49 protein-coding genes (2 of these 49 running past the window's edge) are annotated in these 56,926 nt (G+C 72.0%); 10 read left to right on the top strand and 39 right to left on the bottom strand.

The annotated features are described in order from the left end of the window. Positions 1-256: the 5' end (the start) of an acyl-CoA carboxylase subunit beta gene (locus tag ACZ56V_RS33800; protein ID WP_398914744.1), read on the bottom strand. 1,328 nt of this gene lie to the left of the window's left edge; only the first 256 of its 1,584 coding nucleotides appear in the window; it begins with the start codon at positions 254-256; its stop codon lies beyond the left edge, outside the window. Between the two features lie 154 nt (positions 257-410). Next, a complete protein-coding gene (locus ACZ56V_RS33805; protein ID WP_468947508.1) occupies positions 411-2,750 on the bottom strand; it encodes a polysaccharide lyase 8 family protein in 2,340 nt (779 codons plus the stop codon). 149 nt (positions 2,751-2,899) lie between these two features. Between ACZ56V_RS33805 and ACZ56V_RS33810 the strand changes: the two genes are divergently transcribed. Then, complete coding sequence (locus tag ACZ56V_RS33810; RefSeq protein ID WP_468947433.1) at positions 2,900-3,457, top strand: YceI family protein; 558 nt, start codon at positions 2,900-2,902, stop codon at positions 3,455-3,457. Here ACZ56V_RS33810 and ACZ56V_RS33815 read toward each other — a convergent pair. Both ACZ56V_RS33815 and ACZ56V_RS33820 read right to left on the bottom strand, forming a co-directional pair. Next, entirely contained in the window at positions 3,444-4,022 is a 579-nt protein-coding gene (locus tag ACZ56V_RS33815) for a cysteine hydrolase family protein (protein WP_467383571.1), read from the bottom strand. The genes ACZ56V_RS33810 and ACZ56V_RS33815 overlap by 14 nt on opposite strands. 43 nt (positions 4,023-4,065) lie before the next feature. Then, positions 4,066-4,650, bottom strand: coding sequence for a TetR/AcrR family transcriptional regulator (locus tag ACZ56V_RS33820; protein ID WP_468947435.1), 585 nt, complete (start codon positions 4,648-4,650; stop codon positions 4,066-4,068). 76 nt (positions 4,651-4,726) lie between these two features. Here ACZ56V_RS33820 and ACZ56V_RS33825 point away from each other — a divergent pair, with 76 nt between their 5' ends. After that, positions 4,727-5,668, top strand: a complete 942-nt coding sequence (locus ACZ56V_RS33825; protein WP_468947436.1) for a DMT family transporter — start codon at positions 4,727-4,729, stop codon at positions 5,666-5,668. A gap of 15 nt (positions 5,669-5,683) precedes the next feature. Here the strand turns inward: ACZ56V_RS33825 and ACZ56V_RS33830 are convergent, their stop codons facing one another. From ACZ56V_RS33830 to ureA, 6 genes are all read right to left on the bottom strand, one after another. Then, positions 5,684-7,036 carry a hypothetical protein gene (locus ACZ56V_RS33830; RefSeq protein WP_468947437.1) on the bottom strand — a complete coding sequence of 451 codons (1,353 nt, stop codon included), beginning with the start codon at positions 7,034-7,036 and terminating at the stop codon, positions 5,684-5,686. 94 nt (positions 7,037-7,130) lie between these two features. Next, a complete protein-coding gene (cimA, locus tag ACZ56V_RS33835; protein ID WP_398914736.1) occupies positions 7,131-8,735 on the bottom strand; it encodes a citramalate synthase in 1,605 nt (534 codons plus the stop codon). Between the two features lie 308 nt (positions 8,736-9,043). Beyond that, positions 9,044-9,646 carry a TetR/AcrR family transcriptional regulator gene (locus tag ACZ56V_RS33840; protein WP_104635670.1) on the bottom strand — a complete coding sequence of 201 codons (603 nt, stop codon included), beginning with the start codon at positions 9,644-9,646 and terminating at the stop codon, positions 9,044-9,046. 8 nt (positions 9,647-9,654) lie between these two features. Further along, positions 9,655-10,674 (bottom strand): agmatine/peptidylarginine deiminase, encoded by a 1,020-nt coding sequence (locus ACZ56V_RS33845; protein WP_398914734.1) that lies wholly within the window; start codon positions 10,672-10,674, stop codon positions 9,655-9,657. Between the two features lie 29 nt (positions 10,675-10,703). Further along, entirely contained in the window at positions 10,704-12,380 is a 1,677-nt protein-coding gene (locus ACZ56V_RS33850) for an urease subunit alpha (protein ID WP_398914732.1), read from the bottom strand. Next, complete coding sequence (gene ureA, locus ACZ56V_RS33855) at positions 12,377-13,060, bottom strand: urease subunit gamma (RefSeq protein ID WP_467383564.1); 684 nt, start codon at positions 13,058-13,060, stop codon at positions 12,377-12,379. Before ureA ends, ACZ56V_RS33850 begins: the two co-directional genes overlap by 4 nt. 162 nt (positions 13,061-13,222) lie before the next feature. On the opposite strand from ureA, the gene ACZ56V_RS33860 reads away from it, so the two are divergent. Then, positions 13,223-14,641 (top strand): cytosine permease, encoded by a 1,419-nt coding sequence (locus tag ACZ56V_RS33860; protein ID WP_467383562.1) that lies wholly within the window; start codon positions 13,223-13,225, stop codon positions 14,639-14,641. A 75-nt stretch (positions 14,642-14,716) separates the two neighbouring features. On the opposite strand, the gene ACZ56V_RS33865 is transcribed toward ACZ56V_RS33860, so the two are convergent. The 5 genes from ACZ56V_RS33865 to ACZ56V_RS33885 form a co-directional block, all read right to left on the bottom strand. Next, positions 14,717-15,805, bottom strand: coding sequence for a branched-chain amino acid aminotransferase (locus tag ACZ56V_RS33865; protein WP_398914727.1), 1,089 nt, complete (start codon positions 15,803-15,805; stop codon positions 14,717-14,719). 264 nt (positions 15,806-16,069) lie between these two features. Then, positions 16,070-17,113, bottom strand: coding sequence for a 3-isopropylmalate dehydrogenase (locus ACZ56V_RS33870; protein ID WP_398914725.1), 1,044 nt, complete (start codon positions 17,111-17,113; stop codon positions 16,070-16,072). Between the two features lie 75 nt (positions 17,114-17,188). Then, positions 17,189-17,320: a hypothetical protein gene (locus tag ACZ56V_RS33875; RefSeq protein ID WP_011030289.1), complete on the bottom strand. Its 132-nt coding sequence runs from the start codon at positions 17,318-17,320 to the stop codon at positions 17,189-17,191. Positions 17,321-17,626: 306 nt separating this feature from the next. Continuing rightward, a complete protein-coding gene (gene pruA, locus ACZ56V_RS33880) occupies positions 17,627-19,267 on the bottom strand; it encodes an L-glutamate gamma-semialdehyde dehydrogenase (RefSeq protein WP_356367532.1) in 1,641 nt (546 codons plus the stop codon). A gap of 47 nt (positions 19,268-19,314) precedes the next feature. Continuing rightward, positions 19,315-20,295, bottom strand: coding sequence for a proline dehydrogenase family protein (locus tag ACZ56V_RS33885; RefSeq protein WP_467383560.1), 981 nt, complete (start codon positions 20,293-20,295; stop codon positions 19,315-19,317). A 144-nt stretch (positions 20,296-20,439) separates the two neighbouring features. Here ACZ56V_RS33885 and ACZ56V_RS33890 point away from each other — a divergent pair, with 144 nt between their 5' ends. Further along, positions 20,440-21,717 carry a PucR family transcriptional regulator gene (locus tag ACZ56V_RS33890; protein ID WP_468947443.1) on the top strand — a complete coding sequence of 426 codons (1,278 nt, stop codon included), beginning with the start codon at positions 20,440-20,442 and terminating at the stop codon, positions 21,715-21,717. On the opposite strand, the gene ACZ56V_RS33895 is transcribed toward ACZ56V_RS33890, so the two are convergent. Then, positions 21,695-22,288, bottom strand: coding sequence for a TetR/AcrR family transcriptional regulator (locus ACZ56V_RS33895; RefSeq protein ID WP_468947444.1), 594 nt, complete (start codon positions 22,286-22,288; stop codon positions 21,695-21,697). The two genes, ACZ56V_RS33890 and ACZ56V_RS33895, sit on opposite strands and share 23 nt — an antisense overlap. Before the next feature lie 84 nt (positions 22,289-22,372). Between ACZ56V_RS33895 and ACZ56V_RS33900 the strand changes: the two genes are divergently transcribed. After that, complete coding sequence (locus ACZ56V_RS33900; protein ID WP_467383555.1) at positions 22,373-23,929, top strand: MFS transporter; 1,557 nt, start codon at positions 22,373-22,375, stop codon at positions 23,927-23,929. Positions 23,930-23,994: 65 nt separating this feature from the next. Here the strand turns inward: ACZ56V_RS33900 and serA are convergent, their stop codons facing one another. The 6 genes from serA to ACZ56V_RS33930 all read right to left on the bottom strand — a co-directional run bounded on the left by serA (position 23,995) and on the right by ACZ56V_RS33930 (position 33,986). Continuing rightward, positions 23,995-25,584: a phosphoglycerate dehydrogenase gene (gene serA, locus ACZ56V_RS33905; protein WP_467383553.1), complete on the bottom strand. Its 1,590-nt coding sequence runs from the start codon at positions 25,582-25,584 to the stop codon at positions 23,995-23,997. A 221-nt stretch (positions 25,585-25,805) separates the two neighbouring features. Next, the gene (gene ilvC / locus ACZ56V_RS33910; protein ID WP_007444763.1) at positions 25,806-26,804 is read right to left on the bottom strand and encodes a ketol-acid reductoisomerase; all 999 of its coding nucleotides are present in this window, start codon (positions 26,802-26,804) and stop codon (positions 25,806-25,808) included. Positions 26,805-26,922: 118 nt separating this feature from the next. Next, positions 26,923-27,447, bottom strand: a complete 525-nt coding sequence (ilvN, locus tag ACZ56V_RS33915) for an acetolactate synthase small subunit (RefSeq protein WP_052838449.1) — start codon at positions 27,445-27,447, stop codon at positions 26,923-26,925. Positions 27,448-27,468: 21 nt separating this feature from the next. Beyond that, the gene (locus tag ACZ56V_RS33920; RefSeq protein WP_398914713.1) at positions 27,469-29,310 is read right to left on the bottom strand and encodes an acetolactate synthase large subunit; all 1,842 of its coding nucleotides are present in this window, start codon (positions 29,308-29,310) and stop codon (positions 27,469-27,471) included. A 237-nt stretch (positions 29,311-29,547) separates the two neighbouring features. Beyond that, entirely contained in the window at positions 29,548-32,643 is a 3,096-nt protein-coding gene (locus ACZ56V_RS33925) for a putative bifunctional diguanylate cyclase/phosphodiesterase (RefSeq protein WP_467383549.1), read from the bottom strand. Between the two features lie 401 nt (positions 32,644-33,044). Then, positions 33,045-33,986 (bottom strand): 2-hydroxyacid dehydrogenase, encoded by a 942-nt coding sequence (locus ACZ56V_RS33930; protein WP_356367515.1) that lies wholly within the window; start codon positions 33,984-33,986, stop codon positions 33,045-33,047. Positions 33,987-34,060: 74 nt separating this feature from the next. Between ACZ56V_RS33930 and ACZ56V_RS33935 the strand changes: the two genes are divergently transcribed. Continuing rightward, the gene (locus tag ACZ56V_RS33935) at positions 34,061-35,059 is read left to right on the top strand and encodes an aldo/keto reductase (RefSeq protein WP_104633362.1); all 999 of its coding nucleotides are present in this window, start codon (positions 34,061-34,063) and stop codon (positions 35,057-35,059) included. A gap of 99 nt (positions 35,060-35,158) precedes the next feature. After that, positions 35,159-36,367: a PQQ-dependent sugar dehydrogenase gene (locus ACZ56V_RS33940; RefSeq protein ID WP_398914708.1), complete on the top strand. Its 1,209-nt coding sequence runs from the start codon at positions 35,159-35,161 to the stop codon at positions 36,365-36,367. Between the two features lie 102 nt (positions 36,368-36,469). On the opposite strand, the gene ACZ56V_RS33945 is transcribed toward ACZ56V_RS33940, so the two are convergent. The 12 genes from ACZ56V_RS33945 to ACZ56V_RS34000 all read right to left on the bottom strand — a co-directional run bounded on the left by ACZ56V_RS33945 (position 36,470) and on the right by ACZ56V_RS34000 (position 48,590). Next, a complete protein-coding gene (locus ACZ56V_RS33945; RefSeq protein WP_398917967.1) occupies positions 36,470-36,679 on the bottom strand; it encodes a DUF6191 domain-containing protein in 210 nt (69 codons plus the stop codon). A 37-nt stretch (positions 36,680-36,716) separates the two neighbouring features. Then, positions 36,717-39,818, bottom strand: a complete 3,102-nt coding sequence (locus tag ACZ56V_RS33950) for a helix-turn-helix transcriptional regulator (protein WP_468947451.1) — start codon at positions 39,816-39,818, stop codon at positions 36,717-36,719. 104 nt (positions 39,819-39,922) lie between these two features. Beyond that, the gene (locus tag ACZ56V_RS33955; protein ID WP_356367506.1) at positions 39,923-40,108 is read right to left on the bottom strand and encodes a hypothetical protein; all 186 of its coding nucleotides are present in this window, start codon (positions 40,106-40,108) and stop codon (positions 39,923-39,925) included. 195 nt (positions 40,109-40,303) lie between these two features. Next, positions 40,304-40,903, bottom strand: coding sequence for a hypothetical protein (locus tag ACZ56V_RS33960; RefSeq protein ID WP_398917971.1), 600 nt, complete (start codon positions 40,901-40,903; stop codon positions 40,304-40,306). Between the two features lie 35 nt (positions 40,904-40,938). After that, entirely contained in the window at positions 40,939-41,520 is a 582-nt protein-coding gene (locus ACZ56V_RS33965; RefSeq protein WP_104633356.1) for a GNAT family N-acetyltransferase, read from the bottom strand. Then, entirely contained in the window at positions 41,498-43,744 is a 2,247-nt protein-coding gene (locus ACZ56V_RS33970) for an MMPL family transporter (protein ID WP_468947454.1), read from the bottom strand. The genes ACZ56V_RS33965 and ACZ56V_RS33970 overlap by 23 nt, the downstream gene beginning before the upstream one ends. Positions 43,745-43,985: 241 nt before the next feature. Further along, complete coding sequence (gene gatB / locus ACZ56V_RS33975; RefSeq protein WP_468947456.1) at positions 43,986-45,500, bottom strand: Asp-tRNA(Asn)/Glu-tRNA(Gln) amidotransferase subunit GatB; 1,515 nt, start codon at positions 45,498-45,500, stop codon at positions 43,986-43,988. Positions 45,501-45,515: 15 nt separating this feature from the next. Next, a complete protein-coding gene (locus tag ACZ56V_RS33980) occupies positions 45,516-45,755 on the bottom strand; it encodes a hypothetical protein (protein ID WP_104633353.1) in 240 nt (79 codons plus the stop codon). Then, positions 45,752-47,245: an Asp-tRNA(Asn)/Glu-tRNA(Gln) amidotransferase subunit GatA gene (gene gatA / locus ACZ56V_RS33985; protein WP_468947458.1), complete on the bottom strand. Its 1,494-nt coding sequence runs from the start codon at positions 47,243-47,245 to the stop codon at positions 45,752-45,754. The genes ACZ56V_RS33980 and gatA overlap by 4 nt, the downstream gene beginning before the upstream one ends. Before the next feature lie 3 nt (positions 47,246-47,248). After that, positions 47,249-47,545 (bottom strand): Asp-tRNA(Asn)/Glu-tRNA(Gln) amidotransferase subunit GatC, encoded by a 297-nt coding sequence (gene gatC / locus ACZ56V_RS33990; RefSeq protein ID WP_003973500.1) that lies wholly within the window; start codon positions 47,543-47,545, stop codon positions 47,249-47,251. A gap of 118 nt (positions 47,546-47,663) precedes the next feature. Further along, positions 47,664-48,182 (bottom strand): cupin domain-containing protein, encoded by a 519-nt coding sequence (locus ACZ56V_RS33995; protein ID WP_468947461.1) that lies wholly within the window; start codon positions 48,180-48,182, stop codon positions 47,664-47,666. 36 nt (positions 48,183-48,218) lie between these two features. Then, positions 48,219-48,590 (bottom strand): DUF4267 domain-containing protein, encoded by a 372-nt coding sequence (locus ACZ56V_RS34000; protein ID WP_398917980.1) that lies wholly within the window; start codon positions 48,588-48,590, stop codon positions 48,219-48,221. 85 nt (positions 48,591-48,675) lie between these two features. Here ACZ56V_RS34000 and ACZ56V_RS34005 point away from each other — a divergent pair, with 85 nt between their 5' ends. Then, positions 48,676-49,266 carry a TetR/AcrR family transcriptional regulator gene (locus tag ACZ56V_RS34005; RefSeq protein WP_398917983.1) on the top strand — a complete coding sequence of 197 codons (591 nt, stop codon included), beginning with the start codon at positions 48,676-48,678 and terminating at the stop codon, positions 49,264-49,266. Positions 49,267-49,446: 180 nt separating this feature from the next. On the opposite strand, the gene rmdB is transcribed toward ACZ56V_RS34005, so the two are convergent. The 5 genes from rmdB to ACZ56V_RS34030 all read right to left on the bottom strand — a co-directional run bounded on the left by rmdB (position 49,447) and on the right by ACZ56V_RS34030 (position 56,439). Beyond that, entirely contained in the window at positions 49,447-51,675 is a 2,229-nt protein-coding gene (gene rmdB, locus ACZ56V_RS34010) for a cyclic Di-GMP phosphodiesterase RmdB (protein WP_398917985.1), read from the bottom strand. Positions 51,676-51,932: 257 nt separating this feature from the next. Beyond that, positions 51,933-54,140 carry an NAD-dependent DNA ligase LigA gene (ligA, locus tag ACZ56V_RS34015; protein WP_468947464.1) on the bottom strand — a complete coding sequence of 736 codons (2,208 nt, stop codon included), beginning with the start codon at positions 54,138-54,140 and terminating at the stop codon, positions 51,933-51,935. A 15-nt stretch (positions 54,141-54,155) separates the two neighbouring features. Continuing rightward, positions 54,156-55,151, bottom strand: coding sequence for a methionine synthase (locus tag ACZ56V_RS34020; RefSeq protein WP_398917989.1), 996 nt, complete (start codon positions 55,149-55,151; stop codon positions 54,156-54,158). A gap of 31 nt (positions 55,152-55,182) precedes the next feature. Next, positions 55,183-55,872, bottom strand: a complete 690-nt coding sequence (locus ACZ56V_RS34025; protein WP_398917991.1) for an SDR family oxidoreductase — start codon at positions 55,870-55,872, stop codon at positions 55,183-55,185. Between the two features lie 27 nt (positions 55,873-55,899). Continuing rightward, positions 55,900-56,439, bottom strand: coding sequence for an LOG family protein (locus tag ACZ56V_RS34030; RefSeq protein WP_398917993.1), 540 nt, complete (start codon positions 56,437-56,439; stop codon positions 55,900-55,902). A gap of 96 nt (positions 56,440-56,535) precedes the next feature. Here ACZ56V_RS34030 and ACZ56V_RS34035 point away from each other — a divergent pair, with 96 nt between their 5' ends. Together ACZ56V_RS34035 and ACZ56V_RS34040 are read left to right on the top strand one after the other, a co-directional pair. Beyond that, complete coding sequence (locus ACZ56V_RS34035) at positions 56,536-56,868, top strand: DUF427 domain-containing protein (protein ID WP_468947467.1); 333 nt, start codon at positions 56,536-56,538, stop codon at positions 56,866-56,868. A gap of 37 nt (positions 56,869-56,905) precedes the next feature. Beyond that, positions 56,906-56,926, top strand: partial view of an alpha/beta fold hydrolase gene (locus tag ACZ56V_RS34040; RefSeq protein ID WP_467383533.1) — the 5' portion only. 759 nt of this gene lie beyond the right edge of the window; only the first 21 of its 780 coding nucleotides appear in the window; it begins with the start codon at positions 56,906-56,908; its stop codon lies beyond the right edge, outside the window.

Genomic DNA, 56,926 nt, shown 5'->3' on the forward strand with positions numbered 1-56,926 from the left:
CGTCGGTGTACGGCTTCTTGGCCTCCAGGCCGAAGCCGGTCGCCCGGTGCCGGCGCAGCTGCTCGACCTCGCGGAAGGAACCCGCGTCCAGGAGCAGCTCGATCCGCTCACGTGCCGTCAGCTTGCCCTTGGCGTGCTGCGCCGCCGTCGCCTTCTCGCTCGGTCCGGCCAGCGCCTGCGCACGGATCTCGTGCAGCTCGGCCACTCGCCCGCGCGCGTCCGTCGGCTCACCCGGCGCCTCATCCAAAACGGTCATGTAGCGACTCTACGAACCCGACCAAGGATTGCGAGCCGTCGACTCCGTACAGTCTCCGGCCCGTTTTCCTGGTAGCACTGAACAGAACCCCCACCGCATGCAGCCTTTTCGACTGCTCAGGGGGCCTCCACCTTGTAGAGGTCGCACAAACCCGTCAGCTGAGAGCCACCTCACATTCATGGGTGGCGCATACCACCCCTGGAGTGACCCGGAGGTGCAGCCGGCGGCCCGTCGCGAGGACCTCGACCGTCTCGTCGGCCCACGGCACCGCTCTCACCGGGTGGTCCCAGATGATCTCCAGGGGCTCTCCCGTGCGCGGCGGCTCGCTCACGCAGAGCGTAGCGGTACGGCCCCGGCGGCGGACCAGCACACTCGCCCCGGCCGTGGCGGTGAGCGGGCCCGCCGTGCCGGCCTGCCAGAAGTTGCCGGCCGTGAGGCCGAGGGAGGGGACGGTCACCGCCTGGCGGCGGGCGTCGTTGGCGAGGACCGTGACCCGGCGGCGGTCGGCCGCGCGGCGGGCGACGGCCGCTCGGGAGGCGCCCGGCATGACGGTGTAGACGTAGCCGGCGTCGGCCGGGTCGGTGCCGTGGTCGAGCCAGAGGGTCTGCCAGCGGCGGGTGCGGCGCTCGGTCGTGCTGGTGGTGTTGATGTCGGACCAGGCGCCGGTGCGGTCCTCGCGCAGGGTCCGCAGGCCGCCCTCGGGCACGATCCAGCCGCCGTGGCCCTCCAGGTGGGCCCAGTTCCGGCCGCGTGCGAGGACCTGGTCGCCGCCCTCCCCCAGGTTGCGGTTGTCCACGACGGTCTCGACCGGGACTCCGTCCGCGCAGGTGATGCCGGCGCCCAGGCAGACCACGGCGTCGTCGAGGAAGAACCAGGACTTGCGGGCCTCCAGGGTCGAGCCCAGGCCCTTGAGGTGCTGCCCCACGGCCGCGTATGTGCCGTCGGTCGTGCCGCCGACCCAGCGCACGTCCGGTTTGGGCTCGCCCCACTCACCGCCCGCGCGGTCGGGCAGGCGCTTGGTGGAGACGGTGGTGCCGGGCAGCCGGTACCAGTCGACGGTGGGCCAGAACCAGTCGGTGTACTGGTCTGCGGTGGTCCCGTTCGCCCACCAGGTGAGCATGCCCGATCCGGTGTGCCAGCCGCGCGGGTTCTCGCCGTTGCCGCACTCGTAGTGGGCGATGCGGTCACTGGCCATGGCGAGGCCCGCGGTGAAGGCGGGGCGGCGGTGGACGGCGCGGTCCATGGCCGCGAAGAGGTGGTGCCCGGCGGGTTCGGGAGCGGCCTCGCCGGGCGCGTCGGCGATCGCGTGCAGCCGGGCCAGGTCGGCGACCGGGAACTGGGGCGCGGTGAGGAGCGGGGTGACGGTGTCCCGTGCGATCCAGCCCTTGATCCGGGCGTACCAGCGCTCTCGCTCGGCGTCGCTCGCGCCGCCCGCGAGGACCGCCATGGCGGCGATGATCTGCTGGCCGTGGAAGTGGTCGCTGCGCATGACGTGCAGGTCGTCGCTCTGGAGGTAACCCCGGCTGACGGCCCGCCCGTTGACGGTGTCCATCACGAGTCCGTCGTGGATCAGGGGCGCGTAGGCGTGCTCCACGCTGTCCAGGACGATCTGCCTGCCCGGGTCGGTCACCTCCCACTCGGAGCCGGCCAGCAGGGTGAACAGCCGGCCGAGGCCGTCCAGCATGACCTGGCCGTACGTCCCCGAGTAGGCGACCCAGGTGTGCTGGACGAAGGAGCCGTCGGCGTAGAGACCGTCGCCCCGGGTGACGTACGGGAAGACCGGCGAGAGGGCGTCGCGGGCCAGGGCGAGCTTGGCGGGGGCCCGGCCCAGGACGCCGCGCAGGGCGACCGAGCGGCACAGGTCGACGCGGTTGGCGCCGGTGGAGGTGCCGGTGTAGTCGCCGAGCATCGCGTCCGGGACGAAGTGGTCGACGGCGGCGCAGGCGGCGGCCACGCGGTCGGTGCCGAGGTGGTCGTACAGGGCGGCCGTGATGTCCATCAGGAGCCGGGGGCTGCCGATCTGCCATTCCCACCAGTTGCCGTAGCGGGTGGTGGCGGGGTTGTAGACGGTGGCCGAGAGGTGGTCGAGGCCGCGCAGGATGTCGGCGAGGAGGGCGGGGTCGCCGGTGGAGCCGGTGCCCTCCTGCACGTACGCCTCGGTCATCGTCCACAGGCGTCCGTAGGCGAAGGTGATCCCGGCGGGCGGGTCGAAGGGGTGGCCGGGCCACAGGGAGGTGGCAGCGGGGGCCATGGTCGCGCAGTGTTCGCGGGCGCGTGCGCCGGTCTCGGCGAGGCGGGAGGCGTACGGCTCGGCGGCCGGGTCGTAGCCGGTGCCGAGGGCGATCTCCAGCCAGCGCCGGCGGAGGCCGTCGTAGACGTCGGCCGCGTCGGCCGCGGCGGCCGCGGCACGGGGGACGGAGGTGAGGGCGGCGGCCGCGGCCGCCGCGAGCAGGACCGCGCGGCGGGTGGGGGCGGTGGGACGCTGTGGGGTCATGCTCATGCCGTCTATCACGCCGGGGGCGGGAGGGGAACGGCGCCGCAACATGTGCGGCGCGGGTGGTTGATGGCGGCACGGAATAGCTCTAGAGTCGAAGTCGTTGGACTGGTTGAACATTCAACTTCAAGCCTTCCCCGGAGGACACCATGACCACCACCCCCGACCTCTCCACGCTGACCGGCGACTACGCCGTCGACCCCGCCCACACGACGATCGGCTTCACGGCCCGCCACGCGATGGTCACCAACGTCAAGGGCAAGTTCCTCGACTTCACCGGCACGCTGCACCTGGACGGCACCGACCCGTCCCGCTCCACGGCGTCCCTGGACATCACGATGGACAGCATCGACACGGGCTCCCCCGACCGTGACGGCCACCTGAAGGGCTCGGACTTCTTCAACACCGGCGAGTACCCGACGATGACCTTCCGCTCCACCAAGGCGGAGTCCCTGGGCGGCGACGACTACCGCATCACCGGTGACCTGTCGATCCTCGGCACGACCAAGCCGCTCACCATCGACCTGGAGTTCAACGGCGCCGCCAAGGACCCGTTCGGCAACGAGCGCGTCGGCTTCGAGGGCAAGGCGGAGATCAAGCGCTCGGAGTGGGGGCTCACCTGGAACGCGGCCCTGGAGACGGGCGGCGTGCTGGTCTCCGACAAGATCAAGCTCAACTTCGACATCTCGGCGATCAGGCAGGCCTGACGTCCCGCGCCCCCTCGGGGGCGCCGAAGTCCACCTCGGCGGCGGCCCGGACCCGGATACGGCGGCCGGGCCAGCCGATCATGCGGTAGACGGCGTTGTACTGCGCGATCGAGCGGTCCGCCGGAACGAGGTCGTCGGTGTCCGCGGCGGTGCGCACCGAGGTGGTGTGCCCGTCGGCGACGACGACCAGGTCGTACCCCCGGCTCAGCGCCTGCCGTGCCGTGGTGTCCACGCAGATCTCCGTGGCGAACCCGGTCACGATCACCTCGGTGACCCCGAGCGCCGCCAGGATCGCGTCGAGGCCGGTGTCCAGGAAGCTGTCCGGGGTCGTCTTGTCCACGACCGGCTCCCCCTCCCGCGGAGCCAGCTCGGGCACGACCCGCCAGCCCTCGGTCCCGGGAACCATGTCCGCGTCCCGCTGCCGCACGGTCACCACCGGGACCCCGGCCGCCCGCGCCCGCTCGCTCAGTCCGGCGATCGCGGCGACCGTCTCGGCGGCCCGGTGCGCCATGGCGACCGTGGTGTTCTGCATGTCTATGACGAGGAGCGCGGTGGTGGGCGGCATCGGCTCACCGTAGCGGGGCGCCCCGCCCGTGCGCCGCCCCTTTTCACCTGCGCAGCAGCTCCCGCACCTGATCGAGGGCGGTCCCGAAGGGGTCGGGGACGACGCCCAGCCCGTGGGTGACCAGCGCCCCCTCGTGCAGCAGCATCAGCGTCCGCGCCAGCCGGTCCGCACCGGCCGCGTCGATCTCCCGGGCCAGGCCGGTGAAGAGGTCGAGCATCCACCGCTTCTGGCCGGTGATGACCGGGTACGCCGGATGGTCCGGGTCGCTGATCTCCGCATGCGCGTTGATCATGCTGCACCCCTTGGCGCCGTACCGCGCCGACCACGCGCGCGAGGCCTCGAAGACCGCCTCGACCCGGGCGGCCGCGTCCTCCCCCGCCCCCTCCAGCCGCGCGGCGAGCAGGTCCCGCCACCGCTCGTCGCGCCCGGCGAGGTACTCCACGACGATCTGCTCCTTCGAGCCGAACCGGTCGTACAGCGTCTTCTTGGTCACCCCGGCCTCGGCGGCGATCAGATCGACACCCACGGCATGGATGCCGTGCGCGTAGAACAGCCGCTCGGCGGCCTCCAGCACCCGTCGCGCGCCGGGCGTCATCCGGACGCGGCGCGGCTTCTCTTCTTGACCCATGCTCCCGAGTATACCGGTCTGTATAGTGGGCACCCGAGATTACTAAACTGATCTGTCTACTTGGGACGGAGTCGACATGAACTTCCTGCTCTCGGCCGCCTTCGTACTGTGCTGGAGCTCCGGCTTCATCGGCGCCAAGCTCGGTGCGGAGACCGCGGCCACGCCCACCCTCCTGATGTGGCGCTTCCTGCCGCTCGCCGTGGCCCTGATCGCCGCCGCGGCCGTCTCCCGGACGGCCTGGCGGGGCCTGACGCTCCGGGGCGCCGGCCGCCAGATCGCCATCGGCGCCCTGTCGCAGAGCGGCTATCTGCTCAGCGTCTACTACGCCATCGAACTGGGGGTCTCCAGCGGCACCACCGCCCTGATCGACGGCGTCCAGCCACTCGTCGCCGGCGCGCTCGCCGGTCCCCTGCTGCGGCAGTACGTCTCCCGCGGGCAGTGGCTCGGACTGTGGCTCGGGCTGTCGGGTGTGGTCACGGTGACCCTCGCGGACGCCGGGGCGGCGGGGGCGGGAGTGGCCTGGTGGGCCTATCTCGTCCCGTTCCTCGGGATGCTGTCGCTGGTGGCGGCCACCTTCCTGGAGAGCCGCACCCGGGAGCCGGTCGCGCCCCGCGTCGCCCTGACGATCCACTGTGCGACCAGCGCCGTCCTCTTCTCCGGACTGGCCCTGGGCGTCGGGGCGGCGACACCGCCCGCCGGGTCCTCGTTCTGGCTGGCGACCGCCTGGCTGGTGGTGCTGCCGACCTTCGGCGGCTACGGGCTGTACTGGCTGATCCTGCGCCGGTCCGGCATCACCGAGGTCAACACCCTGATGTTCCTCATGGCCCCGGTCACAGCCGTGTGGGGTGCCCTGATGTTCGGCGAGCCGTTCGGCGTCCAGACCGCCCTCGGCCTGGCGGTCGGCCTCGCGGCCGTGCTCGTCGTCCGGCGCGGGGGCGGTGCGAACCGGAGGCGGCGGCCCGCGCGGTCCGGCGCGGACCGTCCGGCGGCCGAGAGGCCGGCGGCGGCCAGGCGCTGACCCCCGCCGCGCGCCTCAGAAGCCGCCGCCGAAGTCCCCTCCGCCGCCGAAATCGCCGCCACCTCCGAAGTCGCCGCCGCCGAAGCCGCCCCCGAAGTCACCGGAGTCGAAGTCGCCGCCCGAGACGTCGCCGCCCTCGTAACCGCCGAAGTCGCCGTACCCGGTGCCGTAACCGGCTCCGTAGGCGGGGCCCGCCATCATGCTGCCGAGCATGGTGCCGACCAGCAGTCCGGGCAGGATGCCGCCGCCGAAGTAACCGCCCGCCCAGGGGCCGTAGGCCGGGCCCGCGTCCCAGTAGGGACGGCGGCCGTCGTCGGTGTCCACCTCGCGGATCATCGGATCCCGGCCGTCGGACAGCCTGGCCCGGTCGGCGGCGCACACCGGGACCTGCCGGGTGGTGCCGCCCGGCGGGGTCCAGGTGGCGTCCGCGACCGACGGTCCGTGGCGCGGGTCGAAGAAGCAGGGCGGCCGGCGTTCGGGCAGCGGCCTGCCCTCGCGGCGGGCGGCGAGCTGGGCGAGCGAGAAACGGCCGTCCTCCACCGCCTGGGTGACGGCCCGCACGTCCTCCGGTCTGCGGGCGTCCGCCATGTACGTCTTCGCCTGCTCGTAGGCGTCGAGGGCGCGTTCGTAGTCCGCCCGCATCGCGTCGTCGGCACCCGGTTCCGCCGGGTGGAAGTCCAGGCGGTCCAGTTCCTCGCCGAACGCCGTGATGTCCTCGTCGACCACCACCCGCAGCCGCTCCAGCGCCGCCCGCTGCTCCTGCTCGCGGCGGTGGCGGTTGCGCCGGGAGAGCGTGTAGACGCCCGCGCCGCCGGCCACCACCACCGCGCCCGCGGTGATCAGGGCGCCGGTGGGCGCGGAGCCGCCGCCGGAGTCCCAGGACGAGGGGGCCGAGCCGCGCACGCTGCGCAGCGCGTCGTCCACGAAGTCGTTCAGCTGGGCCTTGGGGTCGCCCGCGCCCTGCACCGCGGTGACCAGGTTCCGCACGCCCTGGCGGCTCAGCACACTGCTGTCGGCGCGGGCGTCGAAGCGGTCGCCGAGGCGGACGCCGTACAGACCGGTGATGCCGGTGTCGGTACGGAGGTTCTGGAAGAGGTTCTCGGTCGGGTAGCCGGCCGGGAGGACCGCCACGAAGACGGGCTCGCCCGCGTCCTCGATCTTGTCGGCGAGCGCGTCCGCGTCCGACTTGGACAGCAGGTCGGAGGCGGCCGGGTCCACGTACACCGGACTCTCCCGCAGGGCCGCGCCGATCTCCGAGACGTCGGTCTGCGCCTGCGCGCCGGGCGCACCGGCCAGCAGCACCGCCAGCGCTGCGACGACCGGCACGACCAGGAGGCGAATGAGGACCTGAGCACGAACGCCCTTCATACGTTCGAACATACCCGAATGGGCCTCAATCAGACATAAAGCGCGGACTGATCAGGCGCGGACTGATCGAGCGCGGGCCCACGGAGCGCCCGGCTCACTCGGCGGGCTCGACCCCCGCCCGCAGCAGTCCGTACGTGTACGCGTCCTCCAGGGCCTGCCAGGAGGCGGCGATGACGTTCGCCCCGACGCCCACCGTGGCCCACTCCCCCGTGCCGTCCGTGGTGGAGATGAGGACCCTGGTCGTGGACTGGGTGCCGTGCACGCCCTCCAGGATGCGGACCTTGTAGTCGACCAGGTCGAGCTTGGCCAGCTCCGGGTAGATCTTCTCCAGGGCGACCCGCAGCGACCGGTCCAGGGCGTTGACCGGTCCGTTGCCCTCGGCGGTGGCGACGATGCGCTCGCTCTTGGCCCAGAGCTTGACCGTGGCCTCGTTGGCGTGGGTGCCGTCGGGGCGGTCCTCGGTGATCGCGCGCCAGGACTCGACGTCGAAGTACTTGAGCGGCCTGCCCTCGGCCTCGGCGCGCAGCAGCAGCTCGAAGCTGGCGTCGGCGGCCTCGTAGGTGTAGCCCGCCAGTTCGCGCTCCTTGACCCGCTCGACGACCCGGCCGACCAGTTCGCGGTCGCCGCCGAGGTCGATGCCGAGTTCCTTGCCCTTGAGCTCGATGGAGGCGCGGCCGGCCATGTCGGAGACCAGCATCCGCATGGTGTTGCCGACCAGCTCGGGGTCGATGTGCTGGTAGAGGTCCGGGTCGACCTTGATCGCGGAGGCGTGCAGGCCGGCCTTGTGCGCGAAGGCGGAGACGCCCACGTAGGGCTGGTGCGTGGAGGGGGTGAGGTTGACGACCTCGGCGATGGCGTGGGAGATGCGGGTCATCTCGCGCAGCCGGCCCTCGGGCAGCACCTGCTTGCCGTACTTCAGCTCCAGGGCCGCCACCACCGGGAACAGGTTGGCGTTGCCGACGCGCTCGCCGTAGCCGTTGGCCGTGCACTGCACGTGGGTCGCGCCCGCGTCCACGGCGGCGAGGGTGTTGGCCACGGCGCAGCCGGTGTCGTCCTGGGCATGGATCCCGAGCCGGGCGCCGGTGTCGGCGAGCACCGTGGCGACCACGGCCTGGATCTGCGCCGGGAGCATGCCGCCGTTGGTGTCGCACAGGATGACGACGTCGGCGCCGGCCTCGGAGGCGGCGCGCACGACCGACTTCGCGTACTCGGGGTTGGCGCGGTAGCCGTCGAAGAAGTGCTCGCAGTCGACGAAGACCCGGCGGCCCTGCGCCTTGAGGTGGGAGACCGTGTCGGCCACCATCGCCAGGTTCTCGTCCAGCGTGGTCCGCAGCGCCAGTTCGACGTGCCGGTCGTGCGACTTGGCGACCAGGGTGATCACCTCGGCACCGGAGTCGAGCAGCGCCTTGACCTGGTGGTCCTCGGCGGCGCGGGCGCCCGCGCGGCGGGTGGAGCCGAACGCGACCAGCTGGGCGTGCCGGAAGTCGATCTCTTCCCGGGCGCGGGCGAAGAACTCGGTGTCCCGCGGGTTGGCGCCGGGCCAGCCGCCCTCGATGAAGCCCACACCGAAGTCGTCCAGGTGCCGTGCGATGGCCAGCTTGTCCGCGACCGTGAGGTTGATGCCCTCGCGCTGCGCGCCGTCGCGCAGGGTGGTGTCGAAGACGTGGAACGAATCGTCGAGTTCGCTGGTTGCGGTCATGATCTGAAGGCTCCTGTTGGGGATCTCGGTCTACCGGAATGACCGGTTCCACCGTCCGTCTATGATCCCTCGCGCTCTCTTCCCGGCTCGGGGTGGGCCAGGAAAGCGAAAAACCTCTCGCGGGTGCGAGAGGTCTGCGCGCGGGTCGAGGACGACGGTGTCCACCCGTACCTGGTCGTACTGGTGGTCACTGCGGACCGGCGCGCCTGCTGCCAATAATCGTGGCGGTCGAGAGCACGGGGGCAGTCTGGCACACTCCGCCCCCCTGTCCAGGGCCCGTCTCAGGATACGAGCGGCGGGCGACCGGATCAGGACCGTGCCAGGAGCCCCTCGGCGAGGAACTCCCGTGCGTGGCCGAGCACCTGCGCCCGGTCCGTGCCCCGCAGGCCGATCGCCACGTGGATGGCGAAGCCGTCGAGGAGGGCCCGCAGCCGGGAGGCGAAGCGGTCGGGGTCCACGGGGCGGAACTCGCCGCGCGAGACGCCCTCGGCGAGCAGGGCGACCAGGTCGCGGTGCCAGGCGCCCTCGATGGCGGCCTGCCGGTCGCGGGCCTCGTCGGGGGCGTTCTGCGAGCGGTTCCACACCTCCAGCCACAGCGTCCAGTGCGGGTCGCGGTGGCCGTCGGGGACGTACAGGTCGACGTAGGCGTCGAGGCGCTCACGGGCGGTTCCGGGCCGGGTGAGCAGGCGGCCGCGCTCGGCGCCGAGGCGGCCCTCGCTCCACTCCAGGGTGCGCAGCAGCAGCTCGTCCTTGGAACGGAAGTAGTACAGGAGGTGGCCGCTGCTCATGCCGACCTCGCGGCCGAGCGCCGCCATGGTGAGCTTCTCCAGGCCGCGCTCGGCGATCATCTCCATGGCGGCGGCGAGCACGTCCTCGCGCGGCGGGGCCTGTCTGCGCCCACCACCGGCCATGTCCACTCCTAGATCTTCGGCTGCTGCTGGGTGATGCAGTGAATGCCCCCGCCACCCGCGAAGATCGTACGCGCGTCCACCAGGGTCACCGTCCGCCCGGGGAACAGGCGGCGGAAGACGCCTGCCGCGAGTTCGTCGTTCGGGTCGCCGAACGCGCAGAGGACGACGCCGCCGTTGCACACGTAGTGGTTGATGTACGAGTAGTCGACCCAGTCGCCCTCCTCGTCCTTCAGGACCGTCGGCGCGGGAACCTCGACGACCTCCAGGCGGCGGCCCCTGGCGTCGGTCTGCCCGCGAAGGATCTCCAGGTACAGCCGTGAGCGCTCGTGGTCGGGGTGCCGGGGGTCGCGTTGGCTGTGCACGACGACGGTGCCCGGCCGGGCGAAGGCGGCGACGATGTCGACGTGGCCCTGGGTGCCGTACCTGCCGTAGTCGCCGGCCAGGCCGTGCGGGAGCCAGATCGCCTTGGTGGTGCCGAGCTTGGCGTGGATCTCCGCCTCGACCTCCTCGCGGGTCCAGCCGGGGTTGCGGCCGGAACCGAGCTGGACGGTGTCGGTCAGCAGGACCGTGCCCTCGCCGTCGACGTGGATCGCGCCGCCCTCGTTGACGAGCGTGCTGCTCAGCACGGGGACACCGGCGAGGTCCGCGACATGGCGGCCGATCTTGGAGTCGTGCTCCCAGCGGGCCCAGTCCTGGGCGCCCCAGCCGTTGAACACCCAGTCCACGGCGGCCAGCCGGCCTTGTCCGTCCGTCACGAAGGTCGGGCCGATGTCCCGCATCCAGGCGTCGTCCAGCTCGCGCTCCACCAGGTCGACGTCCGGGCCGAGCAGCCGGCGCGCGGTGTCGCCCTGGCCGGGCCCGTGCACCATCGTCACCGGCTCGAAACGGCGCACCGCGCGGGCGACGGAGGCCCAGGCCGCACGGGCTCCGGCCAGCTCCTCGTCGTCGGTGAACGTCGCGTTGGGACCGGGCCAGGCCATCCAGGTGCGTTCGTGCGGGGCCCACTCGGGGGGCATGCGAAAGGTCATGGGGGGTGTCCCTGGAGGTCGGAGGAGCGTCAGAGGAAGTAGAGGCGGTTGAGCGAGACGGACTCGGCCGGTTCGGAGCGCAGCGGGTCGCCGTCGAGGGTGACCAGGCCAGTGCGCTGGTCGACGTCGACCGCGCCGGTACGGGAGTTCAGGCGCAGGTCGGCGGGGCCGATGCCGCGGGTGCCGCGCACGGCGACCCGGCGGCGGCGGGTCGGCAGGGTGTCGTGCCCCTGGTCGAGGGCGGCCTGGGCGACGAAGGCCACCGATATCTCGGCGGGCGTGGCGCCGTGCGCGCCGAACTGGGGGCCGAGAACGAGGGGTTCACAGGTGTCGGTGGCCGCGTTCGGGTCGCCGACCACCCCGTACGCCGGGAAGCCCGACTTGAGGACCAGCTGCGGCTTGGCGCCGAAGTACTCCGGGCGCCACAGCACGATGTCGGCGAGCTTGCCGACCTCGATGGAGCCGACCTCGTGGGCGAGGCCGTGGGCGATGGCCGGGTTGATGGTCAGCTTGGCCATGTAGCGCAGGACGCGAGCGTTGTCGTCGTCGTCCTCGGCGCCGAACTGGGCCTTCATCTTGCCGGCCATGGCGAAGGTGCGGCGGACGGTCTCGCCGGCCCGGCCCATGCCCTGCGCGTCGGAGGAGGTGATGCCGATGGCGCCCAGGTCGTGCAGCACGTCCTCGGCGCCCATAGTCCCGGCGCGGATGCGGTCGCGGGCCATGGCGGCGTCGCCCGGCAGGTCGGTCTTGAGGTCGTGGACGGAGACGATCATGCCGTAGTGCTCGGCGACCGCGTCCCGGCCGAAGGGCAGGGTGGGGTTGGTGGAGGAGCCGATGACGTTGGGGACGCCGGCCATCTTCAGCACGTTGGGGACGTGTCCGCCGCCGCAGCCCTCGATGTGGAAGGCGTGGATGGTGCGGCCCTCCAGGACCCGGAGGGTGTCCTCCACGGAGAGGCATTCGTTGAGGCCGTCGCTGTGCAGGGCGACCTGGACGTCGTACTCCTCGGCGACGCGCAGCGCGGTGTCGAGGGCGCGGGTGTGGGCGCCCATGTCCTCGTGCACCTTGAAGCCGGAGGCTCCGCCCTCGGCCAGCGCCTCGATCAGCGGGGCGTCGTGGGACGAGGAACCCCGGCCGAGAAACCCGATGTTGACCGGCCAGGCGTCGAAGGCGCCGAAGGCGTGCTTCAGGGCCCAGGGCGAGTTGACGCCGACGCCCCAGACCGGGCCGAACTCCTGGCCGATGATCGTCGTCACGCCGGACGCGAGCGACGCCTCCATGATGCGCGGGGAGAGCAGGTGGACGTGGGTGTCCACGGCCCCGGCGGTGGCGACGAGGCCCTCGCCGGACACGATCGAGGTGCCGGTGCCGACCACGACGTCGACGCCGTCGAGGGTGTCCGGGTTCCCGGCCCGGCCGATGGCGTGGACGCGCCCCTCGCGGATGCCGATCGACACCTTCCGGATGCCCTGCACCGCGTCGATCACGACCACGTTGCTGATCACGACGTCGCAGGTCTCCCGGACGGCGGCCGCCTTGAGGTGCAGACCGTCGCGGGCGGTCTTGCCGAAACCGGCGAGGAACTCGTCGCCGTAGCGCTGGGCGTCGGACTCGACGCGGATCACCAGCCCCGAGTCGCCGAGGCGGAGCCGGTCGCCGGCGCGCGGGCCGTGGGTGGCGGCGTAGGCGTAGGGGTCGATGCTCATCGCTGTGCTCCCAGATATCCGCAGGCGGCGGCCCGGCGCAGGGCCTCTTCCCTGGCGCCCGGCGCGTCCAGCGGGCCGTCGACGAGACCGGCGAACCCGATGGCGACGCGCGCGCCGCCGATCGGCACGAGCCCCACCTCGACGCGCTCTCCGGGGCCGAAGCGGACCGAGGACCCGGCGGGGACGGCGAGGCGCATGCCGTAGGCCCGCTCCCGGTCGAAGTCCAGGCGCGGGTTGGCCTCGAAGAAGTGGAAGTGGGAGGTCACGGAGACCGGCACGGTCGCCGTGTTGGTGACCGGGAGCCGCAGCGCCGCCTCGGGTTCCGCGTGGGCCTGTCCCGGCAACAGGACACCGGGGGCGTCCGTGCCGAGCCCCGGGCCTCCGACGGGGTCGGTGACGACCGCGAGGCGGGAGCCGTCGTCGAAGACGGCCTCCACGTGCACCTCGGTGACCACGTCCGCGACGCCGGGCAGGACGTCGTCCGGGCCGAGCACGGACCGGGCGCGCTCGATGGCCTCCGCGAGGCGCGCTCCGTCGCGGGCGGCCTCGCACACGGTGTCCGCGATCAGCGCGGTCGCCTCCGGCACGTTCAGCCTGAGCCCGCGGGCCCGGCGGGCGCGGGCCAGCTCGGCCGCCCCGAACAGCAGCAGCCGGTCACGTTCCGTGGGGGTCAGTCTCACGCCGCCACACCTCCTCACCTCACCAGAATTTGAACACCACTCTAACTACGGACATCACCCTAAACGCGAAACACATGCAACGGAACCGTTGACGAGCAGCAGGTGCAGACGTCACATTGAACGTCGCTCTAAACATCCGGCGGCCGTCGAAGGAGACCAGCCATGCCGATAGAACAGCGCGGAGTCGACACCATCCCCGAGGCGGAACGCACCAGCGGGCCCCGGGACCTGGTCTCGATCCTGCTGGGGTCCAACCTCTGCCTGGGCGTGATCGTCTTCGGCTGGCTGCCGCCGTCCTTCGGCCTCGGCTGGTGGGCGTCGGTGAGTTCGGTGGTCGCGGGGACGGTCGTCGGCACGGTGTTCACGGCCCCGCTGGCGCTGATCTCCCTGCGGACCGGCACCAACCTGTCCACGTCCTCCGGCGCCCAGTTCGGCGTGCGCGGGCGGCTGGTCGGCTCGGTGGTCGGTCTGCTGCTGGCGCTCGGCTACACCGCGCTGACCGTGTGGATCGGCGGGGACGTGATGGCGGGCGTGCTCGGGCGGCTGTTCGGCCTGCCGCAGGGCGGTGCGACGTATGCCGTCGTCTACGGGCTGCTGGCCGCCGCGACCGTCGCGGGCGCGGTCTACGGCTACCGGGTGCTGCTCGCCATGTCCCGGGTGCTGGCCTACGGCATGACGGCGCTGCTGGTGCTGGGCGTGATCGCCTACGCGCCCGACTTCACGACCGCCGCGCTGCCGGAGGCGGGCGGGTATCTGCTGGGCGGGTTCTGGCCGACGTGGCTGCTGGCCGTCGTGGCCGCGGGACTGTCCGGGCCGATCGCCTTCATCACACTGCTCGGCGACTACACCCGCTACATCTCACCGGCCCGCGTCCCCTCCCGCCGGGTGCTGCACGCCACCTGGCTGGGGCTGATGCTGGGCCTGCTGGTCCCGCAGCTCTTCGGCACCTTCACGGCGTACGCCGCCCGTGCCGCCCTGGACTACGCGGGCCCGCTGGTCGACGCCTCCCCCACCTGGTACCTGGTCCCGCTGCTGCTGGCCGCCTCGGCCGGCTCGGTCGGCAACGCGGGGCTGATGCTCTACTCGATGGGCCTGGACCTGGACGCCATCCTGCCGCGCGCCTCCCGCGCCCGCGCCACCTGCGCCGTCGCCGTCGTCGCCACGGCCTGCGTCTTCGCCGGGCACTACGCCTGGGAGGCGCAGTCGGCGATGACGTCCTTCGTGCTGCTGCTGACGGCGATCGGCACCCCGTGGGCGGTCATCACGATGATCGGCTCGGTGCGCTGCCGCGGGGTCTACGACGCGGACGCCCTCCAGGTCTTCAACCGCCGGGCGCGGGGCGGGATCTACTGGTACCGCTCCGGCTGGAACGTCCCCGCGACGGCCGCCTGGGCGGTGGGCGCGGTGACCGGCGTACTGGCGGTGTCGCTGCCCTCGTACGAGGGCCCGCTGCTGTCCCTCACCGGCGGGGTGGACTGCAGCTTCCTGCTGTCGGGGCTGGTGGGCGGAGTGGTGTACGTGCTGTTGCCGCAGCCCCGGGCTGACTCGCCGGTCGAGAATCTCAGTCCGTCCGGCGTTTGAGGACGAGGCCGTTCAGGCCGAAGCGCGGGTCCGGGGGCGGAGCCCCCGGCGAGGCCCGCCCCCACGCCGGGACCGTCAGGCCAGCGTGTGCATCCACCCGTGCACGTCCGCGACAGTCCCCCGCTGGATGTCGAGCAGCGCGTCCCGCAGCCGCTGCGTCACCTCACCCGTCTCGCCCCCGCTCTGCCGCCACTCCGCGCCGGCGCGCTTGACCGTGCCGACGGGCGTGATCACAGCCGCGGTGCCGCAGGCGAAGACCTCGGTGAGGGTGCCGTTCTCCGAGTCGCGCTGCCACTGGTCGACCGAGACGCGGCCCTCCTCCGCCTCGTAGCCGAGGTCGCGGGCGACGGTGAGCAGGGAGTCGCGGGTGACGCCCTCCAGGATGGAGCCGGTGAGGGTGGGGGTGATGATCTTGTTCCCGTACACGAAGTACAGGTTCATGCCGCCCAGTTCCTCGACCCACTTGCGCTCGATGGCGTCGAGGTAGCAGACCTGGTCGCAGCCCTTGGTGGCGGCCTCGGCCTGGGCGAGCAGGGACGCCGCGTAGTTGCCGCCGGTCTTGGCGTCGCCCATGCCGCCGGGGACGGCGCGGACCCGGTCCTCGGAGACCCAGATGGAGACCGGCTTGACGCCGCCCGGGAAGTAGGCGCCGGCCGGGGAGGCGATGACGAGGAACAGGTACTCGTTGGCCGGCTTGACGCCCAGGCCGACCTCGGTGGCGATCATGAAGGGGCGCAGGTAGAGCGACTCCTCGCCGCCGTGCGCCGGGACCCACTTCTCGTCCTGCCTGACCAGCGCGTCACAGGCCTCGATGAAGGTGTCCACCGGAAGCTCGGGCATGCCGAGGCGGCGCGAGGACGCCTGGAAGCGGGCGCCGTTCTTCTCCGGGCGGAAGGTGGCGACGGAGCCGTCGGGCCGCCGGTAGGCCTTCAGTCCCTCGAAGATCTCCTGCGCGTAGTGCAGGACCATGGTGGCCGGGTCGAGGGAGAGCGGGGCGTACGGCACGAGCTGGCCGTCGTGCCAGCCGCGGCCCTCGGTCCACTTGATCGTCACCATGTGGTCGGTGAAGTGGCGGCCGAACCCGGGGTTGGCCAGAATCGCCGCGCGCTCGGAGTCCGAGAGCGGGTTGGCGGAGGGCTTGAGCTCGATCGTGGGCGTCGTCATGGGTGGCTGTCCTTCACCGGTTTGTATTGTGACGGGCCGCGGTCACGCCCGTACGGCCGGTGGCCGGTGCTGGGACGTCCGAGCATTCCCTCAGGTCGCGGCTTCGCGTTCGATTATCGCGCGCGGCCCGCGAGGGGTGAAACGGGGTGAATGCGGTCCAGGGTTCGATGGTCGCACCTGGCGGACGCAGGAGAAAGCCGCCGGGTGCCTTGTTTTGGGGCCCGGCGGCTTCGAAACGGATTCGATCGAGTGGCGCGGCGGGCGTCAGCCGGCTACTCGTACGGCGAGTGCGTCGCCGATCTCGGAGGTGCTCCGGGCGGGCAGGCCGCCGCGCTCGCCGAGGTCGGCGGAGACGGCTTCCTCGATCCGGGCCGCCTCGTCCTCGTACCCGAGGTGGCGCAGCAGCAGGGCGACGGACAGGACCGTGGCGGTGGGGTCGGCCTTGCCCTGGCCGGCGATGTCGGGCGCGGAGCCGTGCACCGGCTCGAACATCGAGGGGAAGTCGCCGGACGGGTTGATGTTCCCGCTGGCGGCTACGCCGATGCCGCCGGAGACGGCCGCGGCGAGGTCGGTGAGGATGTCGCCGAAGAGGTTGTCGGTGACGATGACGTCGAAGCGGGCCGGGTCGGTGACCAGGTAGATGGTCGCGGCGTCGACGTGGATGTAGTCGGTGGTGACCTCGGGGTACTCGGCGGCCACCTGGTGGAAGACGTTGGTCCACAGGTGGCCCGCGAAGGTCAGCACGTTGTTCTTGTGGACCAGCGTGAGCTTCTTGCGGGGGCGGGCCTGGGCCCGGGCGAAGGCGTCGCGGACGACGCGCTCGACGCCGTAGGCCGTGTTGACGGAGACCTCGGTGGCGACCTCGTGCTCGGTGCCCTTGCGGATGGTGCCGCCGTTGCCCGTGTACGGACCCTCGGTGCCCTCGCGGACGACGACGAAGTCGATCTCGGGCTGACCGGCGAGCGGGGTCGCGACGCCGGGCAGGAGCTTGCTCGGCCGCAGGTTGACGTGGTGGTCGAAGGCGAAGCGGAGCTTGAGCAGGAAGCCGCGCTCCAGCACACCGGACGGCACCGACGGGTCGCCGATCGCGCCGAGCAGGATGGCGTCGTGCGCCTTGAGGGCGTCGAGGTCGGCGTCGGTGAGGGTCTCACCGGTGGCGTGGTAGCGCCGGGCGCCGAAGTCGAATTCCTTGGTCTCCAGCTTCACATCCTGCGGAAGGACGGCGGAGAGGACCTTGAGACCCTCGGCCACGACCTCCTGGCCGATGCCGTCACCGGGAATCACTGCGAGATTGAGGCTGCGAGACATGACGGCACCCTACCCCTCGTCCCACGGGATGACATGAGGCGTCCGCCATGCGGACGCCTCTGCCGTCCGCGCGGCTCAGTGGCCGGTGGCGCCGCCGTTGTCCCGGCGGTCGAGGGAGCGCTGGAGGGCGGCCGCGGCGTTCTTGCGGTCGGAGTCGCTGGTACGGGAGAGGTGGCGGACTCGGCGGCGGACGGTCGTCTCGGCCATGGGAATCGACTCCTTCGGCACAAAAAGAGCGCGGAAAGTGAGTGGTACGGGGAGACGCCGGAAGGGGCGGGAAGCACGGTGCCGCAGGGGTTGCCTGCACGGGCACGGCTCACGACCGCCATTCGCTCGATCGAGCGGGACGTTCGGCTCCTACAAAGTTAAGGGAGCGCGCCGCGTCTGTCTCCACAATTACTCGGACTTCCTACTATCTGAGACGGTGGCTTCGCTCACACCGCCCCCAGCTGCGAAAACGCCCGGCGGGCCAGGTCGGTCGACCTGGCCCGCCGGGCGTCCTGCGCGCGGGTGTCAGCCCATGTGCGGGTAGGTGTAGTCGGTCGGCGGGACCAGCGTCTCCTTGATGGCGCGGGTCAGCGTCCAGCGCATCAGGTTCTGCGGGGCGCCGGCCTTGTCGTTGGTGCCGGAGGCACGGCCGCCGCCGAAGGGCTGCTGGCCGACGACGGCGCCGGTCGACTTGTCGTTGATGTAGAAGTTGCCGGCCGCGTAGCGCAGCTTCTCCATCGTGTACGCCGCCGCCGCGCGGTCGTTGGAAATGACCGAGCCGGTCAGCGCGTAGTCCGACACCGCCTCCATCTGGGTCAGCATCGCGTCGTACGCGTCGTCGGCGCTGTCGTCGTACACGTACACGGCGAGGAACGGGCCGAAGTACTCGGTGCGGAAGACCTCGTTCTCCGGGTCGGTGCACTCGACGACGGTCGGGCGGACGAAGTAGCCGACCGAGTCGTCGTAGGAGCCGCCCGCGACGATGGTGCAGGTCTCGTCCTCCTTGGCGCGGTCGATGGCGGCCTTGTTCTTGGCGAAGGACCGCTCGTCGATGACGGCGCCGATGAAGTTCGACAGGTCGGTGACGTCGCCCATGGTGAGGTAGTCGACCTCGGCGGCGAACTCCTCCTTGAACCCGTCGTTCCAGATGGACGCCGGGATGTACGCGCGCGAGGTGGCGCTGCACTTCTGGCCCTGGTACTCGAAGGCACCGCGGGTCAGCGCGGTCTTGAGCACCGCGCGGTCCGCGCTCGGGTGGGCGACCAGGAAGTCCTTGCCGCCGGTCTCGCCGACCAGGCGCGGGTAGGTGCGGTACTTCTCGATGTTGTTGCCGACCGTCTTCCACAGGTGCTGGAAGGTCTTGGTCGAGCCGGTGAAGTGGATGCCCGCGAGGTCCCGGTGCTCCAGGGCGACCTCGGAGACCGCGATGCCGTCGCCGGTGACCAGGTTGATGACGCCCTTGGGCAGTCCGGCCTCCTCCAGGAGCTGCATGAGCAGCACGGCGGCGTGGGTCTGCGTCGGGGACGGCTTCCACACCACGACGTTGCCCATCAGGGCCGGGGCGGTGGGCAGGTTGGCCGCGATCGCGCTGAAGTTGAACGGCGTGATCGCGTAGACGAAGCCCTCCAGCGGGCGGTGGTCCATGCGGTTCCACACGCCCGGGGAGTTGGCCGGGGGCTGCTCGGCCAGGATGTTGCGGGCGTAGTGGACGTTGAAGCGCCAGAAGTCGATCAGCTCGCAGGGGCTGTCGATCTCGGCCTGCTGGGCGGTCTTGGACTGGCCGAGCATGGTGGAGGCGGCGATGGTCTCGCGCCACGGACCCGACAGCAGCTCGGCGGCGCGCAGGATGATCGCGGCGCGGTCGTCGAAGGACATCGCGCGCCAGGCGGGGGCGGCGGCCAGGGCGGCGTCGATCGCGTCCTGGGCGTCCTGCTGGGTGGCGTTGGCGTACGTGCCCAGGCGGGACTTGTGGTTGTGCGGCTGCACGACGTCGAAGCGCTCACCGCCGCCCATCCGCTTCACCCCGCCGATGGTGCAGGGCAGGTCGATCGGATTGTCGGCCAGCTCCTTGAGCTTGGCCTCCAGACGGGCGCGCTCGGGCGAACCGGGCGCGTAGCCGTGCACCGGCTCGTTGACGGGGGTGGGGACCTGGGTCACAGCGTCCATAAGTTCCGGAACTCCTTACTGAGCGGGTTGTGCGAGCGGGTGCGGGCTCAGCCCTTGGTGACCATCGAGCGGGCGAAGAACCGGAGGTTGGCCGGCTTCTCCGCGAGACGGCGCATGAAGTAGCCGTACCAGTCGGTGCCGTAGGCGGTGTACACGCGCATGCGGTGGCCCTCGGCGGCGAGCCGCAGGTGCTCGTCGCCGCGGATGCCGTACAGCATCTGGAACTCGTACTCGTCGAGCTTGCGCCCGGCGGTGCGGGCCAGCTCCTGGCCGATGGAGATCAGGCGCGGGTCGTGCGACCCGATCATCGGGTAGCCCTCGCCCTCCATCAGCGTGCGCAGGATGCGGACGTACGCCTTGTCGATCTCATGGCGCTGCTGGTACGCGACCTCTGCGGGCTCCTTGTAGGCGCCCTTCACCAACCGTACGCGAGAGCCGCTGTCCGCGAGCCGGCGCGCGTCGGCCTCGGTGCGGAAGAGGTAGGCCTGGATGACGCAGCCGGTCTGCGGGAAGTCCTTCCGCAGCTCCTCGTGGATGGCGAACATCGAGTCGAGGGTGGTGTGGTCCTCGGCGTCCAGGGTGACCGTGGTGCCGATCTCGGCGGCGGCCTCCACGACCGGACGGACGTTGGCGAGGGCCAGCTCGTGGCCGCCGTGGAATGCGGCTGCGGGTCCGGAGGACCCTCCGTTGAGGGCGGTGGTGGGCGACGGGAGGGCCTGGCCGAACATCGACAGCTTCACCGACATCTCGGCGCGGGTGCCGAGCTCCAGCGGCTTGAGCCGGTCGATCAGCTCCAGGTAGGCGTCGCGGGCGGCCTCGGCCTGCGCGGGGGTGGTGATGTCCTCGCCGACGACGTCCATCGTCAGTTCCAGGCCCTGATCGGTCAGCTCCCGGATGATCGGCACGATCTGGTCGACCGTCTCGCCGGGGATGAACCGGTCGACGACCGGCTTGGTCACGGGCGCGGCCGAGACGAGACGACGCATCCGGTCGCTGCGCGACGCGGCGAGAATCACGGGACCCAGCACGGGGCACCTCCACTTACCAACCAACACAGGGGCCGCTGCCCGACGAAGGGGGAACGGCACGGAGAACCACCGTGAAATCTAAGGATCCTCCCGATCGTCGGCCATCGACAGCTGTCACGCATCCGTGCCGCGGATCTCAGACAGATGTATGAAGGGCGCGCGTCTTTGCGGCAGAATGCCCGGGTGACGTCCGATTCCAGAGGTTCCGCAGGCACCGGTGGTACCCGTGGTGACTACCAGGAGCTGGTCGACGAGGTTTCCGAGCTGCTGGGCGCGCCCGCGACCCTGGAGAACCGCGACTTCGAGCTGATCGCCTTCGGCGCCTACGACAGCGAGGGCGACCTCGACCCCTCCGTCCTGGACCCGGTGCGCACCCGCTCGATCCTCACCCGGCGCTCCACCGCGGCGGTCCGGGCGTGGTTCGAGAGCTTCGGCATCACCCGGGCGACCGGCCCGGTCCGCATCCCGCCGACGCCCGAGGCGGGGGTGTACCGGGGACGCACTTGTCTGCCGGTACGCCATCGGGGTGTGGTCCTCGGCTACGTGTGGCTCCTGGACACCGACCCGGGCCCGACCGAGCGGCAGCTGGCGGCGGCGATGGAGGTCACGGCGCGGATCGGCGCGCTGCTCGCCGACGAGGCGCAGCACGGCGCGGACCTGAGCCGGGAGCTGCGGGCGGTGCTGACCGCCGAGCGGGACTGGCAGCGGGACATGGCGGTGACGGAACTGCGCAGCGCGCTCGGCACCCGGGCGGACACCCCGCACGCGGTGGTCTGTGTGGCGCCCTGGCCCTCGGCCGACCCGGACGACGCGCCCTCGGTCCGTACGGTGCCGGGTGCGACGGCCCTGTGCACGGTGCCGTGGGGGGCCGCCGCCGTGTCGCTGGCGCTGCTGGTCCGGTTGCGCTCGGCGGACGTGCCGGCCCCGGCGGCATCGGCGGCGGGGCGGCTGCTGGAGCGGGCGGGGACGGGGGCCGGGGGCACGGGCGGGCCGACGGGTGCGCCGGGCGGCGTCGCGGCCGGTGTCTCCGCGCCGCGCACGGGGCTCGCCGATCTGGGGACGGCCTGGTCGGAGGCGTCGGCGGCGGCCCGGGCGGCGCGTGCGGAGGCGCGGTTCGGGCCGGTCGCGCAGTGGACGTCGATCGGGGCGTTCCGCCTGCTGACCTCACTGCCCCCGCGCTCCGCCGACGATCCCGCCGTACGGGCGCTGCTGTCCCCCGCCCACCGCGAACTCGCCCGCACGGCGGAGGTGTACCTGGACTGCGCGGGCCAGGCCGGCCGCACCGCCGCCGAGCTGGGCGTCCACCGCCAGACGCTGTACTACCGCCTCTCGCGCGTGGAACAGCTCACGGGCCTGGACCTGGACGACGGCGAGGACCGGCTGCTGCTGCACATGGCGCTCAAGGCGCACCGCCTCCGGTAGCGGCCTCGATCACCCGGCGGAGCCCCTCGGCGAGCCGGTCCGCCTCGGGCGCGGTCTTCGGATCGAAGGTCCACTGCGCGATGAGCCCCGTCATCAGCGTCACGTAGAACATGCCGAGGGTGCCGAGCTCGTCCCCGGAGACGTCCTCCTCCCGCCCGCCCATGAGCAGCGGGATGAACCCGCGCCCGGCCTCCTGCTGGGCCTTCGCGAGGTGGTCGCGCAGTTCGGGCATCTGGTCGCCGATGACGATGATCTCCATGCTGAGCCGCCACGGGGAGCCGGGCTCCTTCATGGTGGCGATGACGTTCGACCAGACCTCGCGGAACCGCTCCACGGAGCCGGGTTCGGTGGTCAGCCCCGCGGTTTCACCGCCCTCGAACGCGTCGGCCATGTCCTCGACCAGCGCCACGTAGGCCTGCGCGAGCAGGGCGTCCTTCGAGCCGTAGTGGTAGCCGATGGACGCCAGGTTGGTCCCCGACTCCTTGACGACGTCGCGCGCCGTGGTGCGCATGAATCCCTTCTGCAGCAGGCAGCGCTTGGCGCCTTCGAGCAGATCCTCACGGTGTCCCATGCCGCCACCCTACCCACCCGTCCATACGGACGTATTAAACAATCGTCCTAGACAACCGTATAGGACGTGCGTACAGTCACCGGCATGACAACGAACCCGTCCCGGGCCGGCCGCCGTGAGTGGACCGCGCTGGCCGTTCTGATGCTTCCGCTGCTGCTGGTCTCGATGGACGTCTCCGTCCTGTACTTCGCGATCCCGGAGATCAGCGCCGACCTGGACCCGAGCGGCACCCAGCAGCTCTGGATCTTCGACATCTACGGCTTCGTCCTGGCCGGCCTGCTGATGACGATGGGAGCGCTGGGCGACCGCGTCGGCCGCCGCAGGCTGCTCCTCCTGGGCGCGGTGGCCTTCGGCGCGGCCTCCCTGCTCGCGGCCTACGCGCACACCGCCGAGACCCTGATCGCGGCCCGCGCGGTCCTCGGCATCGGCGGCGCCACCCTGATGCCGTCGACGATGGCGCTGGTCCGCACGATGTTCACCGACCCCGCCCAGCGGGCGAAGGCGATCGGACTGTGGTCCGGGGTGATGACGGCCGGGATCGCGCTCGGCTCGGTGATGAGCGGGGTCCTCGTGGAGCACTTCTGGTGGGGCTCGGTCTTCCTGGTCAACCTGCCCGCGATGGCCCTGCTCCTGATCCTCGGACCGGTGCTGCTCCCGGAGTCCAAGAACCCCTCCCCCGGCCGCTTCGACCTGCTGAGCGTCCCGCTGTCGATGGCGGCGGTCCTGCCCGTGGTCTACGGCCTCAAGGAATTGCCCTCCGAGGGCTGGAACGTCCGCTACGTCGTCTCGATCACCGTCGGTCTGCTGTTCGCGGCCCTGTTCGTGCACCGCCAGCGCACCGCGGCCTCGCCGATGATCTCGCCCGCCCTCTTCCGGGGCCACGGTTTCACCCCCGCGCTGGTCCTCAACACCGTGTCGGCCTTCGGACTGTTGGGCTCGGCGTACTTCACCACCCAGTACCTCCAGTCGGTCCTGGGCAAGAGCGCGCTGGAGGCCGCCCTGTGGAGCCTGCTCCCGTCGGTGCTCATCGGCGCCGCCGCACCCGTCGCCGCCCAGCTGGCCCAGCGCGGTGTCCAGCGCGCGTACCTCGTGACGGCCGGCTTCGTCGTCGCGGCCTGCGGCTACGGGCTGCTGACCCTGGCCGGTACGGACTCCCTGTGGCTGGTGCTGGCCGCGTGCGGCGTCCTCGCCGCCGGCATCGTCGTCGTGATGTCCCAGCTCACCGACCTGGCCCTCGGCTCGGCCCCGGTCGAGAAGGCGGGCGCGGCCTCCTCACTGCTGGAGACCGGCACCGAGTTCGGCGGCGCCCTGGGCATGGCCGCCCTCGGTTCCATCGGTACGGCCGTCTACCGCCACGGCATCCCCTCGGACGCGCCCGCCCCGGCCCGGGAGACCCTGGGCGGCGCACTGGCCGTCGCCGCCGAACTTCCCGGGCGCACGGGAGACGCCCTGGCCACGGCGGCGCGCGAGGCGTTCACCGACGGCATGCAGGGTGCCGCGCTCGCGGGGGCGTTGCTGCTCCTCGGGGCGGCGGTGCTGGCGGCGTTCGGGCTGCGGCACATCAGGGTGCGCCCACAGGCGGAGACGGCGGACACGGCAAACGCCGGACAGGCCGACTCGCTCAGCCCGTCCGGCGTTTGAGGACGAGGCCCGTTCAGGGCCGTAGGCGGGGGTCCCGGGGGCGGCAGCCCCCGGGCAGGGTCACCTCAGACGAGGTTGACGGACCGGGCGGACGTCGCGCCGATCTCCGCCGAGACCTCCGCCAGCACCCCGGCGGGCACCGTGTCGTCGACGGTCAGCACGGCCAGCGCCTCGCCGCCCACCGTCGCACGGGCGACCTGCATGCCGGCGATGTTGATCCCGGCCTCGCCGATAACCCGGCCGACGGTGCCGACCACACCGGGGCGGTCCTCGTAGCGCAGCACGACCATGTGGTCGGCGAGGGCGAGGTCCACGTCGTACTCGCCGACGGCGACGATCTTCTGGAGGTGCTTGGGACCGGCCAGCGTGCCGGAGACCGACACCTCCTCGCCGTCCGCGAGGGTGCCGCGCACGGTCACCACGTTGCGGTGCTCCGGGGACTCCGAGCTGGTGGTCAGCCGGACTTCGACACCGCGCTCCTGGGCGAACAGCGGGGCGTTGACGTAGGAGACCGTCTCGTCCACGACGTCCTCGAAGACGCCCTTGAGGGCGGACAGCTCCAGCACCTTCACGTCGTGCTGGGTGATCTCGCCGTAGACCTCGACGTCGAGGCGGACGGCGACCTCACCGGCGAGCGCGGTGAAGATGCGGCCGAGGCGCTCGGCGAGCGGCAGACCCGGCTTGACGTCCTCGGCGATGACACCGCCCTGGACGTTGACCGCGTCGGGGACCAGCTCACCGGCGAGGGCGAGGCGGACCGACCTGGCGACGGCGATGCCGGCCTTCTCCTGGGCCTCGTCGGTGGAGGCGCCGAGGTGCGGGGTGCAGACGACCTGGTCGAACTCGAACAGCGGCGAGTCGGTGCAGGGCTCCTTGGCGTACACGTCCAGGCCGGCGCCGGCGACGCGGCCCTCCTTGAGCGCCGAGTACAGCGCCTCCTCGTCGACGATGCCGCCGCGCGCGGCGTTGACGATGCGGACGCTCGGCTTGACCTTGCGCAGCGCCTCGTCGCCGATCAGACCGAGGGTCTCGGGGGTCTTGGGGAGGTGGACCGTGATGAAGTCGGAGACCTCGAGCAGCTCGTCGAGGGACAGCACCTTGACGCCCATCTGCGCGGCCCGCGCGGGCTGCACGTAGGGGTCGTAGGCGACGACCTTCATGCCGAAGGCGGACATGCGCTGCGCGACGAGCGCGCCGATGCGGCCGAGGCCGACGACGCCGAGGGTCTTCTCGGCCAGCTCGACACCGGTGTACTTGCTGCGCTTCCACTCGCCGTTCTTCAGCGCGGCGTTGGCCTGCGGGATGTTGCGGGCCGTGGCGACGATCAGGCCGCAGGCCAGCTCGGCCGCGGTCACGATGTTGGAGGTCGGGGCGTTGACCACCATCACGCCGGCCTTGGTGGCGGCGGAGACGTCCACGTTGTCCAGGCCGACACCGGCGCGGGCGACGACCTTCAGCTTCTTGGCGGCGGCCACGGCCTCGGCGTCGACCTTGGTCGCGGAGCGGACCAGGATCGCGTCCACGTCGGCGATGGCGGGCAGCAGTTCGGCCCGGTCCGCGCCGTTGCAGTGGCGGATCTCGAAGTCGGGGCCGAGTGCGTCCACGGTCGCGGGCGACAGCTCTTCAGCGATGAGTACGACGGGTTTCGAGCTCACGTGAGTCCTCACAAGTCCAATGCGGACGGCCGTCCCGACGGCCGCATGCGGTGGAGGGTTGCTAGCCGCGTGGAAGACGCACGACGCTGTGGGCCTGACGCGTATGTGTTCAGCAGTGTAGTGGCGTGGCGGGCGCCGTCCTGCGCCTGACGGGAAGCATCACCCGGAAGTGGATCCCGCGGGGATGCCCGGCCTGCCGGGCATCCCCGCGGGGACAAGACCTACGCCTCTTCGTCGACCCAGCTCATGAGCTTGCGCAGCTCCTTGCCGGTGGTCTCCAGCAGGTGCTCGGAGTCCTGCTTCTTGTACTCGTTGTACTTCTTCAGACCGCCGTGGTACTCGTCCATCCAGTTCTTGGCGAAGGTGCCGTCCTGGATCTCGGCGAGGACCTTCTTCATCTCGGCCTTGGTGGCGTCGGTGATGATCCGCGGGCCGGTGACGTAGTCGCCCCACTCGGCGGTCTCGGAGATCGACCAGCGCATCTTCTCCAGGCCGCCCTCGTACATGAGGTCCACGATCAGCTTCAGCTCGTGCAGGCACTCGAAGTAGGCGATCTCCGGCTGGTAACCGGCCTCGGTCAGCGTCTCGAAGCCCGCCTTCACCAGCGCCGCGGTGCCACCGCACAGGACGGCCTGCTCGCCGAAGAGGTCGGTCTCGGTCTCCTCGGTGAAGGTCGTCTTGATGACGCCGGCGCGGGTGCCGCCGATACCCTTCGCGTACGACAGGGCCAGCGCGAAGCCGTTGCCCGTGGCGTCCTGCTCGACGGCGGCGATGCAGGGGACGCCGCGGCCCTCCTCGTACTGACGGCGCACCAGGTGACCCGGACCCTTCGGGGCGACCATGCAGACGTCCACGCCGGCCGGGGGCTTGATGAAGCCGTAGCGGATGTTCAGGCCGTGACCGAAGAACAGCGCGTCGCCGTCCTTCAGGTTGTCCTTGATGTCCTTCTCGTAGACCTCGGCCTGGATCGGGTCCGGGACGAGGATCATGATGACGTCGGCCTCGGCGGCGGCCTCGGACGGGCTCACCACGCGCAGGCCCTGCTCCTCGGCCTTGGCCTTGGACTTGGAGCCCTCGTGCAGGCCGACGCGCACGTCGACACCGGAGTCGCGCAGCGACAGGGCGTGGGCGTGGCCCTGGCTGCCGTACCCGATGACCGCGACCTTGCGGCCCTGGATGATGGACAGGTCGGCGTCGGCGTCGTAGAACAGCTCGGCCACTGGGTTCTCTCCTTGTGTGCAGGTGTTGCGTCCCACCGTATGCCGGTAGGGGGAAGGGAAGTTTCGGGGTCTCGGAATACGGGCGGCCGACGGTGTCCGCGACCGCCCGTTTCCGTCGTTATGCGGACCGGTCGAGTGCGCGCAGCGAGCGGTCCGTGATCGAACGGGCGCCGCGGCCGATGGCGATCGTGCCGGACTGGACGAGTTCCTTGATGCCGTACGGTTCCAGCATCCTGAGCATCGCGGACAGCTTGTCGCCGCTGCCGGTGGCCTCGATGGTGACGGCCTCCGGGGAGACGTCGACGGTCTTGGCGCGGAACAACTGGACGATCTCGACGATCTGGGAGCGCGTCTCGTTGTCGGAGCGCACCTTCACCAGAACGAGTTCGCGCTGGACAGCCTGGGTGGGCTCCAGCTCGACGATCTTGAGCACGTTCACCAGCTTGTTGAGCTGCTTGGTCACCTGCTCCAGCGGGAAGTCCTCGACGCTCACCACGATGGTGATGCGGGAGATGTCGGGGTGCTCGGTGACACCGACGGCGAGCGAGTCGATGTTGAAGCCGCGGCGGGAGAAGAGGGCGGTGATCCGCGCCAGGACGCCGGGGGTGTTCTCCACCAGGACGGAGAGCGTGTGCTTGGACATGGTCTCTTCGGTCTCTCTCGCTCAGTCGTCTTCGTTGTCGCCGAAGTCGGGGCGGACGTCCCGGGCGGCCATGATCTCGTCGTTGGAGGTGCCGGCGGCGACCATCGGCCAGACCATCGCGTCCTCGTGGACGATGAAGTCGACGACGACCGGGCGGTCGTTGATGGAGTTGGCCTCCTCGATCACCTTGTCGAGGTCGGCGGGGTCCTCGCAGCGGATGGCGTAGCAGCCCATGGCCTCCGACAGCTTCACGAAGTCGGGGACCCGGGTGCCGCGGGCCTCCGGGTTGACGTCGTCCGGGCCGGAGTGCAGCACCGTGTTGGAGTACCGCTGGTTGTAGAACAGGGTCTGCCACTGGCGGACCATCCCGAGGGCGCCGTTGTTGATGACGGCGACCTTGATCGGGATGTTGTTCAGGGCGCAGGTGGTCAGTTCCTGGTTGGTCATCTGGAAGCAGCCGTCGCCGTCGATCGCCCAGACGGTGCGGTCGGGCATGCCGGCCTGCGCGCCCATGGCGGCCGGGACCGCGTAGCCCATCGTCCCCGCGCCGCCGGAGTTCAGCCAGGTGGCGGGCTTCTCGTACTGGACGAAGTGCGCGGCCCACATCTGGTGCTGGCCGACGCCGGCCGCGAAGATCGTGCCCTCGGGTGCCAGCTGCCCGATGCGCTCGATGACCTGCTGCGGGGAGAGCGAGCCGTCCTCGGGCTGGTCGTAGCCGAGGGGGTAGGTGTCGCGCCAGCGGGCCAGGTCTTTCCACCAGGCGGTGTAGTCGCCCCGGTTGCCCTCGTCGTGCTCCTTCTGGACCGCCTGCACGAGGTCGGCGATGACCTCGCGGGCGTCGCCGACGATCGGGACGTCGGCGGCGCGGTTCTTGCCGATCTCGGCCGGGTCGATGTCGGCGTGGACGATCTTGGCGTACGGGGCGAAGCCGTCCAGCTTGCCGGTGACGCGGTCGTCGAAGCGGGCTCCGAGGGCGACGATCAGGTCGGCCTTCTGCAGCGCGGTGACGGCGGTGACCGCACCGTGCATGCCCGGCATTCCCACGTGCAGCGGGTGGCTGTCGGGAAACGCGCCGAGCGCCATCAGGGTGGTGGTGACGGGCGCTCCGGTGAGTTCGGCGAGGACCTTCAGCTCGGCGGTGGCCCGGGCCTTGAGCACGCCGCCGCCGACGTAGAGCACGGGGCGCTTCGCCGCGGAGATCAGCTTGGCCGCCTCGCGGATCTGCTTGGCGTGCGGCTTGGTGACAGGACGGTAGCCGGGCAGGTCCATGACCGGCGGCCAGGAGAAGGTGGTCTTCTTCTGGAGGATGTCCTTGGGGATGTCCACCAGCACGGGGCCGGGGCGGCCGGTGGACGCGATGTGGAACGCCTGCGCGATCACCCGGGGGATGTCCTCGGCCTTGGTGACCAGGAAGCTGTGCTTGGTGATCGGCATGGTGATGCCGACGATGTCCGCCTCCTGGAAGGCGTCCGTGCCGATCGCGGAGGAGACCACCTGCCCGGTGATCGCGACCAGGGGCACGGAGTCCAGGTTGGCGTCGGCGATCGGGGTGACCAGGTTGGTGGCGCCGGGCCCCGAGGTCGCCATGCAGACGCCCACCTTGCCGGTGGCCTGCGCGTAGCCGGTGGCGGCGTGGCCGGCGCCCTGCTCGTGACGGACCAGGACGTGACGCACCTTGGTGGAGTCCATCAGCGGGTCGTAGGCCGGGAGGATCGTGCCCCCGGGGATGCCGAATACGGTGTCGGCGCCGACCTCCTCGAGAGAGCGAATGAGGGACTGCGCACCCGTGACGTGCTCGGGGGCGGACTGTCCTCCGGATCGGGGCCGGGGCTGCGGGTGTGCCCCGGTGGCCTGCTCGGTCATCGGCATTCTCTTCTCGATGCTGAGGGTTTTTGCGAGGTTCGTGCGGTCTGTGGCTGCTGCCGGGCAGGTGCCTGTGCAACAAAAAACCCCTCGTGCCATAAGGCAAGCGAGGGGAGCGCGCCGGGTGTGGGGGAGTCCGAGTCGGTCCGGACGTCACCAGCTTCAGCCGACGCGCTTTCCAAGTACGAGAATTCGGGTGCGCATGGCACTGACCTTCCCTCCGGCGCGCACTCACTGTCAAGTGGGTGGGACGGGAGTCTCATTATGTGAGCGGAGGGCCGTGCCGCCGCTCAGGACGGCCGGCAGCCCGGAGACACCGCCGACGACCTGGCCGGGGGCGGGGCCGCCGACACCCTTGGTGTACACCCCGGCGCCGCCGCCCGCGAAGGCCGGTTCGGCCGGTCCGTGCGGCACCGGGTAGTGGCCGTTGCCGAGCGCTCTGCGCAGCCGGTACTCGTCCAGGGCCCCGGAGAACGCCATGCCCTGTCCGTGCGTACAGCCCATCGCGCGCAGGGCGACGATCTGCTCGGGCAGGTCGACGCCGTCGGCGACGGACTTCAGCCCGAGGTCGGTGGCGATGCGCAGCAGACCGCTGGTGATCTTGTGCAGTCGCGCGGACTCCACGACGCCCTCGACCAGGCCCCGGTCGAGCTTGAGGACGTCCACGGGCAGCCGCCGCAGCGCGGTGATCGCCGCGTAGCCGCTGCCGAAGCCGTCCAGGGCGATCCGGACACCGACCCGGCGCAGGGCGTTGAGCCGGCGGTCCAGCTCGTCGAGGCCGACCCGTGGGTCGATGTCCGACAGCTCGATCACAAGAGAGCCGGGCGGCAGTCCGTGCCGGGTCAGCAGGGCCTCCACGGAGCCCAGCGGCATGGAGCGGTCCAGCAGGCGGCGGGCGCCGATGCGTATGGCCACGGTCACGGACAGCCCGGTCGCCGCGCGTTCGGCGGCCTGCTCCACGGCCTCGCGGAGCACCCAGCGGTCGAGTTCGGCGGTTCTGTCGCCTTCCTCGGTCACCCGCAGGAACTCGGCGGGGGTGAACAGCACACCCTGCGAGGAGCGCCATCGGGGCTGGGCGCAGACCGAGGTGATCCGGCCGTCGGTGAGGGAGACCACCGGCTGGTGCAGCAGGGCGAACTCCCCGTCGTGCAGCGCGGCGCGCAGCCGGGTGGCCAGCTCGGCCTTGCGTACGACGTCCTGCTGCATCTGCGGCCGGTACAGCTCGACGCGACCCTTGCCGCCCGCCTTGGCCCGGTACATGGCGAGGTCGGCGTTGCGCAGCAACTCGCCCGCGCCCAGCCCCGGTTCGGCGAAGGCGACGCCGATGGAGGCGTTGACCCGGACCTCGTTGCCGTCGATGAGGTAGGGCTGGGAGAGCGTGAGCCTGAGCCGGTCGGCCAGCTCCCGGATGTGGCCCTCGCGGGCGGCCCGGTCCCGGGCGCCGTCCCCGACGATCAGGGCGGCGAACTCGTCGCCGCCGAGTCTGGAGGCGGTGTCCCCCTTGCGGACGGCGTCGTGGAGTCTGCGGGCAGCCTGGACGAGCAGCTCGTCCCCGGCCTGGTGCCCGATGGTGTCGTTGACGCCCTTGAAGCCGTCGAGGTCGATGAAGAGCACCGCCGTGCCGCGCAGGGCGGCGCCCCGGTCGGAGGCGCGGCGGCCGGAGAGGGCCTGCTGGACGCGCCGGGTGAACAGGGCGCGGTTGGGCAGGTCGGTGAGCGGGTCGTGCTCGGCGTTGTGCTGGAGCTGCGCCTGGAGGCGCACCCGCTCGGTGACGTCCCGGCTGTTGAAGATGAGGCCGCCGTGGTGCCGGTTGACGGTCGACTCGACGTTGAGCCAGCCGCCCTCTCCGGAGCGGAAGCGGCACTCGATGCGCGTGGTGGGTTCCTCGACCGGGCTGGCGGCCAGGAACCGGCGTACCTCGTGCACCACGCAGCCGAGGTCCTCGGGGTGGATGAGCCCGGCCAGCTCGGTGCCCACCAGGTCCTCCGCGGGCCGTCCGTAGACCCCGGCGGCGGCCGGGGAGACGTAGCGGAGGATGCCGTTCGGTGCGGCGATCATGATGACGTCGCTCGAACCCTGGACCAGGGAGCGGAAGTGGTTCTCCTTCTGGGCCAGTTCCTGGGTGAGGACGATGTTGTCGAGCAGCATGATGCCCTGCCGGACGACGAGCGCCAGCACGACGGTGCCGCCGGTCAGCAGCACCACGCGGTCGACGCTGCGGCCGTTGAGCACGTTGTAGAGGATGCCCAGGGTGCAGACGGCGGCCGCGAGGTACGGCGTGAGCGCGGCCAGGGACCCGGCGATGGGCCGGGCGGCCGGATAGCGGCCCCGTTCGCCGCCCTGTCCCGGCCCGGGCAGGGCGGAGGGCGTGGCGGAGGCGGACGGTACGACGGCGGGTGTGGGCTGGTGGCCGGCGCCGCGCTGTCCGGGGACGTGCTCGCGCACCACGCGGGTGTGCCCGCCGGTCCCCCGCTCGTCCGGCGCCGACCGCCCGCGCCGGGACGCGGCCCAGGGGGCGTACGCGAGCAGCAAGGAGCCGGCGAACCAGCCCGCGTCGAGGAGCTGTCCTGAGCGGTAGCTGTTGTGCAGCAGCGGCGAGGTGAACAGGGCGTCGCACATCACCGTCAGGGCCAGCGCGCCGATGGCGGTGTTGACGGCGGACCTGCAGACCGGCGACCGCCTGAAGTGCAGCGCCAGCACCATGCTGACGAGAGCGATGTCGAGCAGCGGGTACGCCACCGAGAGGGCGGAGTGCGCGACGCTGGACCCGCCCTCGGCCTTCGCCGCCTGGGCGAGCGCCAGGCTCCAGGCCAGGGTGAGCAGCGAACCGCCGATCAGCCAGGCGTCCAGGCCCAGGCAGATCCAGCCGGCCTTGGTCACCGGCCGCTTGGCCAGCACCAGCAGTCCCACGATGGCGGGCGGGGCGAAGCACAGGAAGAACAGGTCCGCGTAGCTGGGGCTGGGCACCGGCACCCGCAGCACGACCTCGTACCACCCCCAGACCAGGTTGCCCAGGGACGCCATCGCCGAGGAGAGGGCGAAGAGCAGCCAGGCGGGTCGAAAACGGACTCGGCGTCCGCGGGCGTAGAGGAAGCAGGAGACGGCGGCGGCCGCCGCGGCGGCGCTCAGCCCGAAGTCGCCCATGATCTTGGCGACGTACTGCGAGCCCCAGCCGAGCGCGGCTCCGACGGCGTAGGCCGCGCAGACCAGGGCGAGCACGAGCTGACGGACGAGGGGCGGTGCGCCGGCGGCCGGCGGCCGGGCCGGCAGCGGCCCGGCCGGGGCCGGGCCGCGCAGCGCTCCGTCCAGCGTGGGCACGGGGGGCGGACTCACCGCGGCCTCCCGGTCCGCACCGCTCCCGCGTCCCGCGCACACCGGTGGGCCGGCCGGTCCTGCCTGTTGCGGTCGCCCGGCCGCCGCGGGTGGGGGCAGCGCTGTGCGGGCCGGCCGCCGTGGAGGCCGTGCCGTCCCGGCCGGTGGGCGGTCGTGCGCCAGGGTCGCCGGCGGCGGCTCCGCCGCGTCGGATCGTTGGTCCATAGGCCGTGCATCGCCCGTCGCCCCCCTCACAGTCTGAGATGTCCATCCCCGGCGCCGTACGGTGCGCGGCGCATCCCCTGTCGGACGATACACCAGTCTCGTCACTCAGGGACATAGGTTCTCTACGCTCCGTGACGACCAGCGGATATGCACGCACCCACCGCATCCGGGGGGTCGCGGAGGGTGCCCGAAACCGATTACGCGCCCGTCGTAAGGATCACGTTGCGCAGCGGCTCCCGGTTCACGAACCGGTTCAACTGACCCACCAGCAGCCGCTTGGCGCGCGGCAGGAAGGCGGAGGTCGGACCGCCCGCGTGCGGGCTGACGACTATGCCGGGAGCATGCCACAGGGGGTGGCCCGGCGGCAGCGGTTCGGGGTCGGTCACGTCGAGGGCTGCGGTGAGGCGCCCGCTCTCCAGTTCGGCGAGCAACGCCTTCGTGTCCACGACCGGTCCGCGCGCCACGTTGACGAGCAGGGCACCGTCCTTCATCCGGGCCAGGAACTCGGCGTCGACCAGTCCCCGGGTGGCCTCGGTGAGCGGTGTGGACAGGATGACGACGTCGGCCCGCGGGAGCAGGGCGGGGAGTTCGGTGAGCGGGTGCACGGGGCCGCGCTCCGTGGTGCGGGCGGAGCGCGCGACGCGCACCACCGGCGCGACCTCGAACGGCACGAGCCGGTCCTCGATCGCGGCGCCGATCGACCCGTACCCGACGATGAGGACCGTCCGGTCCGCGAGCGCGGGCCGGAACCCGCCGAGCCACTCGCCGCGGTCCTGCGCCCGCACGAAGTCCGGGATGCCGCGCAGCGACGCCAGGATCAGGGCCAGGGTCAGCTCCGCGGTGCTGGCCTCGTGCACGCCGCGCGCGTTGCACAGCCGTACGCCCGCGGGCAGGTGCTTCAGACCGGGCTCGACGTGGTCGATGCCCGCCGAGAGGGTCTGGACGACCTGGACGGAGCGCATCTCGGGCAGCGGGCGTACGCCGATCCCGCTGGGCTTCATGTAGGGGACGACGTAGAACGCACAGTCGGCCGGGTCGGCGGGATACGTCTCCTCGCCGTCCCAGTGTCGGTAGGCCGGGCCCTCGGGGAGGCCCTCGATCTCGTCCGGCGGGATGGGCAGCCACACGTCAGCAGTCATGGTCAGGAGGCTATGTCAGGGGGCGGAGAGGCAAAGGTTAGGTTGGGTGGTCCGACAAGGGAGGGTCACGACCGGTGGAGCGCAGGACGATCGGCGCGACGGCACTCGCGGTGGGGGCCGTCGGACTGGGGTGCATGCCGATGAACTGGGCGTACAGCGCCTCGCGGCAGCGGGGCGACGAGTCGCTCAGGGCGGTGCACCGGGCCCTCGACCTCGGGTCCTCCCTGCTGGACACGGCGGACATGTACGGCCCGTTCACCAACGAGCTGCTGCTGGGCCGGGTGTTGAAGGAGCGGCGGTCCGAGGCCTTCGTGTCGACCAAGGTCGGTCTGCTGGTGGGGGAACAGCACATCGTGGCCAACGGCCGCCCCGGCTATGTGAGACGTGCCTGCGACGCGTCCCTGCGGCGGCTCCAGACGGACGTCATCGACCTGTACCAACTGCACCGCGCCGACCCCGAGATACCCGTCGAGGAGACCTGGGGCGCGATGGCGGAGCTGGTGCGGGCCGGGAAGGTGCGGGCGCTCGGCCTGTGCGCGGTCGGCGCGCGGTCGGCCCGGCGGCCGGGGGCGCGGCTGCACGACGCGACGATCCGCCAACTGGAGCGGGTGCAGCAGGTCTTCCCGGTGAGCGCGGTCGAGGCCGAGCTGTCGGTGTGGTCGCCGGAGGCGCTGCGGACCCTGCTGCCGTGGTGCGTCTCGCGCGGCGTCGGCTTCCTGGCCGCGATGCCGCTGGGCAACGGTTATCTGACCGGCACGCTGACGCCCGGCCAGGGCTTCGAGCCGGAGGACCTGCGGGCCCGGCACCCCCGCTTCACCGCCGAGATGATGGCCGCCAACCAGCCGATCGTGGCCGCGCTGCGCCGGATCGCGGCCCGGCACGGCGACGGGGTCACCGCGGCGCAGGTGGCGCTGGCCTGGGTGCTGGCGCAGGGGCGGCACGTGGTGCCGGTGCCGGGCACCAAGCAGGAGCGCTGGGTGACGCAGAACGCGGGGGCGGCCCGGCTGCGGCTGACCGAGCGGGACCTGGCGGAGGTGCGGGCGCTGCCGCCGGCGCAGGGTTCCTGGGAGTGACGCGCGCGGTCGCCCCTGCCGGCCGCCGCCGGACCCGGTCACGGCCCTGTCCCGGGTTCGGGATTCGCCGATCGGGAACTTGGACGGCCCGTGCGGTGTATGACAAGGAGAACCCGCCGCGTCGAAGGGACCAAGATCGTGCAACGTCGAGCCGTGCCGGCCGTGCTGGCCGCCGCTCTCCTGCTGACGGCCGGCTGCTCCTCCGACTCCTCCGGCGGCGCGGACCCGTCCGGAGCGGACGGCAGCTCCTCCCCGGCCAGTACGGCGGCGCCGTCCTCGTCCGCCGGGTCGCCCGCCGAGAAGACAGCCCCCGCGAAGGGCTCGGTCAAGGTGCTCCGTACGGTCGCCACGGGGCTGGACAGCCCCTGGGGCCTGGCCCCGCTGCCGGGCGGCGACCTGCTGGTCTCCTCCCGCGACGAGGCCACGATCACGCGGGTCGACACCGAGTCGGGCAAGAAGACCGAGCTGGGCGAGGTGCCGGGGGTGTCCCCGTCCGGCGAGGGCGGCCTCCTGGGCATCGCGCTCTCCCCCGGCTTCGCCTCCGACCACCTGGTCTACGCGTACTTCACCTCGGCCTCGGACAACCGCGTCGTGCGCATGCTGTACGACGAGAGGAAGCCGGCCGGCGAGCAGCTGGGCGCCCCGGACACCGTCTTCCGGGGCATCCCGAAGGGCGTGATCCACAACGGCGGCCGGATCGCGTTCGGCCCCGACAAGATGCTCTACGCGGGCACGGGCGAGAGCGGCGACACGGGCCTGTCGCAGGACAAGAAGTCCCTCGGCGGCAAGATCCTGCGAATGACCCCGGACGGCGAACCGGCGCCCGGCAATCCCTTCCCCGACTCCCCCGTGTACTCGTACGGCCACCGGAACGTGCAGGGGCTGGCCTGGGACGGCAGGCAGCGGCTGTTCGCCTCGGAGTTCGGCCAGGACACCTGGGACGAGCTGAACGCGATCAAGCCGGGTGACAACTACGGCTGGCCCGAGGCCGAGGGCAAGGGCGGCGGCTCCGGGTTCCACGACCCCGTCGCGCAGTGGAGGACCGACGACGCCTCCCCCAGCGGCATCGCCTACGCCGAGGGCTCCGTGTGGATGGCGGGGCTGCGCGGTGAGCGGCTGTGGCGGATCCCGCTGAAGGGGACGGAGGCCGCGGCCGACCCGCAGGCCTTCCTGGAGGGCGAGTACGGCCGACTGCGCACGGTGGCCCCGGCGGGCGGCGACAAGCTGTGGCTGGTGACCAGCAACACGGACGGCCGCGGCGACCCGAAGGGCGACGACGACCGGATCCTGGAGCTGCGGGTGAAGTAGGGCCTGTCGTTCGGATCATGCCGGTGTCGCGGGGCTCGGCTGGGCTGAAAGCGCAGTAACTCTCAGCCGACCTGATCCGAACGACAGGCCCTAGGCGACCGGTTACTCGTCCTCCGGAGACGGGGTCCCCGGGTCCTCCGCCTCCTCGTCGGAACGCGGCCGGTGGACGACGACCTTGCCCGACGTGAGGTCTATGGGGCCGTGACCGGGGTCGCCGTCCCCGACGTCCTCGCGGGTCAGTTCGAGGCGGTTCTGCTCGTCCTGGGTGTGTTTGCGGCCGGGGGAGAACAGTTCCTCGAATGCGTTGAACATCGTGCCTCCGTCGGTCGGCGTCCTTACAGCGTAAGCCTCACTCCGCGGAACGGGACGGGAGCGGTTCGGCGGGGAACAGCGCCAGCCGGTGGGCCACCGCCGCCGCCTCGCCCCGGCCGGAGACGCCGAGCTTGGCCAGGATGTTGGAGACGTGGACGCTGGCCGTCTTGGGGGAGATGAAGAGTTCCTCCGCTATCTGCCGGTTGGTGCGGCCGTCGGAGACCAGCCGCAGGACGTCGCGCTCCCGGCCGGTCAGGCCGAGGGCCTCGACGGGTCCGGCGGTCGGGGACGCGGGGCCCGGTGCGGCGGCGCGGCCGAGGGTGAGGCGGGCGCGCCGGCCGAGCTCGGCCACGGCGTCGGCCAGCGGACGGGCGCCGAGGTGGTCGGCGACGGTGCCGGCCAGGCGCAGCAGCTCCGTGGCCCGGGCACGCTCGTCCTCGCCGCCGGTCGCCAGGAGGGCGCCGGCCAGCCGGTGCCGGACGCGGGCGAGGTCGTAGGGCCGCTCCAGGCATTCGAAGGCGGTGACCGCCTCCGACCAGAGCCGCGGGGTGTCCCGGCCCCGGGCGCGGTGGAGTTCGGCGCGCACCCACCGCTCGTGGGCGACCCAGACCGGGGCGCCCGTCGTCAGGTGCTTCGCGGCCCCGGCGAGGCGTTCGAGGATGTCGTCGCGGCCCGCTTCGGCCTCCGGCAGGGTGCGTGCGTCGGCCTCCGCCGCGGCGGCGGACAGCAGCAGGGGCCAGCCGTAGCGCTGGGTGCCGGGCGGGAAGCCCGTGTCCAGGACGCGGGCGAGTTCGGCGCGGGCGTCCTGGAGGCGGCCGTCGGCCGCGGCGACGCCGACGGTGAGGGCCGCCAGCGGCAGGCGGTACTGCGGCATGGGGTCGTGGGAGCCGTAGGCGGCGCGTGCCTCGGCGAGCAGCCGGGCGGCCTCGGCCCGCTCGCCGCGGGCGAGGGCGACGGTGACGCGCTTGAGTGCGGCGCCACCGCGCGGTGCGGGGCTGCGGCCCGGTGCTCCGGCCCGGTCCGCCGCTTCCAGGGCCTCGTCCCAGCGGCCCAGGGAGATCAGCGACTCGGCGAGGTTGCCCCAGACCCAGGCCTCGGACTCCAGCAGGCCCGTACGCCGGGTCAGTTCGATGCCCTCGCGCAGGATGCCGAGCGCGTCCCGCGAGCGGCCGACGCTCTCCAGGGCCGAGGGCAGGTTGACATGGCTGCGGGCCACCACGACGGACCGGTCCCTGGCCACCACCAGATCCCTGACCTGGAACATCTCGGCGAGTCCGGCGTCGATCTGCCCCGCGTCCACCATCAGGCCGCCCAGGGTGAGCCGGGCGTTGAGCTCGATCTCGTCGGCGCCCACCATGCGCGCGTACTCGACGGCCCGTTCGGCTGCCGTCATGGCGTCGGGGCCCGGGCAGTGGAGCATCGACCAGTTGGCGGACATGGCCAGCACCTCGGCGTGCACCTGGGAGGGCGGCAGGCCGCGCACCAGCTCCTGGGCGATGCCCAGTTCCCGCCAGCCGTCGCCGCGGCCCTGGGCCTGGACCAGCAGGGAGCGCTGGGTCCAGAACCAGGCGGCCCGCTGCGGGTCCCGGCCGCCCGCTCCCGCGCCGCCGCCGGTGTCCTGTTCGTCCAGCAGGCGCAGCGCCCGCTTGGTGATCTTCATGGCGCGCTCGCGCTCGCCGCACAGCCGCCCGGCGACGGCCGCCTCGGCCATCAGGTCCAGGTAGCGCAGGGGTGTGGTGGCGGGGTCGCAGCCGCAGGGCGGATAGACCTCGGTGTAGTCCACGGGGCGCAGGGTGGCGCGTACGTCGTCGGGGACGGAGTCCCACAGCTCCATCGCGCGCTCGAGCAGCCGCAGCTGCTCGGAGTAGGCGTGCCGGCGGCGGGCCTCGACGGAGGCGTCCAGGACGGCGGGCAGGGCCTTGGCCGGGGCGTGGGCGTGGTACCAGTAGCTGGCCAGGCGCATCACGCGCTCGGCGGCGGGCACCAGCGTGGGATCGGCGTCCAGCGCCTCCGCGTAGCGCCGGTTGAGGCGGGAGCGTTCGCCGGGGAGCAGGTCGTCGCCGACGGCCTCGCGGACCAGGGAGTGGCGGAAGCGGTAGCCGTCGCCGTCGGGCGCGGGGAGCAGGATGTTGGCGTTCACCGCGGAGCGCAGCGCCTCGATGAGGTCGTCCTCGGCGAGCCGGGCGACGGCGGCGAGCAGCCGGTACTCGACGGTGGAGCCGCCCTCGGCGACGATCCGGGCGACCCGCTGGGCGCTCTCGGGCAGGGCTTCGACGCGGACCAGGAGCAGGTCGCGCAGGGAGTCGGTGAGGCCGGTGCAGCTGCCCTCGTGGGCGGCGACGGCGAGTTCCTCGACGAAGAAGGCGTTGCCGTCGGAGCGTTCGAAGATCGCGTCGACCTGGAGCGGGTCGGGCTCCTGGGCGAGGATCCCGGCGATCTGGCGGCCCACCTCGTCGCGGGTGAAGCGGCCGAGTTCGAGGCGGCGGACGGTGCGCAGCCGGTCCAGCTCGGCGAGCAGGGGGCGCAGCGGGTGGCGGCGGTGGATGTCGTCGGAGCGGTAGGTGGCCAGGACGACGAGGCGGCCGGTGCGCAGGGTGCGGAAGAGGTAGGCGATGAGGTGGCGGGTGGAGGCGTCGGCCCAGTGCAGGTCCTCCAGGACGAGGACGACGGTGTGGTGGGCGGCGACGCGCTCCAGCAGGCGGGCGGTGAGTTCGAAGAGCCGGGCCATGCTCTCCTCGTCGTGCCGGCCGGTGCCGGGTCCGGCGGCGGCGCCCTCGCCCAGTTCGGGCAGCAGCCGGGCCAGCTCCTCCTCCTGCCCGGCGGCCGCGGCAGCCAGCTCCTCGGGCAGTTGGCGGCGCAGGGCGCGCAGCGCGGTGGAGAAGGGCGCGAAGGGCAGCCCGTCGGCGCCGATCTCCACGCAGCCGCCCAGCGCGACGACGGCGCCCCGCCGGTCCGCCGATGCGGCGAACTCCTCGACGAGGCGGGTCTTGCCGACGCCGGCCTCGCCGCCGAGCAGCAGGGCCTGCGGCTCTCCCCCGGCGGCGGACGCGCGGGCGAGCGCCTCGTTCAACGTGTCCAGTTCGCCGGTGCGGCCGACGAACACGGGACTGACGGACCTGGTCTCCACGGACCCGAGCATCGCACGCGGGTACGACAGCGGGTCACCGGTTTTCGGCAGGCGGACGGCGGCCGGAACGACGGCGGGGAGGGAGGCCGTGCGGCCTCCCTCCCCGGCTCCCCCGTTCACGCGGCCCGGGCGAACCGGTGCCGGCGCTGTCGCGGCGTATGGCTCTCCGCCTCGGCGGCGCCGTGGCGGGCCGCCCGGCGGGCGGCGCGCCGGGCCCGGACCGCCTCGCGGGCCAGCCGGGCCTCGTCGGCGCGGCGGATCAGCTCGGCGGAGCGGTACCGCTGGATCTCGTACTCGTACATGGTGTGCCCCTCGGTTCCTCTTCGGTTTCGGCTTCGCTCGTTTGCGATGCCTCAACCTTCGTCTCCCAGGGGGGTGGGCCGCATCGGGTAAGTTCCGCATCTTCGGCGCCGCGGGGGGCCTTAGACATGCGTGAGGGGTCTTAGGACGCGCGCCACAGGCGTGCGACGGCCCTAAGACCCCTCAGAGGTGCCTGGTCAGCCGGCGGAGGGCAGCCCCAGCAGGACGTCCGTGTATTTCAGGACGGCCAGGAGCAGGCCGATGACGCCGAGGGCGACGCCCGCCCAGGCGACCGACTTGATCCACGGGGCCTGCGGGCGGCCGGGCGCGCCGAACGCGGGGCGGGCCAGCACGACGACGCCGACGATCAGCGCGACCAGGGCGAAGATGCCGCCCCACATCGCGGTGGCCTGCCAGGCGTTGCCGTAGCCCTTCTCGATCAGCGTGCCGACGTTCGACGACGAGGAGGTCTGCAGCTGGCCCATCAGCGACTCGCGCGCGGAGGCCACGGTGCCGACCCAGCTGCCGGTCAGGGAGACGATGCCGAGGCCGGCGGAGACGACGGCGCCCGCGCCCTGGCCGACGCCGGTGGGGCCCGCCCCGGTCCCTTCGGTGCCGTCCGTGTCCTCGTCCGTCGCCGCGTCGGCGCCCTCCGGGGTGTCGGTCCCGGCCGCCTCAGGGGCCTCGGCCGCCTTGGTGACCTCGGTGGACCCGGCGGCGTCGGTCGCCTCGGTCGTCTCGTCCGTCTTGTGCTCGTCGGTCTTCACGCCGGTCTCGTCCACTGTCTTCGTTCCCATGCCTCGCACCGTACGGACGCTGTCTGAGAGGTCCCTTAATGATCCTTGTGAGCGGCACGCGCGCGTGCCTCGCGTGCCGCACGCCACTCGGGTGCGAGCACCGCCCACACCTCCATGTCCTGGCGCGTGCCCCGGTGGGGGAAGCTTTCGCGCAGCACGCCCTCTCGCATCATGCCGAGTCGCCGCGCGGCGTTGACACTCGGGGTGTTCGCCGAGGAGGCGTACCACTCCACGCGGTGCATGCCGCGCTCGTCGAAAGCCCAGTCGATCAGCACGCGGGCGCCGCGGGTGACCAGGCCGCGGCCCGTTGCCGCGGGCTCCAGCCAGCAGCCGATCTCGCAGACGCCGGTCGCGGCGTCGAAGACCCGGTAGAGCAGGCCGCCGACCAGCGTGCCGTCCAGCCACAGCCCGTGCAGGAAGCCGCTGTCGGCGGCGTGCCGGTCGGCGTAGGCCTGGAGCACCTCGCGCGCCGAGTCGACGTCGGTGGCCTTCGCCCCGAACGGGATGTGCTCGGTGATGAAGTCCCGGCCGCGGTCCAGGTGGGCCAGGAACTCCTCGGCGTGCCAGGTCTCCAGGGGGCGCAGTTCGGCTCCGTCACCCAGTGGTATCGCGTACATCCCGCTGTCGTTCCTCCTCCGCGAGGACGTCCGCCACCTCGGCGTCCGTCGCCGCGGCCAGCCTCTCATGGGCGGCCCGGCACTCGGGCGGCTCGATGCTGATGCGGGGCAGGAGGGCGTCCAGGCGGCGCGGCAGCCACCAGTTGGCGCGGCCGAGCAGGTGCATCAGGGCGGGCACCAGGAGGGTGCGCAGCACGAAGGCGTCCAGGGCGACGGCGGCGGCGAGCGCGATGCCGAACATGGCGATCACCCGGTCGCCGCTGAGGACGAAGGCGAGGAAGACCGAGATCATGATGACGGCGGCGGAGTTGATCACGCGGCCGGTCTCGGCGAGTCCGACCCGGACGGAGCGGCGGTTGTCGCCGGTCTCCAGCCACTCCTCGTACATCCGGCTGACGAGGAAGACCTGGTAGTCCATGGAGAGCCCGAAGAGCACCGAGACCATGATCACGGGCAGGAAGGGTTCGATCGGCCCGGCGCTGCCGAGGCCGAGCAGTTCGCTCCCCCAGCCCCACTGGAAGATCGCCACCACCACGCCGAAGGCGGCGGCCACCGCGGCCACGTTCATGGCGGCGGCCTTGAGGGGGATGCCGACGGAGCGGAAGGCCAGCAGGAGCAGCAGGCAGCCGAGCCCGATGACGACGCCGACGAAGAGGGGCAGTTTGCCGATGATGACGTCGGCGAAGTCGTCGTAGCCGGCCGTCACACCGCCCACGTGCACGTCGAGCGCGGTGCCGGCCTCGGCGCGCGGCAGCACCTCGTCGCGCAGCCGTTCGACCAGGTCGCTGGTCTGCTGCGACTGCGGCGCCGACTCGGGTACGACGGTGAGGTACGCCGCGTCGCCGCCGGAGTTGTACATCACCGGTGTCACCGAGGAGACGCCCTCGGTGGTGCGCAGGGTGGCGTCGAGGTTGTCCAGGGCGAGGCGGTCCTCGGCGCCGCGGACCTCGGTGACCAGGGTGAGCGGACCGTTGACGCCGGGGCCGAAGCCGTCGGCGAGGAGGTCGTAGGCCTGGCGGGTGGTGGTGCCCTTGGGGTCGTTGCCCTGGTCGGAGGTGCCGAGGCGCAGGCCGAGGGTGGGCAGGGCGACGACGGTGATGACGACGAGGGCGAGCACGCCGAGCAGTTTCGGGTGGCGCTCGACGAAGGCCGACCAGCGGGCGGCGAACCCGGTCGGCACCTCGGGCTCGGGACCGTGCTCGGCGAGCCGGCGCCGCTCGCGCCGGCTCAGGGCGCGCGGGCCGATGTACGACAGCAGGGCCGGCAGCAGCGTCACGGAGGCCGCGACGGTGAGGAGCACGGTCAGCGAGGCGGCGAGGGCGACGCCGTTGAGGAAGCTGAGCCGGAGGATCAGCATCCCCAGCAGGGCGATGCACACGGTGGCGCCCGCGAAGACGACGGCTCGTCCGGTGGTCGCCACGGCGTCGGCGGCGGCCTCCGCGACCGACAGCCCCCGTTTCAGTCCGCGCCGGTGCCGGGTGACGATGAACAGGGCGTAGTCGATGCCCACGCCGAGTCCGATGAGGGTGCCCAGCATGGGCGCGAAGTCCGCGACGGTCATGGCGTGGCCGAGGAGCGTGATGCCGGCGTAGGCGGTGCCGACGGAGACCAGCGCGGTGGCGATGGGCAGCAGCGCCGCGGCGACGGAGCCGAAGGCGAGGAACAGGACGACCGCGGCCACGGCCACGCCGACGGCCTCGGCGAGATGGCTGCCGCCGGACTCGGTGAGCGCTATGGCGCTGCCGCCCAGTTCGATCCGGAGTCCGTCGGTCTGGGCCGACTCGGCGGTGTCGACCACGGCCCGCGCCTGGCCCGCGTCGATGTCCTGGGAGGGGGCCTCGAAAGTGACGGTGGCGTACGCGGTGTCGGCGTTCTCGCTGATGAGAGGCGAGTCGGGGTCGTGGTACGGGTTGGTGACCGCGGCCACTCCGGGCAGGTCCGCGATGCGGTCCAGGGTGCGGGTCATGGCCTGTTCGACGTCGGCGGCGCGGACGGTGCCGGTCGTGGTGTGCCAGACGATCGTGTCGCTGTCGCCGCCGAGGTCGGGGAAGCGGGATTCGAGCAGCCGGGAGGCGCGGTCGGAGCCGGTGCCGGGGATCCCGTAGTCGTTGGAGTACGCGGAGCCGGTGACCGTGGCGGCCGCGGCCACGCCGCCGAGGGCGAGCAGCCAGAGCAGGACGGATACCAGGCGACGTCGAACACACCAGCGTGCGAGGGCTGCCACGTACGTGCTCCCGGGGGTGTCTGATTATGGATCTTTGACCGGGAACACCCGGAAAGCCGGGAACACCGGGAACAGACGTCCACGGTGTGAATCGCCCGCAAAGAACGCATGAGCAATGCGGAATCACTCTTGCAGGCAGAAGTGATCCTTTGCGGACTTAGTGTCCTTATTCACAACAACGGCCCTGGGGGGACACGCCGCGGTCGGCGTGTCCCCCCAGGGCTCGTGGTGTGACCGGATGTCAGCCCTCGGTGACGCCCAGCTTCTCCAGGATCAGCTCCTTGACGCGGGCCGCGTCCGCCTGGCCCCGGGTCGCCTTCATGACCGCGCCGACCAGGGCGCCGGCCGCGGCCACCTTGCCGCCGCGGATCTTGTCCGCGACGCCCGGGTTGCCGGCGATGGCCTCGTCGACGGCGGCGGTCAGCGCGCCCTCGTCGGAGACGACCTTCAGGCCGCGCTGCTCGACGACCTCGTCCGGCGTGCCCTCACCGGCGAGGACGCCCAGGATGACCTGGCGGGCCAGCTTGTCGTTCAGCTCGCCCTTCGTGACCAGTTCGGCGACGCGGGCGACCTGGACCGGCGTGATCGCCAGCTCGTCGAGCGTCTTGCCCGACTCGTTGGCGCTGCGGGCCAGCTCGCCCATCCACCATTTGCGGGCGGAGGCCGCGTCGGCCCCGGCGTCGATGGTGGCGACGATCGGGTCGAGCGCTCCGGCGTTGAGGATGGACTGCATGTCGTTGCCGGAGATGCCCCACTCCTCGCGGAGCCGGTTGCGGCGCACCAGCGGCAGCTCGGGCAGCTGCGTCCGGAGATCCTCGACCCACTCGCGGGACGGGGCCACGGGCACCAGGTCGGGCTCCGGGAAGTACCGGTAGTCCTCCGCCTCCTCCTTCACGCGGCCCGAGGTGGTGGACCCCGTGTCCTCGTGGAAGTGGCGGGTCTCCTGGATGATCGTGCCGCCGCCGCCCAGCACGGCGGCGTGCCGCTGGATCTCGAAGCGGGCGGCACGCTCGACGGAGCGCAGCGAGTTGACGTTCTTGGTCTCGCTGCGGGTGCCGAACTTCTCCCGGCCGTGCGGGCGCAGCGACAGGTTGACGTCGCAGCGCATCTGGCCCATCTCCATGCGGGCCTCGGACACGCCGAGGGCACGGATGAGTTCGCGCAGCTCGCGGACGTAGGCCCGCGCGACCTCCGGCGCCCGCTCGCCCGCGCCCTCGATCGGCTTGGTGACGATCTCGATGAGCGGGATGCCGGCGCGGTTGTAGTCGAGGAGGGAGTGCGAGGCGCCGTGGATACGGCCCGTCGCGCCGCCGACGTGCAGCGACTTGCCGGTGTCCTCCTCCATGTGGGCGCGCTCGATCTGGACGCGGAAGGTCTCCCCGTCCTCCAGCTGCACGTCGAGGTAGCCGTCGAAGGCGATCGGCTCGTCGTACTGGGAGGTCTGGAAGTTCTTCGGCATGTCCGGATAGAAGTAGTTCTTCCGGGCGAAGCGGCACCACTCGGCGATCTCGCAGTTCAGCGCGAGACCGATCTTGATCGCCGACTCCACGCCGGTCGCGTTGACGACCGGAAGCGCGCCGGGCATGCCGAGGCAGACGGGGCAGGTCTGGGTGTTCGGGTCGGCACCCAGTGCGGTCGAACAGCCGCAGAACATCTTGGTGTGGGTGCCGAGTTCGACATGGACCTCGAGGCCCATGACGGGGTCGTACGACGCGAGTGCGTCCTCGTACGACACCAGGTCGGTCGTGGTGGTCACGGTGAAACTTCCCTCTCAGCCCAGCAGGACGTCGTCGTCGCCCAGGCGCTTCAGCTCGCGGTAGAGGATGGCGAGGTTGGTGACGACGGCGGCGCCGGTGACGACGGCGTCGAGCAGCCGCAGCGTGTCACTCTCGCCACGCGCCTTCTTGATCTGCTTGTAGACCCCCACGGCGCCGAACGCCGAGGTGGCCATCGAGACGTACAGACCGGACTTGGACTTCTTGAAGCCCTTGGCCTTGGACAGTGCGTTCACAGCGACGGTGCCTCCTCGATCAGCGGGTGGCCCCACTTTTCCACGAAGGCGGCCTCGACGGCGGCGCCGACCTTGTAGAGCCGGTCGTCCTTCATGGCGGGGGCGATGATCTGCAGACCCACCGGCAGGTTGTCCTCGGGCGCGAGGCCGCAGGGCAGCGACATGGCCGCATTGCCCGCCAGGTTGGTCGGGATGGTGCACAGGTCGGCCAGGTACATCGCCATCGGGTCGTCGGCGCGCTCGCCGATCGCGAAGGCGGTGGTCGGGGTCGTCGGGGAGACGATCACGTCGACCTGCTCGAAGGCCCGCTCGAACTCCTGCTTGATGAGGGTGCGGACCTTCTGGGCGCTGCCGTAGTAGGCGTCGTAGTACCCGCTCGACAGGGCGTACGTGCCGAGCATGATGCGGCGCTTGACCTCGGGGCCGAAGCCGGCCTCGCGGGTCAGGGAGGTGACCTCCTCGGCGGAGTGCGTGCCGTCGTCGCGGACGCGCGCGCCGTAGCGCAGGCCGTCGAAGCGGGCGAGGTTGGACGAGCACTCGGAGGGCGCGATCAGGTAGTAGGCGGAGAGCGCGAGGTCGAAGGACGGGCAGTCCAGCTCGACGATCTCGGCGCCCAGCGACTTCAGCAGTTCGACGGACTCGTCGAAGCGCTGGACGACACCGGCCTGGTAGCCCTCGCCGCGGAACTGCTTGACGACGCCGACGCGCATGCCGTCCACGCTGCCGTTGCGGGCCGCCTCGACGACGGCGGGGACCGGGGCGTCGATGGAGGTGGAGTCCATCGGGTCGTGCCCGGCGATCACCTCGTGCAGCAGGGCCGCGTCCAGGACCGTGCGGGCGCAGGGGCCGCCCTGGTCGAGGGAGGAGGAGAAGGCCACCATGCCGTAGCGGGAGACGCCGCCGTACGTCGGCTTGACGCCGACCGTGCCGGTGACGGACGCGGGCTGGCGGATGGAGCCGCCGGTGTCGGTGCCGATGGCGAGCGGCGCCTGGAAGGCGGCGAGCGCGGCGGAGGAACCGCCGCCGGAGCCGCCGGGGATCTTGGTGAGGTCCCAGGGGTTGCCGGTCGGGCCGTAGGCGCTGTTCTCGGTGGAGGACCCCATGGCGAACTCGTCCATGTTGGTCTTGCCGAGGATGACGACGTCGGCGGCCTTGAGCCGCTTGGTGACCGTCGCGTCGTACGGCGGGATCCAGCCCTCGAGGATCTTCGAGCCGACGGTGGTGGGGATGCCCTCGGTGGTGAAGATGTCCTTGAGCGCGAGCGGGACACCGGCCAGCGGGCCGAGCTTCTCGCCGCGCTCGCGCTTCTCGTCGACGGCGCGGGCCTGGGCCAGCGCGCCCTCGCGGTCCACGTGCAGGAAGGCGTGCACCTTCTCGTCGACGGCCTCGATGCGGGCCAGGTGGGCCTCGGTGACCTGGACGGCGGTCAGCTCGCCGGAGGCGATCTTCGCGGCGATCTCGGCCGCGGTGAGCTTGATGATGTCGCTCATGGCTTACTCCTCCCCCAGGATCTGCGGCACCTTGAAACGCTGCTGCTCCTGGGCCGGGGCGCCGGAGAGCGCCTGCTCGGGCGTGAGCGACGGACGGACCTCGTCCGGCCGCATGACGTTCGTCAGCGGGAGCGGGTGCGAGGTCGGCGGTACGTCTTGGTCGGCGACCTCGCTGACGCGGGCGACCGCGCCGATGATGTCGTCCAGCTGTCCCGCGAAGTGCTCGAGCTCTTCGGGCTTCAGCTCCAGACGCGCCAGCCGGGCGAGGTGGGCGACCTCCTCGCGCGTGATGCCAGGCATGCAGCGTTCCTCTGGGTGAGTGTGTGGTCGGGGCACACCGGCCGGGGCGAGCTGCTCGTCCCGGTCGATTCGGCCCAATGGGTTTGGCCCAATCCTATGGGGCCGGGCCCCGTGGCCGTTAAACGGTTTCCCCCGGGGCGGCCGCGCGGCGCCGCGCGTCCCAGGCGGTGCTGCGCAGGAAGTGGTTGTCGTAGAGCTCCTGGACCTCCAGCAGGCTCTCCCGGGTGGCCTCGCCGAGGGCGATGCGCTGGAGGTGGCGGAAGTACTCGAAGCGCTCGACGCCCGGGGTGAGGACGATGAGCAGGTCGGCGTCGGAGCCCGGCACGGCGGCGAAGGCGTGCGGCTTGCCGGGCGGGACGACGACGAGGTCGCCGGGGCCCGCGGTGAGGACCTCGTCGCCGGAGAGGACGTCGGCGGCGCCGTCGAGCAGGAAGAACATCTCGGCGGAGTCGTCGTGCCAGTGCGGTGCCGCGCCGTCGGCGCCCTCGGTGAGGGTGACGCGCTGGGTGGACAGGGCGCCGCCGGTGGCGCTGCTGTCGGCCAGCAGGCGCACGGTGGTGGGCGCGCGGCCGACGACTTCGGCCTCGGCCTCCCGGACGACCACGGACTCGTCGAACTTCGGAACGAACAGCGACATTCTCGAACCCCCTGAGACGGTACGGCGGACGGGCGCTCAGACCGCGAAGAGCAGTCCGGCACTGATCAGGACAACGACCGCGGTGGCGAAGTGGACCCCGAAGGCCACCGCTTTCGTACCCCCGTGGCGCAGCACTATGAGCGTGTCGGCGAGCGGCACGAGGGCGACGCAGAGCATGAACCACGCCTCGGGGCGGGCGCCCGCGAAGGCCAGCAGCGCCAGTCCCACCACGCCCAGCGTGCCGTCCCTGACGCCCTTGATCGTCAGATAGGCGCCGGCGTCGCCGCCGGGGTCGGCCGGGACGCCGTAGCCCGTGGCGGCCGCGCCGGGCTGGAACAGGAAGCGGTACCCGAGGAAGAGGCAGAACAGGTTGAGCACGATGGCCAGGGTGTACGCGGTGACGGTCACGACGACTCCTTGCTAGCAGCGCTAGGGACAAGAGTGACGCTAGCAGAGCGGCGACAGGATGGCTAGCGCTGCTAGAATCGCGGTCATGACGATTCAGACGCGCCGGGAGCGCGAACGAGCGGAACGCGAGCGGCTGATCGTGACGGCCGCGCGGGACCTGGCCGAGGCGGAGGGCTGGGACGCGGTCACCACCCGCCGGCTGGCCGCGGAGATCGAGTACAGCCAGCCGGTCCTGTACAGCCACTTCAAGGGCAAGGGCGCGATCATGGCGGCGGTCGCGGTGCGGGGCTGCGAGGAGCTGACGGCCGACCTGCGGGCGTCCACCGCGGCGGCCGAGGGCCCGCACGGGAGGCTGGCGGCGGTCGGCCGGGCGTACACGGACTTCGGACGGCGGCGGCCCGCGCTCTACGACGCGATGTTCACGCACCTGGTGGACCTGCCGTTCGCCACGCCCGAGGCCCCGGCGCCCCTCCAGGAGGCGTTCGGCGAGCTGCTGCGCGCCGTCGAGCCGGTCGCGCACGAGGGCGACGACCTGGCACTGCTCACGGAGACCTTCTGGGCGGGACTGCACGGCCTGGTGACCCTGATGCGCAGCGGCCGACTCCCTCAGGAGTCCCACGACCACCGACTCGCCCTGCTGATCGAGCGGTTCGCCCCGCAGGACGGGACGCGCTGAACGGAATCACACGAGCTGCGCCGAGCCGGGCCCGTCCAGTCCGTGCGAGGCGGGGCGGGGCGGGGCGGGGCGGGGCGGGGCGGTGGGGAACGCGCCGGGCAGACGGGCGGGGCGCCGGCCTGCTCGGGCGGGCCGGGGTGCCGACGACAGGGGCGCGTGCCGCGGTCGGCTGCGGTCAGGTCACTCGTCGGTCGCTGCCGCGGGCAGTGCGGCGGCGGCCCGGACCCAGCCGCGGGAGCCGCGGGCGAGCAGCCAGGCGGTGGTCTCCTCCGGGGGCATCGCGGCCGCGACCAGCCAGCCCTGTACGGCGTCGCAGCCGAGGTCCCGCAGGCGCTCCCAGGTCTCGTCGTCCTCCACGCCCTCGGCGACGACGAGCAGGCCGAGCGAGTGGGCGAGGTCGACGGTGCAGCGCACGATCTCGGCGTCCTCGGTGTCGATGGCCAGCCGGGCCACGAAGGAGCGGTCGATCTTCAGCTCGCTGACGGGGAGCCTGCGCAGGTGGACGAGGGAGGAGTAGCCGGTGCCGAAGTCGTCCAGGGACATCTTGACGCCGTGGCCGGTCAGCGCGTTGAGGGTGTCGGCCGCCCGCTGCGGGTCCTCCAGGAGGACGTGCTCGGTGATCTCGAGTTGGAGCGCTCCCGCGGGGACTCCGTGCCGGGCGAGCCGGGCGGCCACCGAGCCCGCGAAGCCGGGAGTGTGGACGTCGCGCGGGGAGACGTTGACCGCGACCGGCACGAACAGGCCCTGGGCGCGCCACCGGGCGACCTGGGCGAGCGCCGTCTCCAGCACGTACTCGGTGAGGTGGGGCATCAGCCCGGAGGACTCGGCGATGGCTATGAACTCGTCCGGCGGCACCTTGCCCCGCTCGGGGTGCACCCAGCGCACCAGGGCCTCCAGGCCCGCGACCTGACCGTCGAAGCGGACCTTGGGCTGGTAGTGCAGCTGGACCTCGTGGGCGTCCAGGGCCCGGCGCAGGTCGCCGAGGAGGCCGAGCCGGTCCGGGGTGTTGGAGTCCCGCTTGGACTCGTAGACCTCCACACCGGTGCGGTCCCGCTTCGCCTGGTACATCGCCACGTCGGCGCGGCGCAGCAGCCCCTCGGCGTCCAGCGCGTGGTCGGGGAAGACGGCGACGCCGGCGCTGGCCTCCAGGACGAGGGTGAGCCCGTCCAGGTCCATCGGGGAACTCAGCTCGGCCACCAGCCCCCGGGCGATCCGGGTCGCCGACGTGGTGGAGTCGGCGACGGGAAGTAAGACGGCGAACTCGTCACCGCCGAGCCGCGCGGCCTCCGCCCCGCGCGGCAGGGCCTGCCGCAGCCGGTCGGCGGTCTGCAGCAGCAGCCGGTCGCCGGCGAGGTGTCCGAGGGTGTCGTTGACCGACCGGAAACGGTCGAGGTCGATCAGCATCAGGGCGGCGCGGGCGCCGATGCGCTCGGCGTCGTCCAGCGCGGTCCAGGTGCGCTCCAGGAGCCACTGCCGGTTGGGCAGGCCGGTGAGCGGGTCGCGCAGCTGCTCCTCGGCGCGGGCGCGGGCGATCCACAGCGTGGAGTCGAGGGCGATGAGCGGGATGGCGAACAGCGGCAGCAGCAGCGGCTTGGCGACGGCGACGACGCAGATCAGCGGGGCGATGCCGAGCAGGGCGACCGCGACCAGGCCGTGTCTGACCAGGGCGGTGCGGGCGGCGGTGGGCAGACCGGGGCGCGGGGTCTGGATGTACCACAGCAGGGCGCGGGTGACGGCGAGGTAGGCGACGGCGACGAGCACCACCTTGGGTGCCGCGTACACCCCCCAGGTCTCGGGGTCCCAGGGGTGCTCCACGGACGGTACGGAGCCGCAGACGCCGAGGGGCACGGCGCCCGCGGCGATGCCGAGGATGTCCACCGCGCCGTGCAGGACGCCCTGCCGCCAGCGGCCCCGGCGGGCTATGCCGACCAGGACGACGACGGTGAGGCTGACCATGCCGGCCGGAATCCAGCCGTACAGCAGCAGGACGGCGAGGGTGAGGGCGGCGCCCGAACCGGTGCCGCCCCACCAGCGGGAGCGGCCGAGCATGACCAGGTGGCCGACGACGATGCCGGCCAGCACGGCCAGGGACCAGCCGACGGTGCCGGCCGGGAAGAGGGCGTGTCCGTCGCTGAACGCCCGGTAGAAACCGGCGCCCAGGACGAAGGCGGCGGTCGCGACGATCGCCGCGGGCAACGCGGGCCAGGACAGGTGCCGTTCGCCGTCCGGGTCGGCCGGACCGTGGAGGTGTCCGGGGGCGCGGCCGGCGGCCGGCGGCACCCGGGTGCCCGTCGCGGGATGCGGGACGCCACCATCGCGTTGCCCGAGCCACCGGCTCACGTGCCACGCGTCCACCATGCGACGCAGGCTCAGCCGTGAGCCCGCGGCGGCGCTCTCGGTCGGTTCCATTCCCGTCCCTCTCACAGCCGGCGGTGCCCACGCCACGCGGCCCCCGCCTCGACCACCTTCAACGGCTCCGCGTGGGAGACCCCTTCCCCTGTCACTCGGGGCAGGGGGGTGCCCCGACCGCGGCTGGGCACGGCGGGCGCACACCTCAACAGTAGGCCGCGGAAGGCTTCCAGGGGCACTGGTCGTCGACGGTTGCCCGAATGCCACCCGGCCACCCGTATGCATCTGATATGCGCCGATCGGGTGGCCTTCAACCGCTATTCCTCAGCCGAAAGCGCGACTTCGGCCGCCGCTTCGGGTCCTTGTTCGAGCAGAACGGCGAAACCGTCCTCGTTCAGAACCGGCACTTTCAGTTGCATCGCCTTGTCGTACTTCGAACCGGGGTTGTCACCGACCACGACGAACGACGTCTTCTTGGACACCGATCCGGTCACTTTGGCGCCGCGGCTCTGCAGGGCGTCCTTGGCTCCGTCCCGGGTGAAGTTCTCCAGGGTGCCGGTGACGACGACGGTGAGTCCTTCGAGCGGGCGCGGTCCTTCGTCCTCCCCCGTCGAGTGGTCCTCCAGGGGAACCCCGGCCGCCTTCCACTTGCGCACGATCTCGCGGTGCCAGTCCACGGCGAACCACTCCTTGACGGCGGTGGCGATGGTGCCGCCCACGCCGTCCGTGCTCGCCAGCTCCTCCTCGGTGGCCTGCTCGATGCGGTCGATGGAGCGGAACTCCCGGGCGAGGGCCTGGGCGGCGACCGGTCCGACGTACCGGATGGAGAGGCCGTTGATGAAGCGGGCCAGCGGGCGGGTCTTGGCCTCCTCGATGTGCTGGAGCAGCGCGAGGGTGTTCTTCTTCGGCTCGCCCTCCTTGTTGGCGAAGACCGTGGCGATCTTCTCCTCGCCGGTCTTGGGATCGCGCTTGGGCAGTCCGCTGTCGGGGTCGAGGACGTACGCCTTGATGGGCAGCAGCTTCTCGACGGTGAGGTCGAAGAGGTCGCCCTCGTCCACCAGCGGCGGCTCGGACGGCTCCAGCGGCCCGGTCAGCGCGGCCGCCACGACCCCGCCGAAGTGCTCGATGTCCAGGCACTCCCGGCCCGCGAGGTAGGCCACCCGCTCGCGCAACTGGGCCGGGCAGGCGCGGGCGTTGGGGCAGCGGAGGTCGATGTCGCCCTCCTTCATCGCCTTCAGCGGCGTCCCGCACTCGGGGCACTCGGCCGGCATCACGAACTCCCGCTCGCTGCCGTCCCTCAGGTCGGCCACCGGCCCGAGGATCTCCGGGATCACGTCACCGGCCTTGCGCAGCACCACGGTGTCGCCGATGAGCACGCCCTTGGCCTTGACGACCTCCTGGTTGTGCAGCGTGGCGAACTCCACCTCGCTGCCGGCCACCGTCACCGGCTCGACCTGCGCGTACGGCGTGACGCGGCCGGTGCGGCCGACGCCCACCTTGATGTCGACGAGCTTGGTGTTGACCTCCTCCGGCGCGTACTTGTAGGCGATGGCCCAGCGGGGCGCGCGGGCCGTGGAGCCGAGCCGGCCCTGGAGGCGGATCTCGTCGAGCTTGACGACGACTCCGTCGATCTCGTGCGCGACGGAGTGCCGGTTCTCGCCGTAGTACGCGATGAAGTCCCGTACCCCGTCCAGGCCGTCGACCACCCGGTTGTGCGGGGAGGTGGGCAGGCCCCAGGTCTTCAGCAGGTCGTACGCCTGGGAGAGGCGGGTCAGGCCCGAGTAGCCCTCCAGGGTGCCGATGCCGTGGACCACCATGTGCAGCGGGCGGGAGGCGGTGACGCGCGGGTCCTTCTGGCGCAGTGAACCGGCCGCGGCGTTGCGCGCGTTGGCGAAGGGCTTGTCCCCCGCCTCGTTCAACCGGGCGTTGAGTTCCTGGAACTTCTCCATCGGGAAGTAGACCTCGCCGCGGATCTCCACGAGGTCGGGGACCTTGTCGCCCGCCAGGCGCTCGGGGATCTCGGCGATGGTGCGGACGTTGGGCGTGATGTCCTCGCCGGTGCGGCCGTCGCCGCGGGTGGCGGCACGGACGAGGCGGCCGCGTTCGTAGGTCAGGTTGACGGCGAGTCCGTCGACCTTCAGCTCGCACAGGAAGTGGTACTCCTGCTCGCCCAGCTCCCGGGCGATGCGCTCGAACCAGGCGGCCAGCTCGTCGTCGTTGAAGGTGTTGTCCAGGGAGAGCATCCGGGTGGGGTGCTCCACGGCCGTGAACTCGGTCGCGTAGGAACCGGCGACCTTCTGGGTCGGGGACTCGGGGGTGCGCAGCTCCGGATACCGCTCCTCCAGCTCCTCCAGGGTGCGCAGCAGCCGGTCGAACTCCGCGTCGCTGACGACGGGCGCGTCGTTCACGTAGTACCGGAAGCGGTGCTCCTCGATCTGCTCGGCGAGCTGCGCGTGCTGCTCCCGCGCCTCGGCGGGCACGCTCGTCGTCTCCGCCTGCTTGTCGCCCTGCTTGTCGCCGGCCACCGTATGGTCCTCCCGTTACTCTGGGTTGTCCGCGAGAGATCTTGCCGCCCGGGCACAGTGGGCGAGCGCGCGCCGGGCGTAGTCCGGGGAGGCACCCGCGAGTCCGCACGCCGGAGTGACGGTGACCGCCTCCGCGAGCAGCTCCGGACGCAGCCCCAGCCTGCGCCACAGCGTTCTGACACCCATGACGCTACCGGCAGGGTCTGACAATGCCGTGTCCGTCCCCGGCACGACACCGGTGAAGAGCCGGGTGCCGCCCTCGACGGCCTCACCGATCGCGTCGTCGTCACGCTCGGTGAGGAGCGAGAAGTCGAAGGAGACGCCCGCGACGCCCGCCCGCCGCAGCAGGGCGAACGGCACGTCCGGCGCGCAGGAGTGGACCACGACGGGCCCGCCGTCGTGCACCCCGGCGACCTCGCGCAGCGTCGCCTCCACGACCTGGCGGTCGACGGCGCGGTGGGTGCGGTAGCCGCTGGCGGTACGCACCTGGCCGCGCAGGACGGCGGTGAGGGAGGGTTCGTCGAGCTGGAGCACGGGCCGGGCGCCGGGCACCCGGCGGCGCAGCTCGGCCAGGTGCAGGCGCAGGCCCTCGGCGAGCGAGGCGGCGAGGTCGCGGCAGGCGCCCGGGTCGGAGAGGACCGCCTCGCCGCCTCGCAGTTCCAGCGCGGCGGCGAGGGTCCACGGGCCGACGGCCTGGACCTTGAGCGGGCCCTCGTAGCCCTGGGTGAACTCCTCAAGTGCGTCGAGGTCCTGCCGGAGCCAGGCCCGGGCCCGCTTGGTGTCCCGCCCCGGGCGGTCGCCGAGCCGCCAGCCGCTGGGCTCCACGCGCGCGTACAGCTCGACGAGCATGCCGGCGGTGCGGCCGATCATGTCGGCGCCGGGGCCGCGGGCGGGCAGCTCGGGGAGGAAGGGGAAGTCCTCGAAGCTGCCGGTGGCGGTCTTGGCGGCCTCGCGGGCGTCGTGTCCCGGGAGGCTGCCGACGCCGGTGGCGGGGGCGAAGTTGTCGTTCACGGGGCAAGCCTACGCAGGGCGCGTGGCTGGATCACCGTCCCGGGCGCACCGTCAGGTCGTTGACCTCCGCGTCCCTCGGGAGGTCCAGCGCCATCAGGATCGTGGTGGCGACGGACTCGGGGTCGATCCACTTCGCCGGGTCGTACTCCTTGCCCTCCTGCTGGTGCACCTTGGCCTGCATGGGGCTGGCGGTGCGGCCGGGGTAGACCGAGGTGACGCGGACGCCGTTCGCGTGCTCCTCCTGGCGCAGGGCGTCGGCCAGGGCCTTCAGCCCGTGCTTGGAGGCGCCGTACGCGGCCCAGCCGGCGTGGGCGTTGAGGCCGGAGCCGGAGTTGACGAAGAGCACCTGGCCCTGGGCGACGCGGAGCTGGGGCAGCAGCAGGCGGGTCAGCTCGGCGGGGGCGACCAGGTTGACGTTCAGCTGGTTGAGCCAGGTCTTCGGGGTGAGGTCGCCGACCGCACCGAGGTCGACGACCCCGGCGATGTGCAGCAGCGAGTCCACCCGGTCGGGCAGGCTCTGGTGGGAGAGGGCCCAGGACAGCCTGCCCGGGTCGGCGAGGTCCCCGACCAGGGTCTTCGCGCCGGGGAGCGCGGCGGCCAGTTCCTTGGCGCGGCCCGCGTCGCGCGCGTGCAGCACGATCTCGTCGCCGCGTTCGTGCAGGCGGCGGGCGACGGCCGCGCCGATGCCGGAGCCCGCTCCGGTGATCACATGTGTAGCCATGCCCGCCATGCTCGCACCACCGGTGTCCTACTCGATGCCCTGGCTCTCCTCCAGGTAGGCGAGCGCGCCGACCGGCTCCTCGGCGAAGAACACCAGCTCGGTGAGGGGGCGGGGCAGGAAGCCCTCGTCCTCCATGCGGCGGAACTGCTCCCTGAGGCCGTCGTAGAAGCCCGCGGTGTTGAGCAGGACGACCGGCTTGTCGGTGTGCCCGTGCTTCTTCAGCTCCAGGATCTCGGTGGCCTCGTCGAGCGTGCCGGTGCCGCCCACCATGATGACCACGGCGTCGGCCTTCTCCAGCAGCAGCCGCTTGCGCTCGGCCAGGTCCTTCGCGATCACCATCTCGTCGGCGCCCTCGCGCGCCTTGGCCGCCAGGAAGTCCACCGAGACCCCGAGCAGCCGTCCGCCGGCCTCCTGAACGCCGTCGGCGACCACCTTCATCAGGCCGACGTCGGAGCCGCCCCAGACGAGGGTGTGCCCGCCCTTTCCGAGCAGTTCGGCGAACTCCTTGGCGGGGCGCGTGTAGCGCTCGTCGAGGTCGGCGGCGGAGAGGAAGACGCAGATTCTCATGGCCTCCACCGTACGGCCCGGTCCGGAGGGGAAGAACCCGGCCGCCGGGGACGCTGTAGTGACGTGACGGAGACCACTGCCACCAGGAGGACGACCGTGACCAAGGGACTCAAGGGACACATCATCACCGTCGAACCGAGCGGCCGGCACGTGCGCGTGGTGCACGGCGGGCAGGTGCTGGCGGAGAGCGACGGGGCGTTGGTGCTCCACGAGACGGGCTTGCCGGACCGGTACTACATCCCGCCCCGGGACGTACGCCTCGATCTGCTGACGCCGTCCGACACGCAGACCCACTGCCCCTTCAAGGGCGACGCGTCCTACTGGTCGCTGCCGGACGCGGCGGACCTGGTCTGGGCGTACCCGGACCCGAAGCCGGAGGTCGCGGAGATCAAGGACCACCTCTGTTTCTACGAGGTCGAGGTGTCCTGAGCGATGAGTTCCGTGCCGTGGGGCAGTCTGCGCAGGCATGGAGAAGACGACTGTTTCG

The sequence above is a fragment of the Streptomyces sp. NPDC034099 genome, assembly GCF_055575415.1.

Bases quoted from the DNA above. Each gene is read 5' to 3' on its own strand.
- ACZ56V_RS33805 (WP_468947508.1), bottom strand. From the start codon at position 2,750: ATGACCCCACAGCGTCCCACCGCCCCCACCCGCCGCGCGGTCCTGCTC.
- ACZ56V_RS33810 (WP_468947433.1), top strand. From the start codon at position 2,900: ATGACCACCACCCCCGACCTCTCCACGCTGACCGGCGACTACGCCGTC.
- ACZ56V_RS33815 (WP_467383571.1), bottom strand. From the start codon at position 4,022: ATGCCGCCCACCACCGCGCTCCTCGTCATAGACATGCAGAACACCACG.
- ACZ56V_RS33820 (WP_468947435.1), bottom strand. From the start codon at position 4,650: ATGGGTCAAGAAGAGAAGCCGCGCCGCGTCCGGATGACGCCCGGCGCG.
- ACZ56V_RS33825 (WP_468947436.1), top strand. From the start codon at position 4,727: ATGAACTTCCTGCTCTCGGCCGCCTTCGTACTGTGCTGGAGCTCCGGC.
- ACZ56V_RS33830 (WP_468947437.1), bottom strand. From the start codon at position 7,036: ATGAAGGGCGTTCGTGCTCAGGTCCTCATTCGCCTCCTGGTCGTGCCG.
- cimA (WP_398914736.1), bottom strand. From the start codon at position 8,735: ATGACCGCAACCAGCGAACTCGACGATTCGTTCCACGTCTTCGACACC.
- ACZ56V_RS33840 (WP_104635670.1), bottom strand. From the start codon at position 9,646: ATGGCCGGTGGTGGGCGCAGACAGGCCCCGCCGCGCGAGGACGTGCTC.
- ACZ56V_RS33845 (WP_398914734.1), bottom strand. From the start codon at position 10,674: ATGACCTTTCGCATGCCCCCCGAGTGGGCCCCGCACGAACGCACCTGG.
- ACZ56V_RS33850 (WP_398914732.1), bottom strand. From the start codon at position 12,380: ATGAGCATCGACCCCTACGCCTACGCCGCCACCCACGGCCCGCGCGCC.
- ACZ56V_RS33860 (WP_467383562.1), top strand. From the start codon at position 13,223: ATGCCGATAGAACAGCGCGGAGTCGACACCATCCCCGAGGCGGAACGC.
- ACZ56V_RS33865 (WP_398914727.1), bottom strand. From the start codon at position 15,805: ATGACGACGCCCACGATCGAGCTCAAGCCCTCCGCCAACCCGCTCTCG.
- ACZ56V_RS33870 (WP_398914725.1), bottom strand. From the start codon at position 17,113: ATGTCTCGCAGCCTCAATCTCGCAGTGATTCCCGGTGACGGCATCGGC.
- ACZ56V_RS33875 (WP_011030289.1), bottom strand. From the start codon at position 17,320: ATGGCCGAGACGACCGTCCGCCGCCGAGTCCGCCACCTCTCCCGTACC.
- pruA (WP_356367532.1), bottom strand. From the start codon at position 19,267: ATGGACGCTGTGACCCAGGTCCCCACCCCCGTCAACGAGCCGGTGCAC.
- ACZ56V_RS33890 (WP_468947443.1), top strand. From the start codon at position 20,440: ATGTATGAAGGGCGCGCGTCTTTGCGGCAGAATGCCCGGGTGACGTCC.
- ACZ56V_RS33895 (WP_468947444.1), bottom strand. From the start codon at position 22,288: ATGGGACACCGTGAGGATCTGCTCGAAGGCGCCAAGCGCTGCCTGCTG.
- ACZ56V_RS33900 (WP_467383555.1), top strand. From the start codon at position 22,373: ATGACAACGAACCCGTCCCGGGCCGGCCGCCGTGAGTGGACCGCGCTG.
- ilvN (WP_052838449.1), bottom strand. From the start codon at position 27,447: ATGTCCAAGCACACGCTCTCCGTCCTGGTGGAGAACACCCCCGGCGTC.
- ACZ56V_RS33920 (WP_398914713.1), bottom strand. From the start codon at position 29,310: ATGACCGAGCAGGCCACCGGGGCACACCCGCAGCCCCGGCCCCGATCC.
- ACZ56V_RS33930 (WP_356367515.1), bottom strand. From the start codon at position 33,986: ATGACTGCTGACGTGTGGCTGCCCATCCCGCCGGACGAGATCGAGGGC.
- ACZ56V_RS33940 (WP_398914708.1), top strand. From the start codon at position 35,159: ATGACAAGGAGAACCCGCCGCGTCGAAGGGACCAAGATCGTGCAACGT.
- ACZ56V_RS33945 (WP_398917967.1), bottom strand. From the start codon at position 36,679: ATGTTCAACGCATTCGAGGAACTGTTCTCCCCCGGCCGCAAACACACC.
- ACZ56V_RS33950 (WP_468947451.1), bottom strand. From the start codon at position 39,818: ATGCTCGGGTCCGTGGAGACCAGGTCCGTCAGTCCCGTGTTCGTCGGC.
- ACZ56V_RS33955 (WP_356367506.1), bottom strand. From the start codon at position 40,108: ATGTACGAGTACGAGATCCAGCGGTACCGCTCCGCCGAGCTGATCCGC.
- ACZ56V_RS33960 (WP_398917971.1), bottom strand. From the start codon at position 40,903: ATGGGAACGAAGACAGTGGACGAGACCGGCGTGAAGACCGACGAGCAC.
- ACZ56V_RS33965 (WP_104633356.1), bottom strand. From the start codon at position 41,520: ATGTACGCGATACCACTGGGTGACGGAGCCGAACTGCGCCCCCTGGAG.
- gatA (WP_468947458.1), bottom strand. From the start codon at position 47,245: ATGAGCGACATCATCAAGCTCACCGCGGCCGAGATCGCCGCGAAGATC.
- gatC (WP_003973500.1), bottom strand. From the start codon at position 47,545: ATGCCTGGCATCACGCGCGAGGAGGTCGCCCACCTCGCCCGGCTGGCG.
- ACZ56V_RS33995 (WP_468947461.1), bottom strand. From the start codon at position 48,182: ATGTCGCTGTTCGTTCCGAAGTTCGACGAGTCCGTGGTCGTCCGGGAG.
- ACZ56V_RS34005 (WP_398917983.1), top strand. From the start codon at position 48,676: ATGACGATTCAGACGCGCCGGGAGCGCGAACGAGCGGAACGCGAGCGG.
- rmdB (WP_398917985.1), bottom strand. From the start codon at position 51,675: ATGGAACCGACCGAGAGCGCCGCCGCGGGCTCACGGCTGAGCCTGCGT.
- ACZ56V_RS34025 (WP_398917991.1), bottom strand. From the start codon at position 55,872: ATGGCTACACATGTGATCACCGGAGCGGGCTCCGGCATCGGCGCGGCC.
- ACZ56V_RS34030 (WP_398917993.1), bottom strand. From the start codon at position 56,439: ATGAGAATCTGCGTCTTCCTCTCCGCCGCCGACCTCGACGAGCGCTAC.